The sequence below is a fragment of the Psychrobacillus sp. genome, assembly GCF_032154225.1.
GTDB lineage: Bacteria > Bacillota > Bacilli > Bacillales_A > Planococcaceae > Psychrobacillus.
Window position 1 is genome coordinate 288,357 of the sequence record NZ_JALDYF010000003.1, and the last position, 44,465, is coordinate 332,821.

The 44,465-nt window shown below is 37.2% G+C and carries 48 protein-coding genes and 1 other annotated feature (1 of these 49 only partly in view); of the genes, 16 read left to right on the top strand and 32 right to left on the bottom strand.

Annotation, left to right across the window (positions count from 1 at the left end):
• A protein-coding gene (locus tag RUH95_RS07155) for an efflux RND transporter permease subunit (RefSeq protein WP_313892153.1) crosses the window boundary here: on the bottom strand, nucleotides 1–952 show its start. It extends 2,135 nt beyond the left edge of the window; the window shows 952 of its 3,087 coding nt (coding positions 1–952); the start codon lies at nucleotides 950–952; its stop codon lies beyond the left edge, outside the window.
• A 94-nt stretch (nucleotides 953–1,046) separates the two neighbouring features.
• Between RUH95_RS07155 and RUH95_RS07160 the strand changes: the two genes are divergently transcribed.
• The gene (locus tag RUH95_RS07160) at nucleotides 1,047–1,877 is read left to right on the top strand and encodes a TetR/AcrR family transcriptional regulator (protein WP_313892154.1); all 831 of its coding nucleotides are present in this window, start codon (nucleotides 1,047–1,049) and stop codon (nucleotides 1,875–1,877) included.
• A gap of 59 nt (nucleotides 1,878–1,936) precedes the next feature.
• Here RUH95_RS07160 and RUH95_RS07165 read toward each other — a convergent pair whose 3' ends face one another.
• Nucleotides 1,937–2,407, bottom strand: a complete 471-nt coding sequence (locus tag RUH95_RS07165) for a DinB family protein (protein WP_313892155.1) — start codon at nucleotides 2,405–2,407, stop codon at nucleotides 1,937–1,939.
• A 154-nt stretch (nucleotides 2,408–2,561) separates the two neighbouring features.
• Between RUH95_RS07165 and RUH95_RS07170 the strand changes: the two genes are divergently transcribed.
• Nucleotides 2,562–3,806, top strand: coding sequence for an aminopeptidase (locus tag RUH95_RS07170; protein WP_313892211.1), 1,245 nt, complete (start codon nucleotides 2,562–2,564; stop codon nucleotides 3,804–3,806).
• Nucleotides 3,807–4,067: 261 nt separating this feature from the next.
• On the opposite strand, the gene RUH95_RS07175 is transcribed toward RUH95_RS07170, so the two are convergent.
• From RUH95_RS07175 to RUH95_RS07205, 7 genes are all read right to left on the bottom strand, one after another.
• On the bottom strand, nucleotides 4,068–5,009 hold the full coding sequence (locus tag RUH95_RS07175) for an ABC transporter permease (protein WP_313892156.1): 942 nt from the start codon (nucleotides 5,007–5,009) through the stop codon (nucleotides 4,068–4,070).
• Complete coding sequence (locus RUH95_RS07180) at nucleotides 4,987–5,904, bottom strand: ABC transporter ATP-binding protein (protein ID WP_313892212.1); 918 nt, start codon at nucleotides 5,902–5,904, stop codon at nucleotides 4,987–4,989. Before RUH95_RS07180 ends, RUH95_RS07175 begins: the two co-directional genes overlap by 23 nt.
• 68 nt (nucleotides 5,905–5,972) lie before the next feature.
• On the bottom strand, nucleotides 5,973–6,584 hold the full coding sequence (locus RUH95_RS07185) for a CPBP family intramembrane glutamic endopeptidase (RefSeq protein ID WP_313892157.1): 612 nt from the start codon (nucleotides 6,582–6,584) through the stop codon (nucleotides 5,973–5,975).
• A 32-nt stretch (nucleotides 6,585–6,616) separates the two neighbouring features.
• A complete protein-coding gene (locus RUH95_RS07190) occupies nucleotides 6,617–7,315 on the bottom strand; it encodes an ABC transporter ATP-binding protein (protein ID WP_313892158.1) in 699 nt (232 codons plus the stop codon).
• Nucleotides 7,308–7,676 (bottom strand): GntR family transcriptional regulator, encoded by a 369-nt coding sequence (locus RUH95_RS07195; protein ID WP_313892159.1) that lies wholly within the window; start codon nucleotides 7,674–7,676, stop codon nucleotides 7,308–7,310. Before RUH95_RS07195 ends, RUH95_RS07190 begins: the two co-directional genes overlap by 8 nt.
• Nucleotides 7,677–7,678: 2 nt before the next feature.
• Nucleotides 7,679–8,452, bottom strand: a complete 774-nt coding sequence (locus RUH95_RS07200) for a hypothetical protein (RefSeq protein ID WP_313892160.1) — start codon at nucleotides 8,450–8,452, stop codon at nucleotides 7,679–7,681.
• Nucleotides 8,453–8,457: 5 nt separating this feature from the next.
• Nucleotides 8,458–9,240 (bottom strand): hypothetical protein, encoded by a 783-nt coding sequence (locus RUH95_RS07205; protein ID WP_313892161.1) that lies wholly within the window; start codon nucleotides 9,238–9,240, stop codon nucleotides 8,458–8,460.
• A gap of 324 nt (nucleotides 9,241–9,564) precedes the next feature.
• Here RUH95_RS07205 and RUH95_RS07210 point away from each other — a divergent pair, with 324 nt between their 5' ends.
• Both RUH95_RS07210 and RUH95_RS07215 read left to right on the top strand, forming a co-directional pair.
• Nucleotides 9,565–10,128 (top strand): sigma-70 family RNA polymerase sigma factor, encoded by a 564-nt coding sequence (locus RUH95_RS07210; protein WP_313892162.1) that lies wholly within the window; start codon nucleotides 9,565–9,567, stop codon nucleotides 10,126–10,128.
• On the top strand, nucleotides 10,125–11,150 hold the full coding sequence (locus RUH95_RS07215; RefSeq protein ID WP_313892163.1) for a DUF4179 domain-containing protein: 1,026 nt from the start codon (nucleotides 10,125–10,127) through the stop codon (nucleotides 11,148–11,150). The genes RUH95_RS07210 and RUH95_RS07215 overlap by 4 nt, the downstream gene beginning before the upstream one ends.
• A 76-nt stretch (nucleotides 11,151–11,226) precedes the next feature.
• Here RUH95_RS07215 and RUH95_RS07220 read toward each other — a convergent pair whose 3' ends face one another.
• From RUH95_RS07220 to RUH95_RS07230, 3 genes are all read right to left on the bottom strand, one after another.
• A complete protein-coding gene (locus tag RUH95_RS07220) occupies nucleotides 11,227–11,871 on the bottom strand; it encodes a DUF3221 domain-containing protein (RefSeq protein WP_313892164.1) in 645 nt (214 codons plus the stop codon).
• Nucleotides 11,872–12,391: 520 nt separating this feature from the next.
• The gene (locus tag RUH95_RS07225) at nucleotides 12,392–12,991 is read right to left on the bottom strand and encodes a hypothetical protein (protein WP_313892165.1); all 600 of its coding nucleotides are present in this window, start codon (nucleotides 12,989–12,991) and stop codon (nucleotides 12,392–12,394) included.
• Between the two features lie 251 nt (nucleotides 12,992–13,242).
• A complete protein-coding gene (locus RUH95_RS07230; protein WP_313892166.1) occupies nucleotides 13,243–13,566 on the bottom strand; it encodes a hypothetical protein in 324 nt (107 codons plus the stop codon).
• Nucleotides 13,567–14,384: 818 nt separating this feature from the next.
• Between RUH95_RS07230 and RUH95_RS07235 the strand changes: the two genes are divergently transcribed.
• The 8 genes from RUH95_RS07235 to RUH95_RS07270 all read left to right on the top strand — a co-directional run bounded on the left by RUH95_RS07235 (nucleotide 14,385) and on the right by RUH95_RS07270 (nucleotide 19,948).
• The gene (locus tag RUH95_RS07235) at nucleotides 14,385–14,687 is read left to right on the top strand and encodes an urease subunit gamma (RefSeq protein WP_313892167.1); all 303 of its coding nucleotides are present in this window, start codon (nucleotides 14,385–14,387) and stop codon (nucleotides 14,685–14,687) included.
• 15 nt (nucleotides 14,688–14,702) lie between these two features.
• Nucleotides 14,703–15,026: an urease subunit beta gene (locus RUH95_RS07240; RefSeq protein WP_313892168.1), complete on the top strand. Its 324-nt coding sequence runs from the start codon at nucleotides 14,703–14,705 to the stop codon at nucleotides 15,024–15,026.
• Nucleotides 15,023–16,735, top strand: coding sequence for an urease subunit alpha (ureC, locus tag RUH95_RS07245; RefSeq protein WP_313892169.1), 1,713 nt, complete (start codon nucleotides 15,023–15,025; stop codon nucleotides 16,733–16,735). The genes RUH95_RS07240 and ureC overlap by 4 nt, the downstream gene beginning before the upstream one ends.
• A gap of 10 nt (nucleotides 16,736–16,745) precedes the next feature.
• Nucleotides 16,746–17,201 carry an urease accessory protein UreE gene (gene ureE / locus RUH95_RS07250; RefSeq protein WP_313892170.1) on the top strand — a complete coding sequence of 152 codons (456 nt, stop codon included), beginning with the start codon at nucleotides 16,746–16,748 and terminating at the stop codon, nucleotides 17,199–17,201.
• Nucleotides 17,194–17,880 carry an urease accessory protein UreF gene (locus RUH95_RS07255; RefSeq protein ID WP_313892171.1) on the top strand — a complete coding sequence of 229 codons (687 nt, stop codon included), beginning with the start codon at nucleotides 17,194–17,196 and terminating at the stop codon, nucleotides 17,878–17,880. The genes ureE and RUH95_RS07255 overlap by 8 nt, the downstream gene beginning before the upstream one ends.
• 33 nt (nucleotides 17,881–17,913) lie before the next feature.
• The gene (ureG, locus tag RUH95_RS07260; protein WP_313892172.1) at nucleotides 17,914–18,525 is read left to right on the top strand and encodes an urease accessory protein UreG; all 612 of its coding nucleotides are present in this window, start codon (nucleotides 17,914–17,916) and stop codon (nucleotides 18,523–18,525) included.
• A 1-nt stretch (nucleotide 18,526) separates the two neighbouring features.
• On the top strand, nucleotides 18,527–19,351 hold the full coding sequence (locus RUH95_RS07265) for an urease accessory protein UreD (protein WP_313892173.1): 825 nt from the start codon (nucleotides 18,527–18,529) through the stop codon (nucleotides 19,349–19,351).
• Between the two features lie 99 nt (nucleotides 19,352–19,450).
• Nucleotides 19,451–19,948 (top strand): hypothetical protein, encoded by a 498-nt coding sequence (locus RUH95_RS07270; protein ID WP_313892174.1) that lies wholly within the window; start codon nucleotides 19,451–19,453, stop codon nucleotides 19,946–19,948.
• Between the two features lie 154 nt (nucleotides 19,949–20,102).
• Here RUH95_RS07270 and RUH95_RS07275 read toward each other — a convergent pair whose 3' ends face one another.
• From RUH95_RS07275 to RUH95_RS07320, 10 genes are all read right to left on the bottom strand, one after another.
• Nucleotides 20,103–20,702 (bottom strand): ABC transporter ATP-binding protein, encoded by a 600-nt coding sequence (locus RUH95_RS07275; protein WP_313892175.1) that lies wholly within the window; start codon nucleotides 20,700–20,702, stop codon nucleotides 20,103–20,105.
• Complete coding sequence (locus RUH95_RS07280) at nucleotides 20,692–21,615, bottom strand: ABC transporter ATP-binding protein (RefSeq protein ID WP_313892176.1); 924 nt, start codon at nucleotides 21,613–21,615, stop codon at nucleotides 20,692–20,694. The genes RUH95_RS07275 and RUH95_RS07280 overlap by 11 nt, the downstream gene beginning before the upstream one ends.
• 39 nt (nucleotides 21,616–21,654) lie before the next feature.
• Nucleotides 21,655–22,509, bottom strand: a complete 855-nt coding sequence (locus tag RUH95_RS07285; protein WP_313892177.1) for an ABC transporter permease — start codon at nucleotides 22,507–22,509, stop codon at nucleotides 21,655–21,657.
• Nucleotides 22,506–23,450 carry an ABC transporter permease gene (locus RUH95_RS07290; RefSeq protein ID WP_313892178.1) on the bottom strand — a complete coding sequence of 315 codons (945 nt, stop codon included), beginning with the start codon at nucleotides 23,448–23,450 and terminating at the stop codon, nucleotides 22,506–22,508. Before RUH95_RS07290 ends, RUH95_RS07285 begins: the two co-directional genes overlap by 4 nt.
• Before the next feature lie 59 nt (nucleotides 23,451–23,509).
• Nucleotides 23,510–25,126 (bottom strand): ABC transporter substrate-binding protein, encoded by a 1,617-nt coding sequence (locus tag RUH95_RS07295; protein WP_313892179.1) that lies wholly within the window; start codon nucleotides 25,124–25,126, stop codon nucleotides 23,510–23,512.
• Between the two features lie 490 nt (nucleotides 25,127–25,616).
• A complete protein-coding gene (locus RUH95_RS07300) occupies nucleotides 25,617–28,037 on the bottom strand; it encodes a heavy metal translocating P-type ATPase (protein WP_313892180.1) in 2,421 nt (806 codons plus the stop codon).
• Nucleotides 28,038–28,119: 82 nt separating this feature from the next.
• A complete protein-coding gene (gene copZ / locus RUH95_RS07305; protein WP_313892181.1) occupies nucleotides 28,120–28,326 on the bottom strand; it encodes a copper chaperone CopZ in 207 nt (68 codons plus the stop codon).
• Nucleotides 28,327–28,355: 29 nt separating this feature from the next.
• Nucleotides 28,356–28,688 carry a metal-sensitive transcriptional regulator gene (locus tag RUH95_RS07310; protein ID WP_313892182.1) on the bottom strand — a complete coding sequence of 111 codons (333 nt, stop codon included), beginning with the start codon at nucleotides 28,686–28,688 and terminating at the stop codon, nucleotides 28,356–28,358.
• A gap of 75 nt (nucleotides 28,689–28,763) precedes the next feature.
• Nucleotides 28,764–29,705, bottom strand: a complete 942-nt coding sequence (locus tag RUH95_RS07315) for a cation diffusion facilitator family transporter (protein ID WP_313892183.1) — start codon at nucleotides 29,703–29,705, stop codon at nucleotides 28,764–28,766.
• 28 nt (nucleotides 29,706–29,733) lie between these two features.
• Nucleotides 29,734–30,069, bottom strand: coding sequence for an ArsR/SmtB family transcription factor (locus tag RUH95_RS07320; protein WP_313892184.1), 336 nt, complete (start codon nucleotides 30,067–30,069; stop codon nucleotides 29,734–29,736).
• 299 nt (nucleotides 30,070–30,368) lie between these two features.
• Between RUH95_RS07320 and RUH95_RS07325 the strand changes: the two genes are divergently transcribed.
• Nucleotides 30,369–30,578: a heavy-metal-associated domain-containing protein gene (locus RUH95_RS07325; protein WP_313892185.1), complete on the top strand. Its 210-nt coding sequence runs from the start codon at nucleotides 30,369–30,371 to the stop codon at nucleotides 30,576–30,578.
• A gap of 79 nt (nucleotides 30,579–30,657) precedes the next feature.
• Here RUH95_RS07325 and fabZ read toward each other — a convergent pair whose 3' ends face one another.
• Complete coding sequence (fabZ, locus tag RUH95_RS07330; protein WP_313892186.1) at nucleotides 30,658–31,083, bottom strand: 3-hydroxyacyl-ACP dehydratase FabZ; 426 nt, start codon at nucleotides 31,081–31,083, stop codon at nucleotides 30,658–30,660.
• A 252-nt stretch (nucleotides 31,084–31,335) separates the two neighbouring features.
• Between fabZ and RUH95_RS07335 the strand changes: the two genes are divergently transcribed.
• Nucleotides 31,336–31,773: a lipoprotein gene (locus RUH95_RS07335; RefSeq protein WP_313892187.1), complete on the top strand. Its 438-nt coding sequence runs from the start codon at nucleotides 31,336–31,338 to the stop codon at nucleotides 31,771–31,773.
• A gap of 662 nt (nucleotides 31,774–32,435) precedes the next feature.
• Here RUH95_RS07335 and RUH95_RS07340 read toward each other — a convergent pair.
• Nucleotides 32,436–33,053 (bottom strand): FMN-binding negative transcriptional regulator, encoded by a 618-nt coding sequence (locus RUH95_RS07340; RefSeq protein WP_313892188.1) that lies wholly within the window; start codon nucleotides 33,051–33,053, stop codon nucleotides 32,436–32,438.
• 83 nt (nucleotides 33,054–33,136) lie between these two features.
• On the opposite strand from RUH95_RS07340, the gene RUH95_RS07345 reads away from it, so the two are divergent.
• On the top strand, nucleotides 33,137–33,409 hold the full coding sequence (locus tag RUH95_RS07345; RefSeq protein ID WP_313892189.1) for a DUF2277 domain-containing protein: 273 nt from the start codon (nucleotides 33,137–33,139) through the stop codon (nucleotides 33,407–33,409).
• A 75-nt stretch (nucleotides 33,410–33,484) separates the two neighbouring features.
• On the opposite strand, the gene RUH95_RS07350 is transcribed toward RUH95_RS07345, so the two are convergent.
• Both RUH95_RS07350 and RUH95_RS07355 read right to left on the bottom strand, forming a co-directional pair.
• Nucleotides 33,485–34,171 carry a copper homeostasis protein CutC gene (locus tag RUH95_RS07350; protein ID WP_313892190.1) on the bottom strand — a complete coding sequence of 229 codons (687 nt, stop codon included), beginning with the start codon at nucleotides 34,169–34,171 and terminating at the stop codon, nucleotides 33,485–33,487.
• A gap of 19 nt (nucleotides 34,172–34,190) precedes the next feature.
• Nucleotides 34,191–35,192 carry an asparaginase gene (locus tag RUH95_RS07355; protein ID WP_313892191.1) on the bottom strand — a complete coding sequence of 334 codons (1,002 nt, stop codon included), beginning with the start codon at nucleotides 35,190–35,192 and terminating at the stop codon, nucleotides 34,191–34,193.
• Nucleotides 35,193–35,621: 429 nt separating this feature from the next.
• Between RUH95_RS07355 and RUH95_RS07360 the strand changes: the two genes are divergently transcribed.
• Entirely contained in the window at nucleotides 35,622–37,616 is a 1,995-nt protein-coding gene (locus tag RUH95_RS07360) for a methyl-accepting chemotaxis protein (RefSeq protein WP_313892192.1), read from the top strand.
• Between the two features lie 52 nt (nucleotides 37,617–37,668).
• On the opposite strand, the gene RUH95_RS07365 is transcribed toward RUH95_RS07360, so the two are convergent.
• From RUH95_RS07365 to RUH95_RS07390, 6 genes are all read right to left on the bottom strand, one after another.
• Nucleotides 37,669–38,403 (bottom strand): hypothetical protein, encoded by a 735-nt coding sequence (locus tag RUH95_RS07365; RefSeq protein ID WP_313892193.1) that lies wholly within the window; start codon nucleotides 38,401–38,403, stop codon nucleotides 37,669–37,671.
• Nucleotides 38,393–38,902 (bottom strand): sigma-70 family RNA polymerase sigma factor, encoded by a 510-nt coding sequence (locus tag RUH95_RS07370; protein ID WP_313892194.1) that lies wholly within the window; start codon nucleotides 38,900–38,902, stop codon nucleotides 38,393–38,395. The genes RUH95_RS07365 and RUH95_RS07370 overlap by 11 nt, the downstream gene beginning before the upstream one ends.
• A 198-nt stretch (nucleotides 38,903–39,100) precedes the next feature.
• Nucleotides 39,101–40,465 carry a sodium-dependent transporter gene (locus tag RUH95_RS07375; RefSeq protein ID WP_313892195.1) on the bottom strand — a complete coding sequence of 455 codons (1,365 nt, stop codon included), beginning with the start codon at nucleotides 40,463–40,465 and terminating at the stop codon, nucleotides 39,101–39,103.
• Between the two features lie 81 nt (nucleotides 40,466–40,546).
• Nucleotides 40,547–40,773: a binding site (T-box leader), on the bottom strand.
• Between the two features lie 98 nt (nucleotides 40,774–40,871).
• Nucleotides 40,872–42,371 (bottom strand): multicopper oxidase family protein, encoded by a 1,500-nt coding sequence (locus RUH95_RS07380; protein ID WP_313892196.1) that lies wholly within the window; start codon nucleotides 42,369–42,371, stop codon nucleotides 40,872–40,874.
• Nucleotides 42,372–42,500: 129 nt separating this feature from the next.
• Entirely contained in the window at nucleotides 42,501–43,622 is a 1,122-nt protein-coding gene (locus tag RUH95_RS07385) for a stage II sporulation protein P (RefSeq protein WP_313892197.1), read from the bottom strand.
• 40 nt (nucleotides 43,623–43,662) lie between these two features.
• Nucleotides 43,663–44,142: a C40 family peptidase gene (locus tag RUH95_RS07390; RefSeq protein WP_313892198.1), complete on the bottom strand. Its 480-nt coding sequence runs from the start codon at nucleotides 44,140–44,142 to the stop codon at nucleotides 43,663–43,665.
• Nucleotides 44,143–44,465 lie beyond the last annotated feature (323 nt).

The following is a 44,465-nucleotide window of genomic DNA, read 5'->3' on the forward strand; positions in this document are numbered from 1 at the left end:
TAACAAGACCATCGATTGTCGCTTCTTCCTCTTCGATCAATTTCTTTACAGCATTTACTACATCTACCGTGTTTGCTTGCTGCCCTTTAATAATTTGAATAGCAATTGCATTTTCCCCGTTTGTACGAGAAACCGATTGTACTTTACCAACTACTTCAATTGTTGCAATATCGCTAAGTTTCACAAACGGCGATGGATTCGTTGCTGAAGGTGTTGCAGGAATAAGCATTTCCTTTAATTCATCAGCTGTCATGAACTTACCGTCAATTGCAACAGCTTGTTCTCCTTCTTCAAACTCATAAAGGCCTAATGATACAGCTAGATCACTCGCTTGAATCATTTGTTTCACTGCATCTTCTGTTATACCAAGTTCAGCCATTTTAGCTTCATCATATGTAAGCTGCACTTCTTCAATATGCTGACCTGTAATAGTTGCAGATGCTACACCGTCTATTTTCTCAATTTTCGGAAGTAATATTTCTTCTACTGTTGATGTTAATTCAACAATATCCTCTGTTTCACTACTTACACTTAGAGCAATCACAGGCATCATGTTCATGCTAATCGCTGTAATTGTCGGTGCTTGAGCTCCCTCTGGCAAGCTCAATGCTTCAAACGAAGACGCTAATGCTCTCTTCGCCTCATCCATATCAATACCATACTCGTACTCTACTTGAATACTTGCCATATTCGAATACGAATTAGAATAAACAGACTTCACGTTTTCTAAATTTTCTACCGCTTTCTCTAATGGAATCGACACTTCTTCCATCACTTGTTCAGGAGTTGCCCCTGGATAAACGCCCATTACCATTAAGAATGGAATCGAAATATCCGGCATTGTTTCTGTTTTCATTTGTGTACCAGAATAAATACCAGATACCGTAATAATTATTGTTAGCAGCCAAACTGCTAATTTATTTTTCAAGACAAAATTGACTAAACCTTTCACTATTACACCTACCCTTGATTGACTTATATAACTCAATTATTTATACTAATGACTAATTGGTCAGTTGTCAACAAATACGTAGGAGCGATTAAATATGATTAAAAAACAATTAATTATGGAAAAAGCACTAGAACTTTTTGCAAAACAAGGATTTGAAGCTACCTCTATTCAACAAATAACAGAGCATTGCAGCATTTCTAAGGGAGCTTTTTACTTATCATTCAAATCAAAAGAAGAACTAATTTTAGCATTAATCGAATACTTTATGACAAAGTTCATTTCAGATATTGACCACCAAGTCACAGAGGCGGAAAACGAGGAGCTTTTGTTCACATTTTATTATGCAATATTTAATTCCTTCTATGAGCATTCGGATTTCGCTAAAGTTCTTCTAAAAGAGCAAACACAAACTTTCAATGAATCATTTATTGTAAAAATGCATGAGTACGACCGTTTATTAGATAAAATTATTTTGACTATGATAGAACGTTTATATGGAGAAGAAGTTACTTATACAAAATATGATCTAGTTTATTGTATTAAAGGATTTATAGGAAATTACTCGAAGTTGCTTTTATTCTATAGCACGCCAGTGGACTTGAATTTATTAGCTAAATCGCTTGTCGAAAAAACAAACTTACTCGCGAAATATACTACGATTACATTCATTTCACAAGAACTTATCGAGTCGATGAACTTGCCGATACACGGAGAAGTAACGAAAGAGAAAATCCTTGAAATCATCGAACAAAAAATTGTTGAAATGGAAGAGTCTATTGAAAAAGAGTCGTTAGTTTTGCTAAAACAACAACTACTCGAACCAACTCTAAATCCAGCTATCGTAAAAGGATTACTAGGAAATATTCAAAATCACCCACATTGTAAATGGGTTTCTTACTTACTACGTAATTATTTTGAGTACTAAAAAATTTCCTTTAACACAAAAACGCCACCTAATGATTCAATCATCAGGTGGCGTTCTTATTATTGCATTTCTTTTGTTGGCCCCATAACACCAGGTACAGTTAGTCCCGCCTGGCGTAACAACACTGTCATTTGACCGCGGTGATGCGCTTGGTGATCAATTAAAGCACGTAAAAATTTACCGCGCGCTGTTGGTCCTGTAAATCCATTAATTTCTTCCATTAACATTTCGTCTGTCAGTTTAGTTGCTTCAGTTTTATATGCATCAACAGCTTTTTCGTACGCTGCTACAAATTCAGATACTTCCGTTGGCGCAGCTTCATCTTTACCTGGCCCAGGAATTTGTAAACCTGCAAAATGACCAAATGCTCCAGCAGAACCTACTAAATGCCAAGCTAACCAACCAAGTGTGTTATGTCCTTCTACAATTGCTTGATCTAATTTATCGTTTGTCATCGCTTTGAATACATTTAATGTACCCGCTGCCGAATTTGACCAATCTTCTATAAAATCCTCTACTTTACGATACATTCATATCACTCCTGTTTTCATTAAGTTTAAGTTTTTATCATAGCGAACGAATATACTTATCGCAACAATAATAGCCTATATCGAGCATTTATATAGCAAAGTTTCAGTTCACATGTGCTAAAATTATGAATGACAACAAAGTATGGGGGAGAAAATAATGTTAGCTAATTTTGAAAGTAATTTACAGAAATATGCAAAACTTTTAGTCGCAAAAGGAATCAATGTTCAACCTGGCGATTGGGTAAAAATGACGATCACTGTTGACCAAGCACCATTAGCACGTTTAATCACAAAAGAGGCATATGATTTAGGTGCTGAGAAAGTGATTATTAAATGGGCTGATGATGAAATTAGCAAACTAAATTATCTATACCAACCTCTTGAAGTATTAACAGACATTCCAGATTATGAAATTCAAGAATCGGAAGATCATGTATTAAATCATCATGTAAGCCGTCTTTCTATTATCTCAAGTGATCCAGGCTTACTAAATGAAGTAGACCCTACAAAGATTGCCGCTTATCAAAATGTGGCAGGAAAAGCATTCAAAGCACAACGCATAGCAACTCAAAACGACGACTTGAAATGGACTGTTGCTGCAGCAGCTGGTGCTGGTTGGGCTGCACAAGTATTCCCTGACCTAGCTACTTCTGAAGAACAAGTTGATGCGTTATGGGATCAAATCTTCAAAACATGCCGTGTCTATTCAGAAGACCCAGTAGCTGCTTGGGATGAGCATAAAAAAACGTTAAATGAAAAAGCTGCAAAATTAAATGAACTTCAGTTTGATGCTTTACACTACACTGCACCAGGTACGGATTTAACTTTAGGCTTACCAAAAAATCATATTTGGGCTTGTGCAGAAAGTTATAGTCCAAAAGGTGATGAATTTATCGCTAACATGCCAACAGAAGAGGTTTTCACTGCTCCTGATACACATCGTATGGATGGTGTCGTAAGAAGTACAAAACCACTTAGCTACGCAGGTACACTAATTGAAGGCATTGAAGTGCACTTTAAAGACGGTAAAATCGTAGACATTTCTGCTGAAAAAGGCGATGAAACAATTAAAAAATTAGTTCATGACAACGAAGGTGCAACTGGCTTAGGCGAAGTAGCACTAGTTCCAGATCCATCTCCAATTTCTCAATCAGGCGTTACTTTCTTTAACACTTTATTTGATGAAAATGCATCAAATCATTTAGCAATTGGATCGGCTTACCCAACTACGATTCAAGGCGGTACAAAAATGAGCCAAGAAGAATTATTGAAAAACGGCATGAACACTTCTATCGTTCACGTAGACTTCATGATTGGTTCTAATAAGATGGATATTGATGGTATCAAACAAGATGGCACGATTGTTCCAATCTTCCGTAATGGCGACTGGGCTTTTTAAGTTCTTTTTAGCGACATCTTTTTATTAAGAAAGTCCAAGGGATTAAGCTTTTTTTGAAGCTGTTTCCTTGGACTTTTTTATTTTAAGTTTTTATACTTTATCCTCTCTTGATTGAAGCAAACCAAACAATTCAACTTCTTTAATTACTTCGAAAGATAGTCTTCAACTACCAATAATGGGATTTCCAGAAGATCTGAGACTTCCAATGGCGACATTCCTTACACACAAAAAGTCCTCCTATACTGGAGGACTCTTTACATTTTATGCCGTTATATCACGCTTCGTAAACGTTACATAACTAATCACAAGGAACACAAGAAGATAAACGGAAAGAACAGCAATTGAGAAGCCCATCGTGATACCTTCCACAATTCTGAAATTGGATTCATATATCGTCAAATCCATATGGGTAAAGACAATATACTTCACCACTTCATATTTCGAAAGTAACATGACAACGGTACTACCCGTGAAGTAGCTGAATAAAGAAAGACCAATCGCCAGTGAGCTAGAACGGAAAACACTCCCAATCATAAAAGCGAATGTTCCTGTCACAAAGACATTTGCAAACGACAAGAGCAGCATATAAAGCCCTCTTCCCCAAACGGATACCTCTACTACCTCTTTACCATTCCACGCAAGTTCTTGACCACCTCCAGATGGAAAGATGACAAAGGCAGAAATAACGGAAACACCAAAACCAACAAGCATAAGAACGATGCCAAACAAAATAACCGTCATATATTTCGACGTAAGGATCTTCCATCTTTTCACCGGACGGGACAGCAACATTTTAATCGTCCCTTGAGAAAACTCAGACGCCACAATCCCTGCTGCAACAATGACTACCAGCAACACAACAATAGAGCCAACACCTGAAGAATCCATAATCATTTTTTCACGGCTGTTGTTATCCAATGGCTCTATTGAATTCGCAAGTCGATATTCGAGTACTTTTACCGTACCTTCGAGCCGTTCGCGTGCAGTGTCAGCAAGTGTTGGTGCTTTAAGCTCCTCCTTTGTATCCGTCAGTTCTGCTTGCACAGATGTTTTCCAATCTGGTTTTTCAAAATTATTCGTCGTTTCTATCCACTTATTTAACCCGAACATTCCGACAATCATAACTACAAGTAGGCCTACCATAACCCACGTACCTTTTTTACTCCATAACTTCATCCATTCATTTTGCATGAGCTTCAGCAATTTGGCCACCTCCTGTCATTTCTAAAAATTGATCTTCAAGTGTTTTGCGATGCGGCTGGATAGCGAACAATTGCATTTCTTGTGCCGTCATCTGCTGAACAAGTCCTGGAATTTGCGTTTTTTCCGCTTTGATAATAAAACCTTCTTCGTATGCTTCAAACGTGAATCCTTCTGCTTTCAATATACTTTCCATTCTATCCATCGGAGCAGCTTCGATATAATAAAAAGAATCCTGCGTTTCTGACATTTCTCGAATATCAATTAATTTTCCGTTCTGAATAACTGCAATCCGATCGCACATTAATTCAATTTCCGACAACATATGGCTCGATACGAATACCGAAACGCCTTCTTTCTCTGCAATGCTTCTAAGATAAGTTCGAAACTCACGAATTCCCGCTGGATCAAGGCCATTCGTAGGTTCATCGAGGATCAAAAACTTCGGTCGATGTAAAAGCGCTTGCGCAAGTCCTAAACGTTGTCGCATACCAAGTGAATACGTCGATACTTTCTCATGAATCCGATTTTGCATGCCTACTTGATCGATAACCTCATCAATACGAGCTTTCGTTACGCCATCATGCATGCGAGCAAAGTGCACGAGATTTTTATAACCAGACATAAACTTATACATTTCTGGATTTTCAACAATAACGCCAACTTTCGAAAGTCCTCCTTCAAAATCGTCTGCCAGTGAAACTCCATCAATGACAACATCTCCACCAGATGGCTTCATCAGACCCGCCATCATCCGAATCGTCGTCGTTTTCCCCGCCCCGTTTGGTCCAAGAAATCCTGTAATTTGCCCCGGATACAACGCCAAATTCAAGTTATGAATAATCTTTTTCTTACCAATCGTTTTCGATAAACTTTTCAATTCTACTACTGGTTTCATTTCCACGTCAACATTCCTCCCTAAACAATGACACCATCCACGTGGTGGCATCTTTCCCATACAAAGACTTAAAAAATAGTAAACATCGAAAAAATAGATGCTAAGGCATTAGCACAACCATGAAGCAACCAACTTGAAAGGATGGAACCACCTGATTGTTTTTCGTTAATCCACCCCATTAACCACCCTGCAATGCCAGTCATTAAAATAATGACTAGTGTTCCAAGTAAACCAGCTAACGATACAAACATTACGCCATGTACCAATCCAAATAATAAACCTTGAATAGCATTACCCATGTTGAATCCAAATTTCCCTACAAGCCTCTTTGTTAGAAATCCCCTAAAGAATAGTTCCTCTGAAAATCCTGTTTGTACAAAAGCGTAAATTAACACAGGAATGATAACAGCAATACCTGCTCCTTCAAATTGTGAGGTTGCCAGATCAGAACTATCCACAAATAAGGGAACGACCAAAAATGAGACAACAAATAACAGGACTAAAGACAACATGAAAGTAATTATAAATTTTTTCTTATCTTGAACAACCGGAATTTTAATTCCTATCCAATTTAAAAAACTTGATTTCTTTCTACCGCTAAAAAACCACCAAATAAAAGGGATAATTGAAAACAATAGAATCTGCAAAATGGCACTTATTATTAAATTAATACTTTGCATCTTACATTCCCCCGCTATGAGTCGGTTCCACGTCAACATTCCTCCCTAAACAATGACACCATCCACGTGGTGGCATCTTTCCCATGTAAATCTCGGATTTCATCCACCGCCTCATGTGCGATTATCCGGCTCCCTTTAAGTACTACGATTTCGTCGAGCAATGGTTCCACTTCTTTTATTTCATGCGTTGACAGTATAACGGTTTGCCGCTCTGGATCCGTAAAACGGATAAGCCCTTTTGTAATATCAGACCGCACCATCGGATCGAGCCCTGAGAACGGTTCATCTAACAAGTAATAAGCTGCTTCGCGGCCAAGCGTCACGGCAATTTTTACTCGTCCCCGGTTACCTTTCGATAAATGCTTTATTTTCGAATCAAGTGACACATTCAAAAACTGTGCAATTTCCTTTGCTTTTGCTGGATTAAAATCAGCGAACTGTGACTCATAAAACTCAAATAACTGACCTACAGTAAAATAAGGATAGAACAGATCAGCATCCGGCATATAAGCAATATTCGTAGCCATTTTTCGCGTTATTGGATTCCCACTAAACGTTGCACTCCCTGAGTTTGGCGTCAACAATCCCGCTATCATTTTCAACAGCGTCGTCTTCCCACTGCCATTCTCCCCTACAAGGCCAATTATTTTCCCATGCGGCAACGACAGCGTGATATCCTCCAGCGCGCTCTTCCCACCATATTTCTTCGACACATTGTTCAACTCAATCACATTTCCCACCCCGCTCCTGTAAGTGTTGCACGATTTCAGAAGTCGTAAAACCAAGTGCCTCCACACTTTGAATGAACGACGATACCAACTGTTCTTTCATTTCATCTCGAAGCACAGCAATCTTTCCTTTATCTTCCGTTACAAAAGATCCTTGCCCCCTCTTTGTTTCAGTAATCTCCATCTGCTCCAGCTCCTTATAGACACGCTGCATCGTATTGGCATTGACACCGGCTTCAATCGCATAATCACGAACGGACGGTAATTTCTCCCCTGGCTTCAACGTTCCTCGAATAATTTCACCCGTAATCCGGTCGATGAGCTGCTGGTAAATTGGTTTGTCTGGAAGAAAATCTATGCCCATCGTTAGAACCTCACTTTCTTTTCAAATAATATTGATCCAGCAATAAAGTATATTGCAGTCATGACACCGTAAAGACATATACTGCCAATTGTTAAAATCGTTCCCCCAGGGACAATATAATTGCTATGCATTAAAAGATCCATCATCGCATGCGACCCATAAAAAGGTCCCATCTCCTTTACCTTTTGAAATCCCTCGCTAAACCAGACAAACCACCATGCATACAGCCAAACATTGACTAAGACAATCACAATAACTACAGCAGCTAGCCAACCAATGCGTGAACGAAACACTTGATAAATTGACCAGAAAAAATAACCGAGTGCCATTATATAAATAGAGTTCAACAAAATGGCTAAACCTACACGAAGGAACTGAACAATAATATCTACAACAGAAATTGTTCCACCTCCAACATAATAGAAGCCACCTATAACTATTCCACATAATAAAAGCGAGCAACTAATGACAAAGACAACAAATACACCTTTCACTCCAGCAAGCTGCCACATCGGTGCTGGGGAATGAAGCCAAATGTCCGACCGCTTCATGTCTTTACCAAGACTATCAAAAAACATTACCAGTGCATAAATCCAGTGGATCGTAAACAACATGCCGATAGTAAGCTGGATAGAAGTAGCAAACTCTTCAGGTACTCTGTAAATTAGGTGGCTCACATCTAGCACTACAATTGCAACAATGATAAAAACAAGGATGACAATTCCCCACTTCATCAGTGCCCACTCTTTTCGAAATAACCCTTCCCATCTTTTCATACGATTTACAACCTCACTTTCTTCTCAAAAAGAACAGTTGCCACAACGAACATTATCGTTATGAAAAATATACCAAATACAACTTCCCCCATATAAAAAGTCGTCTCGGTCAGCGTAAAATAGCCGTTCCCGTCATCAAATATATCTTTTTTTAGTGGCAGTAAATCAATTCGACCGACATTGACCATCTTGCTGTATATCTCCGTCCTTCCAATTCTTTCGACCACCAACAATGAAAAGCAAAACAAAAGTATAGTGATAGGAATTGAGAACCCTATAAGATAAGGCTTCAACAATCGATATATGACCCAGAAAAAGTATCCGATAGCCATGATTGAAATCGAACCTCCAAATGATACGACGACGAAAATACTGCCGTAAAATAACAATGCATCGATCGTCATAATAGATGGCGCTAGCAATGCGTATTGAACTGCAAGAACCATTGTGGGGATTAGTAATCCAACAGCACCAATTAGCGTTGCAAGAAACACTTTCAATCCAACCAGTTTAAAAATGGAAGCATCGGAATGTAACCATACATCTGGACGCTTCATATCCTTCTCCAGCATTGTAAATAAAGCAACCCCTGGCACAACTACAGTTGCGCTCGCCCATATAAAACAGATAACAATTGTAAATTCAAAAATACGTTCTTCGGATCCAAAAGATTTGGATAGTAGTAGAGGAAGAAATGACATTGCAATAATTCCAAGCAATGCACTAGCAAGTAGCAAGCCCCTCATCGACAACCACTCTTTTTTCAATAACCCATTCCACTGTTTCATTATTGTATCTCCTTTTGTATCAGTGTATTAGTTAGATGGTACACTGTTGATTAGAAGTTTGTAAAGGGATTTGTTGGAATAATTTTTTAGTATAATTTGCGTTTATGTATTGGTATACAAAAAAGATCATAGCATTACGAAAAAAGGTGTGCCATCAGTGATCTTTCACTTGGTACACCTTCTTGCTATATATGGAAATCGGTAGTGGGAATTTCACTTCATTCAGTAATTATGTAGCCCTAGAAAAAAAGTGAGAGTTTTAAGTCGCGAGCTTCGATATAGTTAGTGAAAAAGCTTTTTCGAATAAATAAAGGAGTGGAAATAATGCGAAGTACTTCTAAAAATTTCGTTATACGTTTGCAAAAACAAAAAGATGATGCACTTGAATATGTGATTGATCACTACTCTGCTTTCGTAAATGCTATTGCTTATAAAGTTCTCTCTGCAATTAATCCCGATTCTATTGATGACTGCGTGAATGATGTTTTTTTAGCTGTATGGCAAAATGCAAGTCAATTTAAAGGGGAACCAGAAGACTTTAAAAAATGGATAGGTATGATGACGAAATATAAAGCCATTGATATCTTTCGGAAACTCGAAAAGCAACAAGCACGTGAACTGAGTGATGATTTACTGGAACAAAAGTCAACATTCGAAGACTTACAAGAGCAACTTGTGAAAAACGAGGAAAAGAAAGACTTATTATTCGCTATTAGCAAGTTGGAAAGCATCGACCGCGATATTTTTATGATGAAATACTATTTGCAGCTATCCGCTATTGAAATTGCAGAAGCACTTAATTTATCAAAAGCAGCCGTTGAAAATCGACTATACCGCGGGAAGAAAAAGTTGGCCACTACGATTCAACTAAAGGAGCGATTCATATGACGAAGAGCTATAAAGACTGGTTAAATTTAGATGTAGAAAATTTGGAACCTATACAACTGCCCAAGTCTAAGAAGATTGACATTAAAAAAAATATACTTGTAAGTCATAAAAAGAAACCTTTTATGCGATTGCGTCATCTATCTGCCGCAGCTATTTTCTGCATTAGTGCAGTTACAGTAATTGGTTTTACTTTCCCAACTGTTGCTTCACAAATTCCGTTTATGCAAAATGTCTTTTCCTATTTCCAAGATGATATGGACGTTGATTTTGAGAAGTATGCGACAGCCATTGGTCAAGTTCAAACAGATAATGGCATTTCCGTCATGATTGACAACGCCATTTATGATGGTACAGCAATTACCGTGTCTTATGCAGTTGAAACAGACCAAGAGTTAGGAGATCGCCCCCGTGAAGAGAACTTTTTTGATATTGAGAAGTCAACAGGATGGTCAGCAACAGGTAAACCTTTTAGAAAAGTAAGCAACACGACATATGTTGGACTTGCCAAGATAACACCAAAATTCGCAAATACTCCCCCAAATGAAGTAATCCTTTCTTGGGAGCCATACTCATTTACCAACACGGAAACGAATACAGAGTTTAAAGGAGATTGGCAATTTGAGTTCAAACTAACAAAACTAGAAAGCAATTTCCAACTCATCAATGAGTCAATTGAACAACATGGCGTAACAGTAGTCATCAAAACATTCGAAACAAACGACATGTCTACCGTCATTCACTATGAGCAATTTATAGATGCAGACACTTTGAAGAGCTGGGATTCCGTCACAGCTCAGTTCGATACCATTCAAGATAATCTCGGAAACACGTATCTATACAGTGGAAATACCAGCACTACCAGTGATAATGGGCGATCCTGGATATCGAGCGGCTCCATTCGAACTATAGATCCAAATGCGACATCACTTACATTTGTGCCTACCATCTACTCTTCACTTGGTTTAGGCAAAGGGGTAGAAACGAAAGATATGGAACCTATTGTTATCGATTTACAGAAATAAAAAGAAAAGTCCTTTGTGCAGATATATACACAAAGGACCTTTTATTAAATTTTTTTCAACTTCCTTTATCTAAACATCAATTGTCCTCTATTTGAAAATATAATTCCTCACTATCACTTACAACAGTTATATCCCAATAGTCTCCATCAGAATGATAGGTTATTTCTTTTATGACCGGTATTAATAAATCTTCATGATTATTTAACAATACTTGTATAACATCTTTTTCGGATAAGTCCGCTTTCCGAGGTTTAGTAGACTTTGAACTTGTAATCCGCTCACCCTTTGCTTGACCGGGATAAGACTCTTCAATATTTTCGTAATATGCCTCTACTTTTTGTCCCAGTTCATATTTTTTATCATTGGTAGATATCCAAACAGCAGGATAATGGTCAATCAAGTTATTTGAATCACCATAAGTAGTTGCTTCTGGACTTACCACGAGTATCCGACCTTCTTCTTTATCAACAATATACCCTTCAATATTCGAACAACCTGTTAATAGCAGTGTAAGTAAGATAAGACTCTTTTTGTTCATAAGATGATCAAGAGAAAGATTAAATGTTTGAGCGATTTGGACCACCATTTGCAAATCAGGTAAATTTCGATTGTTTTCCCAACTAGAAACAGTTTGTCTTGATACATTTATTTTTTGAGTAAACTGTTCTTGAGTTAACTTATCGTTAGTTCTTATCTTTTTAATTTGTGTTCCAAAATCCATAGAATCAATTCTCCTTGTCAACTAATTTATAAATGGAAAATGCTTATTTTTAAAGATTGAGTATCAAGCAATAGCTATAAATCCGTGCTTGCGTAACTGTCATTTCCATATTTACATAACACTCATTATAGCAATTCGATGTTTAATTTGGGTCAAATGCACTTACTTAGCGGTTGAGATAAGAAGCAAATTTAGATTGACAACCTCGCTGCACCCGAACGACCCTCTTGCATGTTTCTCACGACGAGGCGTGAGAAACATGCAAGAGGGTCGTGGATCTCCAAAGAAACAGAGAATAGCAAAATGTTATCTTCAAAAAGATGCACAAATAAAAAAGAGTAGCTAAGCGCTACTCTTCTTTAATCATTTAATTCATTGTTTCATTCTTTTAATATCTCGTCGTGCCTTCACAATCTTTCTAATAAAAATTACAACCATCACCGCAAACACTATGAACAAAATCGTGAATACTACATCCGGCCAATTAACACTAAACAAAATACAATCAGTCCCTACTTTTTTAGAATGACACCGTGTAAGTTACAGGATTAGAATACCCTACTTCTTGTCCGACAACGTTTACGCCATAAAATTTAGTGCCTTTGATAGTTGCAGTACCACCTGTCTTACTAGAATTCAATGTATAAAATGTAGTAGTTTCAAGATATTTGATCGGAACATTTATACCTGATTGGTCACTCCAAACATTTACATTTGTAACAATCCCCTTACTATTTCTTGTAACTTGTGCATAAGAAGTGATGACAGAAACACCAGTATACTCTTTATATGTATACGTCTTTGTAGTATTCGCTAAACTCATAACCTTTTGGGAAAGTTGGGCTACTTCATTCAATTCCTCACTAATATTATTCTTCTCTTGCTCTGTTTTTAAAAATACTTCAAATTCCTCGATAGAATCAAAATTCAATGTAGCTTCTGTTGAAATATTTTCATCAGAAACAGCCTTAAATCCATATTTTTCAGCCAAATCATTAGCCTTTTTTACAATCTCATCCCCACTTGATTTTTCACTTGCTTGAGCTTGAACGTTACTTCCTAAACCACTAATAACAAATAACAGCAATGCAAAAGTAATGATAGTAGTTACTTTTTTCAATTAATATTCCACCTTTAGTTTATTTTAGTTCTTCTTAATAGTAACATCCTTTTTGGGAATATCAAAGAAAAATTGGTTATAATGACCAATATATATATTCATTTATTCCTTTCAATCCTTCCAACAACAAGACTTTTCAATATGCAGTATACTCGGACTTTCTTACTTTTGTTGGAATGTTTGATGTGGTCCTTACCTCTCACTTATTCTGCTTTCACAGGAGATAAAAAAAAGAGTAGCAAAAGCTACCCTCATTCCACTTCGTCATCTTCCTCGATGTACAAAGCTCGCTTATTAAATTCTTCAAACTCCAATAGGGTTAATTCTTGTAATCTATTTTCATACTTGGAACCTTTCCACAAAGCTTTTAGCAAATGCGTATAGACGGCTTCATCTTGTTTTTTGAATCGATCCAATTCGCCATTCTCATACTTTTTGGCATAATCTTTCATCATTCCAGAAAAAACAAGTAACTGTCGTTTTTTCAATGCGATATAAAATGTATCAAACACCGCTTTGCTATGATATAGGTACATGAGGATTGTATGTATTGTACTGGGGGTTCGTATCTCCAACTTTATAACCCCTCATATCAAAATATCCTTTTTTACGCTTGTACAATTCTTCGGTGATATATGGCTCTTGATTTCTCCTCTTCTATGCAAAACGGATCCTTAAACTAATCATATACAACAGTGTTCAAGCATACAAATTCACACCAAATATCCAACTTTTAAATCGATGTACCAAAAAATAATTTGCTATTTAATACTAGAATGAACTTATATTTTATGAATTACGAGAATTTGTTAATAACTTATGGAGAACAATTTTATAATTTGAATAAAGTTAGTTATTATTTTCTTTTTTTCGCTATTATGAAAAATTGTGAATAAGATGTGGGCTATTTTAAAAAATGGTGCCAATTAAGCAGATCCTGTTGATAAAAATATTCTTATTTTATCTTTAGGACGAGAAGTTATTCTTTTTGGGGATAATGTTGGGGATAACAAAATAAAAGAAGAATCCAAAAAACTCTTCGATGTAATTTTGTTATTATATGAGAAATTATTGTGGATATTAAAGGATTGCTCTGACAGGTTAATGTGCATCTACACAACCCAAAAATACCATATTTCTACCAACACAATCTAGGTATTATCTCATAATTTTAGTTTTAAAAATCTTATTCCTTCTCATTCAAGCTATTACTTTTTTTAAGTTCAAAATGCAATGCGTTAAACTTCATCTTGAATTTTTTTTATGTTAAAATGCTTTAGAAAGGTTTAAATATCGGGCTTTGTGATAAATTATATATTTTTCAAAAAATACCCTCCTTTCTCTCAGGATTGAGTTGTTTTATTGTTCGTAATTTTTATAGGAGGATTTAACTATGCATTTATTGCCGCGAGAAATTGACAAACTTATGATAGTGGTCGCAGCAGATCTTGCAAGGCGCCGAAAAGACAGAGGATTAAAACTAAATCACCCTGAATCTGTCGCCCTCATTACTTATGAAGTAATAGAAGGAGCAAGGGACGGAAAAACTGTTGCCGAACTGATGGAGTACGGAGCTTCGATTTTGTCACGAGAAGATGTCATGGATGGTATTCCTGAAATGATTAATGATATTCAAGTTGAAGCTACGTTTCCAGATGGAACCAAATTGGTGACTGTTCACAGCCCGATACGATAACTAGGAGGGATTGCAATGTTACCAGGTGAATATGTTTTAAAAGAAGAAGAGATTATTTGTAATGAAGGTAGTGAAGTATTTATTGTTTCTGTTACAAATACAGGTGACCGTCCTATTCAAGTAGGATCACATTTTCATTTTTATGAAGTAAATGAAGCACTCCACTTCAATCGAAAGGAAGCTTACGGAAAGCGATTAAATGTTCCTGCTGGAGCAGCCGTTCGTTTTGAACCCGGAGATGAAAAAGAAATACAGCTTATTAATTTCGCAGGAGAACGCCGGATTTATGGGTTCAATAATAAAGTAGACGGAAAACTAGAAAGCGAGGGTTCATTATGAGCTTTAAAATGTCCCGAAAGCAATATGCTGAAATGTACGGCCCAACTACAGGTGATTCTATTCGGCTTGCTGATACAGATTTGTTTATTCAAATTGAAAAAGACCACACGACCTATGGAGAAGAAGTTGTCTTTGGCGGAGGAAAAGTCATCCGAGACGGCATGGGTCAACACCCTCTTGCAACACGTAAAGACGGCGTAGCAGATACTGTTATTACGAACGTCATTATTTTGGATTACACAGGAATTTGCAAAGCTGATCTAGCTATTAGAGACGGTAAGATTTTTGGAATTGGTAAAAGTGGTAACCCACTCATTATGGATAATGTCGATATTATTATTGGTACTTCCACTGAAATCATTGCTGGAGAAGGGTTAATTGTTACAGCTGGAGCCATCGATACACATGTTCATTTTATTAATCCTGAACAAGTACAAGTGGCACTAACTTCTGGTACAACAACATTAATCGGTGGTGGTACTGGCCCTGCAGCAGGATCTAAAGCTACTACAGTTACACCAGGCGAATGGAATATACACCGAATGCTTGAAGCAGCTGAAGGTCTCCCTATTAATATTGGTTTTACAGGTAAAGGGCATGCTGCCTCCATTGAACCATTGGTCGAGCAAGTGAAAGCTGGAGTTATCGGATTAAAAGTTCATGAAGACTGGGGAGCTACCGGTTCATGTCTTGACTATGCTCTACAAGTAGCGGATGAATACGACATTCAAGTTGCCTTGCATGCAGATACATTAAATGAAAGCGGCTTTATGGAAAATACAATGGCTGCAGTAAAAGATCGAGTACTTCACATGTACCATACTGAAGGCGCAGGCGGTGGCCACGCACCTGATCTAATCAAATCGGCAGGTTACCTTAACATTCTGCCATCATCAACGAACCCTACCCTCCCCTATACAATAAATACTATCGACGAACATCTTGATATGGTCATGGTTTGCCATCATTTAAATCCTTCTGTTCCAGAAGACATCGCTTTCGCGGATTCTAGAATTCGAAAAGAAACAATTGCTGCAGAAGATATTCTTCACGACATGGGTGTATTTAGCATGGTAAGCTCGGATTCCCAAGCAATGGGTCGTGTAGGAGAAGTTGTTCTACGCACTTGGCAAGTAGCAGACAAAATGAAGAAACAACGAGGCACCCTTTCCGGAGATAGCGAACATGCCGATAATAATCGAGTGAAGCGCTATATCGCAAAATATACAATTAATCCAGCAATTACACATGGAATTTCAAAGCATGTAGGCTCTATTGAAGTTGGCAAAATGGCGGATTTAGTTCTATGGAATCCAAAGTTTTTTGGTGTGAAGCCAGAATTAGTGCTTAAAAATGGACTTGCAGTAACTGGTTTAATGGGAGATGCGAATGCTTCTATCCCAACTCCACAACCTTATATTTATCGTCCAATGTACGCACAGTTCGGAAAAGCTTTAGCTAAAAGTTCAGCTACCTTCATTTCTCAAGCAGCCTATGATGATGGGGTCCATGAAAAACTTGGCCTTCAAAAAATAATTTTACCGGTCGGTGGAATTCGCAATTTAACAAAGAAAGATATGAAGCTGAATGGAGAAACACCTAATATTACTGTAGACCCACAAACATATGAAGTAAAAATAAATGGAGAATTGTTGACATGTGATCCGGTTGATACGGTACCAATGGGCCAACGATATTTCCTATTCTGAGGTGAAAGAATTGATCATTGAAAAAATCGTAACAAACTTAGACAAAATGGACAAAAGTGAAATTGAAAAACGGCATATGGAAAAAGTATACCTGGAAAGCGCTCATTTAATGAAGCGTATCCAACGGGTTAAAACCGATCACGGAAACGAGCTTGGTATTCGCTTGAAAGACCCCAAGGATCTTATTGCTGGTGACGTATTATACATGGACGATAAAAATATGATCGTCATAGATGTGTTAACCGATGATTTACTTGTCATTCAACCTAGAGACATACAAGAAATGGGAACAATCGCTCACCAACTTGGTAACCGCCATCTTCCTGCTCAATTTGAAGAAAACAATATGTTGGTACAATATGATTACTTAGTAGAAGAATTACTTCAACAACTGGAAATTCCATATAAACGTGAAGATCGAAAAGTAAAACAAGCATTCCGTCATATAGGACACAGTCATGAATAGCAATATTCTTTCTTTGTTTCGGCTCTGCGACTCTAATTTTCCTACTGGATCTTTCAGCCACTCTTTCGGCTTAGAAAGTTATATACAGGAAAATAAAGTACATGACCAAGAGACATTCTTTCAGTGGCTAAAAGTGTATTTACATGAGCAGCTCATCTATACAGATGGGCTTGCCTCACGTCTTGTTTATGAGGCTCTCATGGAAAATGATATTGAGCAAATATGGCAACTGGATCGCCTATTAACTGTCCAAAACTTGCCAAGGGAAACACGGGAAGGAACCCAAATGATTGGGGATCGAATGCTAAAACTCACTGATTCACTGTATAGTATGCCAATCCTTGCACAATACAAAAAAGAAATTAAAAGTAAAAACGCATTCGGCCACTCCGCTATTGTTTTTTCGATGGTAGCCCATGGGCTTGGGGTAAATAAACAAGAAACTATCCTCTACTATTTGTATTCAGCTATTTCCAGTCAAATTCAAAATGCGGTACGAGCCATCCCTCTTGGACAAACGGCAGGACAAATTATTTCTCATAAGTTTATATTAGAATTAACGCAAGCTGTGGACAGAACAATGGAACTGACGAAAGATGATTTCGGTATTGTTTCACCAGGTATTGAACTGTCTCAAATGAAACATGAACGTGTGAATATACGAATATTTATGTCTTAATTTCATAAAAGAATTAGAAAAGGAAGTGTTTTAATGGAACCAATCAGAATCGGTGTTGGTGGACCTGTTGGTGCAGGTAAAACAATGCTTGTAGAAAAATTGACTCGCCATCTTGCAAATGAAATAAAAATGGCGGTTGTTACAAACGATATTTACACAAAAGAAGATGCAAAATTTTTAATTCAAAATGGTGTTCTTCCAGAAGATCGAATCATTGGTGTAGAAACTGGCGGCTGTCCTCATACTGCCATTCGCGAAGATGCTTCCATGAACTTCGCAGCTATCGATCAATTAATCGAGCGTCACCCAGACCTTGAACTTATTTTCATTGAAAGTGGCGGCGACAACCTTGCTGCAACCTTCAGTCCTGAATTAGTGGATTTCTCTATTTATATCATTGATGTTGCGCAAGGAGAAAAAATTCCACGAAAAGGTGGACAAGGTATGATTAAATCTGACTTGTTTATCATCAATAAAACTGACCTTGCTCCTTACGTTGGTGCTCGCCTCGAAGTAATGGCGGAGGACACTAAAATATTTCGTGGTGACAAACCATTCTTCTTTACGAACTTAAAAAATGATGATGGCCTTCCTGATGTAATTGAATGGATTAAGCAGCATGCTTTATTAAAAGGTTTAGAGTAAGATGACAGATTGGACTGGCGCTTTATCTTTGGACCTGGAAGACCGCAAAGGAAAAACTGTTGCAAAGAGAGTGTACTTTCAAGGGGCACTCAAAGTTATGCGACCAATTTACTTTGATGATTCAGGACAGGTTTGCTATTACCTTCTAAATCCTGGTGGTGGGTATTTAGACGGCGATCGATACAAAATGGAGATTTCCGCAACTGAAGGGGCTAAAGTTACTTTAACTACGCAATCTGCAACTAAAGTATATAAAACTCCGAAAAGCTTTGCTTATCAAGAAACAACCATTAATTTAAAAAAAGGAAGTTACTTAGAATACCTTCCGGATCCACTTATTGCTTATGAAAATGCTCATTATAAGCAGAAAAATGTCATTCATATAGAAAGTGGAGCAACGTTTATTTCCACAGACATTCTAACTCCTGGCTGGTCGCCGAGTGGAGAAAAATTTAGTTACAATACTATTCAATTACTTACCGAGGTTTATCTGGACGGTAAACTTGGTATGTTCGACCACATTAAATTAATGCCGCAACAACAGTCCATGTCTGGTCTAGGATTTATGGAAGGCTATACTCACCTAGGCTCTATGATCGCAATCAGTGAACAAACGAATAATGCACTACTCGATGAATTGTACGAAATAATTCAAAAAGAAGAAACGAATTTTACATTCGGTATCTCAAATTTAGCTATACCAGGATTTAGTATACGAATCCTAGCAAACTCTACACAAGTCATTGAACGAATCCTAAACAAGTGTCATAAAATTATTGGCGAAAATTGGAATAATCGTACACCAAGCTCTTTACGAAAATATTAATACACTTGTGTAAAACTAATTTTAGTAGGTAATTAATAGATCACTCCGATAATCCAGGAAAAATGTTTTAAGTTGAACTTTCATGAGAGGGGATACATTATGCCTGAAAATAAGAATTCAAAACCCAAACTTGAAGATTTTGAGGTTGAAACGGTGTTTGAGAATCGTGTGCACGAACGTCTTGCATTCACTTTTAAAATTCAAGGAGATGAATTTAAGGGACATTTCCACAACGATGAGATTCTTTGGCTTCACCCTCACCCAAAACAAATGATTAGTGAATATAAAGTGAAGAAAATTGAAACTACCATATACTCATTAATGAGACATTATGGAATTTCAAAAGAAATTCAAGACCTAATTATAAAACCAGTATTTGAAGATACTGCACATGAACGTCAGCAATTCTCTTTGCAAGTGCAGGGAGAGCAATATAAAGGGTTTATTCACGAAGGAGATATTCAATGGTTCCATCCTCAACCCCAACAAATGCTGGAAGATGACCTTGTACAGGTACTAGAATCCGAAATCCATGAAAAAGTAGCGCAACAAGAACGCGACAATAAAGAGAATGATTCGAGTGAAGAATCTAACTAATAAACTCTAAAATACAGCATCTGGAGACAAACGAATTGTTTTCTCCAGATGCTTTTTAATGTCTGTTTAGATAAATTTGCATTTTTGCACAAAATAAATAAAGGACCATTGCAAAAGTCGTAAAAGTGACTTTTGCAATGGTCCTTCTCTAATATTATTTATTAAAATCAATTACGCGATCGCAAAGCCTTTGCATTAACTTCGATTCATGGGTGACAACTATTATCCCCATCTCTCTCTTTTTAGCAATTTCAGTGACAGCATGCCAAATTTGAGCTTGCGTGATTGCATCAAGCATTGTTGTCATTTCATCTGCAATTAGAAATCGAGTATTCGGCCCCAATGCTCTGGCAACACAAAATCGTTGCAATTCTCCTCCGGATAATTCATGAGGCCAACGGGTCAACCATTCCTGCTCAATTCCAAGTAATTCTAACAGCTCATTATCGGGTTGATATCCTTCACGAAGAATTTTATGCATCTTCCATCTCGCATTAATCGCTTTTTCTGGATGCTGAAGGACCATTTGGACAGGATGATACCCCTTCTTTGGCAACGGGGAATCATTAAAAGATACTGCTCCCCCAATTGGTTGCTCTAATCCGGCTAATATACGACCAAAAGTTGTTTTTCCTCGTCCACTTGGACCTGTAATTCCAACAACTTCTCCTGGCTCTACCGTCAAATCGACCCCTTGAAACAACCATGGACCATTCTCATATCGAAATCCGACATTCTTTGCTTCAAGTTGCATGTATACACCTCACCATTCCATCCCTAAGTTCCCGCATTTCTGGCTGGACCTTCCGACATTCAGGTGTAGCCATTTCACAACGTGGTGCAAACAAACAACCAGGCGGCAATGAACTCGGGTGAGGTTGAGAACCTGAGATAGGGGTAAAGTCATTTTGAGGTAAAGCTCTCCACAAAGCCTTACTATAAGGATGCCTTATTGCCTCCCCTTTACCTGTGAAATCCTCTACCCTTGCTATCTCAACAGTCGTTCCCGCATAAAATACCGCAATTTTATCAGCAATTTGAATTGCTGATTCTATATCATGCGTTATCAACATTACTGCACAACCTTGATCCGCAAATTCTCTTAAATTATTTAATGCTTCTTTTATAACAACTGGATCAAGACCTGGAGTAGGCTCATCCGCAATAATTACCTTCGCTCCACTTACCATAGCAGTCGATAGCAGGGTCCTCCTCGCCATACCTCCAGAAAGTTGAAACGGATACATACTCTCCACCTCTCGTCCTAGGTGGAAGCGTTCAAAAACCGCTCTTTGTGCTTCAACAGCATCGCCTTTTTTAACGGATTCGCGGACTTGGCTTCCAACGCGCATAAGTGGGTCTAGAAAGTTTACTGATTGAGGGATAAGCGCAATTTCCTTTCCTCTTATTGCCCTTTGCCGAACAGGAGTAAGTTCTTCACCCTCATATTTAATCACGCCACTCATACTAGCATTGCTGGGGAGTATTCCTAAAATAGCATGTGCGAGTAAACTTTTTCCTGATCCACTAGCTCCAACAACAGCTAGAATTTCACCTGCTTTAAGCGTTACATTTAAACTTGAAATAACCTTATGATTTGTTTGTTTAAGTCCAGCTGTATACTGTTTAAAAGATACTGATAAATTTTCTACTTCAAGAATAGACATTTGTTAACTCCTCTTCCTATTGAAACGTAATATATGTCATTAATCGTGATTTCCGGTAGAATCCATGAGCAATCGAAGATATTCTCCAATCTGATCAAACGTTCTTACGACAATCAGCAAACAAAGACCTGGGAAGAAGGCAAGCCACCACATACCTGAAGATAAATATTTCATTGATTCTGATAAAATGATTCCAATCGCAGGTTCATGAGGAGACAGTCCTAAACCTAGAAAGGTTACTGCTGCCTCATGTAAAATAACTTGTGGAAACATTAACAAAAAGCCAATTATAAATTGCGGAGCAACATACGGAAGAATATGTCTCAAAGCAATCCACCAACTTGGTTTCCCCATCTTCTTAGAAACCTGTACAAAATCTGCTGATCGAATTTGCATAACTTCTGCTCGAATGACCCGTGCAAGACTTGGCCAATGGGTTAAGGCTAATCCAATTACGATACCTTTAAACCCTCCTCCTAATGTAAAAGCTATAAGAATAAGAGTTACTAGATGAGGTACGCTCAGAAAAAGATCGATCAGCCATGAAATAACTCGATCAGCCATTTTTCCCATCGTTGCCGCTGCCATTCCTAGAAAAAGTGCGATTGATGCACTTCCAATTGCTCCAATCACTCCAACTCCTATGCTCAAAGAAAGCCCCATTACCGTTCGCGTAAACATATCACGGCCTAACCAATCAGTTCCAAAAAGGTGATTGAGAGAAGGTGATTTGTTTCTATCAGTAAGGTTCGTTATAATTCTTTCCTCATCTAGTAATAAACCACCCAATACAACAAAGATTATTAAAGCCAAGGATAGTAGCACTTTAATAAGTGCCCATTGCTTCTTATTCAGAAGAACGCTTTTATTTGAAACTTTAAGGCTTGGAATCATACTTTCCTCCCCTCTCTCGTTCTAGGATCTAATAAGTGATAACTTATATCCGCCAGTAAATTCCCTATAAAAACAAAGATTGTACTAAATATAACAATCCCTAATAAAAGAGGAACATCTCCTCTCAATCCAGCCTCTACCGTAGCTTGTCCTAAACCAGGGTAAGAAAAAACTTGTTCTGCCAACACTGCTCCACTAAACAATCCGCTAAATGCAGCAAACTGTAAGGTAATAGCAGGTAGAGCGACATTTCGTAATCCATGTCTCCAAAACAGCAGAAAACCTTTTTCCCCTCTTGCTCTAGCAAATAATATATAGTCACTAGCGAGGACATCAATAAGCTTTTGTCGCGTATGTAACGCTACATTTGCAACGCCAACAACGCTTAGCGTCAATACAGGTAGAACGAGATGTTGGATCCGATCCATTATCGTTACATTTTCCGCAAGCACTCCAGCTGGAACTCCCATTCCAATAGGGAACCAACCTAACCATACAGCAAACACAATTAAAATGAGGAGCCCCATCCAGAAAGTAGGAGTAGAAGCCATTGTAAAACAGTACCACTTGATTATTCGATCAATCCAGGTTCCTTTTTTCATTGCCGCTATTACTCCCATAGCAAAGCCAATCACACCTGTTAATATCCAAGCTACCACCATAAGCACCAGAGAATTTAAGAACCTTTCACCAATAACTTCAATTACTGGTCGACGATAAATCATGGAAGTTCCTAAATCACCCGTTAGCACAGCAGAACCCCAATTGAAAAACTGTGTCATAACTGGTTGATCTAATCCCCAATATTCTGCTATTTTCTCTCTTTGTTCAGGTCCTACCTTCAACATATCTGCACCAATATAAGCTTGAATTGGATCGATAGGAGAATTTTTCACTAATAGAAAGGAAATAAAACAAATGGCGACTAGTAAAGTAACCATCCTTAGTCCTTTCCAGAATATGAATAGGCCAAGCTTTTTATTTATATATTTACCCACTGTTATTTAGTCCATTTCCATTCAACTATGTTATCTGTTGAAGGCCAGCCATTTCCATGAACATGGATTCTTTGATCTCCAATATCAAGTCCATCTTTCACTAAATACAAATGATTAATATTCACTAACCAAGCCCAAGCAGCATCACCTTTTGCGCTTAATCCGGTTGTTCCATCCCACTGCGCTTTTTTCCAAAACTCAATTGCTTCTGCTTCACTCGAAGCTTGGAGAGCCTTGTTAAAATAATTATCTACCGTCTTATTCGAATAATAACCAGTATTATAGTAATCTACACCAGCTGCTTCACTACTATAAATATTGTACATTTCATGCGGATCATGACTTCCCCATCCCATAAGGACCGGGTTTGAATACATTTCCGTAGAAATGATATCCCAACTTCCACCTTCTAATTTAATATTAATTCCTAATGGCTTCATCATATCTGCAACAGAAATTGCCAGCGATTGTCTTATACCATCAGTTGCTAAGTAATAAAGAGTAAACTCTGCTTTCAAAGAGTCTTTCTCAACAATTCCATCTCCATCTGTATCCTTCCAACCAGCTTCCTTCAACAGCTTCTTTGCTCCATCCAAATCCCCATCTTTTATAACTGTATCGGGATTCCACCAAGGAAGGCCGTCTACAGAAGTATAAGCTGGTGTGCCACGCCCTTCTAAAACTCCATCAACAAGCGCTTTTCGGTCTACCGCAATATTAACGGCATGACGAATGGCCGGATCTGCGGTTACATCATTACCAATTGGATAGCCATCTTTCGTAACGCTACCTGATTTAATAAACGGAAAAACAATCCCCCTATTATCTACTGTTTGTATTGATTCTAACCTCATGCCGGGCACTTTTTGATTACTAAAAGCAGCTGGTATATAGGCAAAGTCAACAGTCCCAGCTTGTGCAGCTGCAAATGATGCATCCTCGTTTAAGAATAAAAAGGTTATCTTTTTAAAATAAGATTGCTTATCATAATATTCCGGATTAGCTTCTACAATCAGCTGTTGCCCTTTATTCCATTGCACGAGCTTATAAGGTCCCGAACCTATAGGATTCTCAGCATATTCTGTACCATATGCATGCTGTGGGACAATTCCAGTTCCTATTAATGTATTAATAAAAGTTGACTGAGGTTGTTTTAATGTGAATCTTACCGTGTAGTCATCTACCGCCTCAACTTTTTCCATACTATTAAGGTCCACAACTGATCCATTGCTACTTGCCGTTTCAAATGTAAAAACGACATCAGCTGCAGTCAATAATTGCCCATCAGAAAATTTCACATCATTACGTATCTTCACTGTCCAAACCTTCCGATTACTACTTACTTCATAACTTGTTGCAAGGTCATTAACAATATTAAGCTCATTGTCTCTTTTTAAAAGCGTACTTTGGAATAATGGTGAGCCATAACGCCCCCATCCTGTCGTTGGATCAAAACCTGTTTCAGGCTCAGATCCAAAAGCAACCACAAGCTCGTCCTTTTTCCTTTCACCGCTCTCGCCATTATCACCAGATTGATTCGTTTTAAATAAATTACAACCCGCTAACATCAAAGAGGATATTAAAACGACTAGTATAAAAGACCCTACTTTTTTTTTCATAATCCTCACCTCATATTAAAATTCCTCTCGAAAAAAACCCTTAACCATTAGTGGAGTAAGGAGTAATTTGACAGGTAAACCCATTAATCAATAGAAAAATAAATTGACAAATAAGTAAACATAAAAATTTTATTCATTTAACCAAGCTACACAAAACAAAGATGTCCATAAATTCTTTCGGATAGATGTGTTATAGGAGGTATTACAAATTGTGCCTACATCGAAGGTAAACACGGAATGAAAAGTGCGGAAGATAATACATAAAGTAGTATAAGACATAAAGAAGAAACTGTTGATTGGATATCCATTTACGCCTATACCTATCTTAATAGCTTACCTAGTAGTAGGCAACTTTTATATCTTTGAATACTTCTTTTTATTTGAAAGAGTAACCTAAAAAAGGCGGAGAAACATGAATCGTTTCTCCGCCTTTTCATTTTAAAGAACTATTAACAGTCCTACTATTTCTATTACTGAACTATGGGCTCCATTATTTCTTATCTAGTTTCACTCGTTGTAAACGTAATGCATTCAACACAACTGATACCGAACTAAATGCCATTGCGGCACCTGCAATCCAAGGTGCAAGTAGCCCTATCGCTGCAATCGGAATCCCAATCGTATTATAGGCAAATGCCCAGAACAAGTTTTGTTTTATGTTGCGCATTGTTTTACGACTCATAATAATTGCATCCGCAATACTATTTAAGTCACCACGAATCAGTGTAATATCGGCCGCTTCCATTGCAACGTCAGTTCCTGTACCTATCGCCATCCCAATATTAGCGGTCGCTAATGCTGGTGCATCATTAATACCGTCCCCAACCATTGCCACTTTTTTACCTGCTGCTTGTAATTTTTTAATTTCATCGGCTTTACCTTCAGGAAGTACTTCCGCAATGACGTGGTTGACACCAACTTCTGTGCCAATCGATTTCGCTGTACGTGTGTTATCTCCAGTCATCATAATAACTTCAATACCCATATCTTGCAGGCGACGAATAGCTTCTTTCGATGTGTCTTTAATCGTATCTGCTACAGCTACTAATCCTGCGTACTTACCGTTAATTCCTGCAAGCATTGCAGTCTTTCCATTTTCCTCTAATTGTTCCATTGTTGGCAAAATCGACGTAATGTCGATACCATATTGTTGCATTAATTTACGCGTCCCAATAACAACAGCTTGACCCGAGATTGTTGCTTGAACGCCGTAACCTGGAACTGCTTCGAAATATTGTACATTTCCTAGTTCAATTCCTTTGTCTTGAATACCTTGCACAATCGCTTCTGCTAACGGGTGCTCCGATTGTTTTTCTGCTGCACCAATTAATGATAAAAAGCGTTCTTCGTCTTGCCCATCTGCCACTAAAACGTCTGTTAACACTGGTTTACCATGTGTTACTGTGCCCGTTTTATCGACAACTACTGTATCAATGCTTTGGGTTTGCTCTAAGTGCTCCCCACCTTTGAATAAAATACCAAATTCAGTTGCACGACCAGATCCAGCCATAATAGATGTAGGTGTTGCTAATCCAAGTGCACACGGGCATGCAATAACAAGTATCGTAATCAATACTTCAAGTGCTGGTGTAAATTCACCCGGTTGTACCCATAAAAACCATACAAAAAACGTAATAATTGCAATACCAACAACGATTGGTACAAAAATCCCAGAAATTTGGTCTGCCATACGTTGGATAGGTGCTTTTGAACCTTGAGCATCTTCCACTACTTTAATAATTTGCGCCAATGCTGTATCACGGCCAACTTTCGTTGCTTTCATTTGAATGAAACCATTTTTATTAATCGTCGAACCATACAAAACGTCACCTTGTTTTTTATCAACCGGAAGACTTTCCCCTGTTAACATCGACTCATCAACAGCTGAATTTCCTTCTAGCACTTCTCCGTCAACTGGAATTTTTTCACCTGGCTTTACAAAAATAGTGTCGCCTATTACAACTTCTTCTAACGGAATTTCTATTTCTACACCATCGCGTAAAACAATAGCTGTTTTCGCTTGTAAGCCCATCAATTTTTTAATCGCTTCTGATGAACGTCCTTTTGCTTTTACTTCAAATAATTTCCCTAATAAAATTAACGTGATTAATACTGCACTTGTTTCAAAATATAAATGTGCGGCATGGTGATTACCTACTGTAATAATCGCTTGATAGACACTGTAGAAATACGCTGCAGATGTACCTAAAACAACTAACACGTCCATGTTCGCACTTCCATTACGAAGCGCTTTATAGGCACCAACATAAAACTGTTTACCAATATAAAATTGTACCGGAGTTGCTAATAGCATTTGTATCCATGGATTCATTAGGAATTCTGGAACATATAGAAATGATGTAAATGAAAAGTGCCCAACCATCGTCCATAATAAAGGTAACGATAAAATAGTTGATATGATAAATTTACGCTGTTGCTCTTTAATCGCTTTTTCACGATGATCCATTGTTTCTTTCTCATCTACTTTTCGGTGTGCTCCGTAACCTAGCTTTTCAACTTTCGCGATAATATCTGCTACAGCTAAATCAGATGGATTAAATTCAATCGTTGCTTTTTCAAGGGCTAAGTTAACGTTTGCCAAAGATACGCCTTCCATTTTGTTTAACCCTTTTTCAATGCGAGTTGAACAAGCTGCACATGTCATACCTGTAATATCTAATTCTACTTTTTGCTTCACAACACCATATCCAAGTGCTTCGATTTTCTTTTCAAAATCTGCTTCAGTTAATTTTGTCGGATCATATTTGATAGAAGATTTCTCCAACGCTAAATTTACATTTGCCTGATCTACTCCATCCATTTTACTTAATCCTTTTTCTATACGTATTGCACACGCTGCGCAAGTCATACCTGTAATTTGATGACTGATCTCTTTCATTTCCGTACTCATTTTTTTCTTCCACCTCTCACCATACCTTATAGGGGTATATATTTTTGAAAATAAGAGAGTGCATAGGAGCACTCTACTTCGATTATTTTACTTCGTAACCTTGTTCTTCAATTGTTTCTTTAATTTGATCTAGTGATACTTTCGCTTCATCAAATGCGATTTCTACTAAACCTTCAGCTAAGTTTACTTTTACTTCATTAACACCAGCTAATTCACCAACGCCACCTTCTACTGCTTTCACACAATGACCACATGACATACCTTGTACATTTAATGTTACATTTTGCATATTTATTTCTCTCCTTTAAATTAAATTTTTTATTTTTTCATTAGTTTTTGAATCGTAACAACAAGCTCATCTAACACGGCATCGTCGCCTTCTGAAAGTCGATCTACTACACAACCTTTTAAATGACCTTCCAATAAAATCTTTGCTACACTATTTAAAGCGGATTGCGTTGCTGAAAGTTGTGTAATAATATCATCGCAGTAAACATCTTTTTCAATCATCCCTTTAATGCCTCGGATTTGACCTTCTACACGATTTAATCGCGTCGTCAAATTCTTTTTAACATGTTCAGGGTGATGACTTTTTCGACAAGATGTTTCGCCATCTGAATGATGAGTAACTTCTTCTAACATATCCTCCATAAGCTCATCTCCTATCTTATTTTCACTTTACCATACCTCGTAGGGGTATGTAAAGGATAAAGTTTCACATTGATTTTAATGGTGGTGGTGATGACTAGAAGGCTCATTTTTTATATTACAAAGGATTGACTCATCGTGTTTATGCGCAGTAGTTTCTAATTGAATCGTTACATGCTGAATACCCTTATGCTCTAGATTATGTTCAATTTCGCGCAATATATGCTCACTTTCCTCAATCGTTAACTTCTCATCGACAACCGCATGACAAGAAAGTGCATTTAATCCACTTGTTATGGACCAAACATGGAGATCATGAATACTTTTAATCCCTGATGTTTCTTCGATTGTTTGAATAACGTCTTGCACTTCTATATTTGAAGGTGTTCCTTCCATTAGCACATGAAGCGATGCTTTTGTAACAAAATAACCACTTCTTAACACTAATATCGCAACAATCACACTCGCAAGAGGATCCGCCCATCCCCAATCAAAAAATATCATCAATAAAGCAGCTGCAATTGCACCGACAGAACCAAGCATGTCACTTAATACATGAAGATATGCTCCCCGCATATTTAAGTTACCTTCTGTATCACCACCACGCATCATAATCCACGCAACAAGAATATTAACTGCCAATCCGATGCTACTAATAATAAGCATTCCCGTTGTAGCTACTTCCGGTGGGTTAGCAAATCGTTGGATTGCTTCATAAAAAATAAATAAGGCAATCAGTATTAAGGTAACTCCATTTAGTACAGCTGCTAAAATTTCAAATCGCTTATAACCAAATGTTTTACTCTTACTTGCAACCTTTTCTCCTAATTTAAATGCTATTAATGCAATTGCTAACGAAATAGAATCACTTAGCATATGACCTGCATCTGATAAAAGGGCCAAACTATTTGTTAAAAACCCTCCAATCACTTCTATTATCATATAACTTGTAATTATGATGAATGAAATGAGTAATACTTTTTTATTTGTACTGTGGCTATGATCATGGTCGTGTCCCATTATAATCCTCCTCTTTTTTTATTTAGACTTAGTTATGTTTAGCATGTTCAATTGCTTGTTTTAATAAATTCATAATATGGTCATCATCTTTTGAATAATACAACGTCGTTCCTTCACGTCTAAACTTCACTAAACGTAAGTTTTTTAAAAAACGTAATTGATGCGATACAGTTGACTGACTTAAGTTAAGACTTTCTGCCATATCGTTAACGGAATGTTCATCCGAGCATAGTAAATTTAAAATACGAAGTCTTGTTGGATCACTCAGTGCTTTAAACGTTTGAGAAACAACAAATAACGTTTCTTCGTCCAAATGGCCTTCCATCTCACTTAATAATTCCTCTTTGTTCAATTCCTCACTCATTGTACCCACTCCAAACCCATTAATGTATATATGAGCATATGTTCATATATACATTAATATACTCACTGAATTTGAAATTGTCAATGACATAGCATGCATATTTTGCCAGCTCATTTCAATAAGAAGAAAGCCTTCTCTTCTAAAAAAATAAAGTTTCCCGCTTTACATACCCTACAGGGGTATAGTATTATAGTGTCGTTAGGAAGTTTATTGGACATAGCGCATTTAAGTATGCCCTTATTTTTTATTGTCCATATACCCCCCTACCGTAAAAAACATTTAAAAGGAGCAAATATATTATGGAAAGTGTAACGTTCAACGTACAAGGTATGTCATGTGGTAGCTGCGGAAACAAAGTTAATGGAAGTATCCGTAAATTAGAAGGTATCGAAGATGTTCAAGTAAATGTAGTGGCTGGTGAAGTAGCTGTTTCATTCGACGAAGCACGAGTAGCAGTTGATCAAGTTGTAGCGGCAATCGAAAGCCATGGTTACGCAGTAGTTGAATAATATAAGAGCAGCTAAACATGACTGGATCATGTTTAGCTGCTCTTTTTTTCATAAAAAACAGGAGTAGCACAAATGTATATTAATCGCCAAATGCAAAAATTAGTTCTAACTCACAAACTATTTCTCCATCTACAGTTGCTGTACCCTTTCCTTTTCCGATAGGACCTTTTAAACGAGTAATTTCAACCTCTAAACGCAGTTGCTCACCTGGTCGTACTTGTTTTTTAAAGCGGCATTTATCTATGCCAGCTAAAAGCCCTAGCCTTCCTTTATTTTCATCTTTAGTTAGCATAATAACCGCGCTTACTTGAGCTAATGCTTCTACAATTAATACACCTGGCATAACTGGATAACCCGGAAAATGGCCATTAAAAAATTCCTCATTTATCGTAACGTTCTTTATTCCTACCGCTCTGTTTCCTTCTTCTAGTTCCAAAATTCTATCCACAAGAAGGAGTGGATAACGATGTTTAATAACATTCATAATTTCTTGGGTATTTAACATACTATAAGCCTCCATTGCCAACCGGCTATTTTTTATTACTTCATCCTAGTATCAGATAATAACATATTTTTATTTTATCAAACATGTTATTTCTTATAAACCCCATTAAGTTAGTAAAGCCTGTTTCTAACACTTTTTCAAAAACAAAAAGGAATTTAGCTGTTTGATTTAGAATTTAATTGACATGGATAAATGGAAGGGCGTGTCTTTTATTTATATTGAATCTAGAAAACAAAGAGAAGAGGAAAACAGTTGAAAAAATATACGTCTATCTTTTTACTATTTTTAATCCTAGCTGGTTGCAATCCACTGAATGGTCCTAATGAAACCCAAATTCCTCAATCCGGTAAAGTCCTTGTTGAAAACATTGAATATGAAATGACAGGGGGAGAGTATAAATGGATTGGGAAAAACGCAGAAGCTAGACGACTCGATGTCGCTCCTCCGAGTCATCTTGCTGATGAAATAGAATCCATCCTAACAGAGAAAAACAGCCAAATAGAAATAGTAATAGAACTAACCCCTGAGCTTACAGTTTACCTATGGAACGAAGACGAAAGATTAAAAGAGATTACTCTAAAAGATAATCAATTTACTGCTCCATCTGCTGGCGGTCGTTACATATATGAAGTAAGAAGTAAGTGGATCAATGGAGAAGCATCATTTGTATTTGTAATAGAAGTAAATTAAACACGTCTGTTGATTATCCTATTTTATGCTTATAGGAAAGAACATCCCCTCATTCGTACTTTATATAAAATGCGTCTTAATGGTAGCTTCCGCTGGGATTTTCGCTACAGGGGTGGACGCTTTCCGCGGGTGTTGCCTCAGCCGCTTCCTTCGCATGCGCTCAGTCCAGGGTCTTCGACTAACGGAGTTTCCGCCAGAGTCGCCACCCCTTTCGCTTCAATCCAATGGAGCTTACTACGTAGTTAGAATGGAAGCACTATTTCTTAGAAAAGAGAACAAAATGCGCAAAAATTCCAACTAAATAGAGGGCAGTAAATGAAAGTGTAGAAGCATGGAGAAGAGCAAAATTCATTGTCACTTTTTATAGATAAGTCCAAGTCGCCATGAGTAATAGCCTATGTAAATAGTCAAATACTTATTGCCGTAGCGCGTCGGGCCGCATGAGCCGAAGTATGAGACCCACTTGGGCGCAGCACAAGTTGGCTCATGCAAGGTGCGGCAAGCGCGAAGGCATAGTGTCTATTCACTAAAGCGCATTTTATATAGAAAACGATAGAAAATTGAATAAAATGGGTAGTCAACAAGTATGTAAATGAAAATTACTTTTTGTTTTACTTAACAAAAAAAGTATTCAAGTGACAAAATATCACTTGAATACGCATTTAACTTTCTGATCTCTTTTCCATCACATTTGCAACTTCATGAGAATTCGGATCTGCTTCCTCATTTAGCTTTTCAATAATATGACGATAGTCTTCGTCATTTCGATTCTGACTTAATTTATAAGCTGCTTGGATTTCTGTTACTTTAATCTTAAATCCAACAACACCTTTTAGCTCTTTTTCTAAAAGTTCCGGAGAAAGCGTATTCCATAACACTGGATTCTCACGATGTTTTTCATATTTTTCTAGCATTTTTGTAAGATCTTCTTTTAACTCTTCTTCACTTAAAATGCTCGCTACTCCATATACATGTACAGCTTGATAATTCCACGTCGGAACGTTTTCATGTGCATACCAAGAAGAGGAAATATAAGCATGTGGCCCTTGATACATAACGAGCACTTCTTCATTCGTTTCAAATGTTCGCCATTGGGGATTTCCATACGCCATATGCCCTTTTATGTAGTAATCATCCCCTACTTTACTAAGATCAAACGGTAAATGAGTCGCAATTGGTCTACCTTTTTTCGTTGTAACAATCGTTCCAAATGAGTTTTGTTGCATAAAGTCTCTTACTTCATTTACATCTGTTACTTTAAAATATTTAGGAATAAACATGATTCTCCCCCTCATCAATCTGACTATCTGTTTTAATAAAAGAATATGCTACAATCGAGAAAACAGCAAAAGGAGTGGGCTCCATGTGCCGCAACATAAAAACATTATTTAACTTCGAACCCCCAGCTACTAATGATGAAATTCATGCTGCTTCACTTCAGTATGTGCGCAAAGTCTCTGGTTTCAATAAGCCTTCGCAAGTAAATGAGGAGGCTTTTAATCGGGCGGTTCAGGAAGTTGCTATTGCCACACAACAACTATTTGATACATTCGTAACGAATGCTGGAGCTCGTGATCGTGAAGTAGAAGCAGAGAAAGCTCGAGCGCGTTCTGCAAAAAGATTTGGCACGGAATAATTTTTCACTTTATTATTAACGAAAAGATCCTTAGCCTTGAAACTAAGGATCTAACGATTAAATTACCAACTTCCGCTATTGATGAAGCGTATTTTTTATAGCGCTGATAACTTCCTCATCAATCGGGTACATAAAGCTTCTATTTATTCGAACAGCTGAACCGAAATGCACCTCTTCCAGCCCTGTTGCTGTAATTAGTGGTGATAATGTTTCTGGGCTCATACCATTCCCCGCCAAAATTTGAATAGATGTGTCCTTCGATTTATCCACTAATTTTTTCAACTGTTCGGCCGACTCCGGCGCTGGTGCCTGTCCTCCAGAAGTTAAAATTCGTTGAATCTGTGGAAACGTAGCTATAACCTCTAATGCCTCCAGCTGATCGGCTATTTCATCAAAAGCACGATGGAAAGTAATATTCATCTCTCCACTCTCCGCCAATAAACGAGAAAGGACTTCGGTATTTACTTTATTGTTTTCATCTAATGCTCCTATTACGATACCCGCTGCTCCAGCTTTTTTAATATGACGAATATCTGCTAGCATGACCGCTATATCCTCCTCATCGTATTGGAAAGTTCGACTATGTGGTCGGACAATGACATGAACTGGAATATCTACACCTTGAACGACCGCTTCGATCAACCCTAAACTTGGCGTTAATCCCCCTTCAGATAGCGCTGCACAAAGCTCTAATCGATCCGCTCCAGCACGTTCTGCTGCAATTGCATCCACTAAACTTGTAGCTATAATTTCTAACATCATCTAAAAATACCTCCCCCTATTAAACTAGTTGAAATACAGTCTTTCTTTCCCCTACCTCTTCCCCATTATCATTGATAATTACTTTAGACGATAATGCATACAAGCGATCAATCGTTTCGCGATTTTCATAACCAATCTGTTCTAAAATAGTCGCAACAATATTCGGCCAAACTAGCTCGGACCCATCCATTACTTTTAACGCAAAACTCAATCGTTCCTTCTTCAAAGCAAAACCATATACACCCTTTGCTCCACCTTTTGCCACAATATTAGGATCTTCCAGCAATACCGTACAGATAAAATCATGACTAGCAATCATCTCAGGATGCGCATTCATATAATTTGCAACCTTCACAACTGCCTCTCTCATTTCTTCTTGTTCAATCAAATCTGGACAAGCTAGCTTCAAATATGCTTTAGCAATATGTTGAAGTGGCATCACATAAACAGGGAATCCACAGCCATCAATACCGATTCCAATGTCTTCCTTTGGATAATTCGCCATATTAGCCATTGCCGCTAAACTTAGCTGCTGTACGGGGTGTTCCATCTTCCAATAACCATCTACCTCATGCCCCAATACTTTCGCTAAAGTCATAAAACCACTATGCTTTCCAGAACAATTATGATAAATTTTGCGTTTCTCTCCGTGCTGTCGATGGTATTCCGCTTTTGGTTCGTCATTCAATGGATAGCTTGGACAACAATAAAATGCTTCTTCATCAATACCAGTTTTACGTAAAATCGACTCCAACGCTTCCAAGTGATAGCTTTCTCCACGCTGTGAAGCTGCAAATAATGCCGCCTCCTCTGATGTCAGTCCAAACTTGTCATCCACTCCATTTTGAATAACCGGAATTGCTTGGAAAGGCTTTGCCGCAGAACGCAAAACAGTCATATGATTTTCATCACCAACCTTATAAATAGCCTCACCTTTTTCATTGATACCACAAATAACACCCATATGTATGTTTTCTAACATGCCACCACGATATTCTTCTACTAATACTGGATAGTTCATTACTTTCATCCTCTTCTTTCTATACTTTTTCTAGACTAATATTAGAATACACTAATTATTCTAACCTATTTTGATTTTCTTTATCACACATGTTGATTAACTACTTTAGTCAATTTTTTATTTTCGTTATGTTCCTTATGTGAACTAAAAAATAGCACCAATTTCAAATTTATACCATTAAAAATATCAAACCCATCCATACTTGAAACATTTTTATTACTCAAATCTAATGTTAAATACCACCTTTGTTTTTTTGTCATGTACATGATAGATTTCGAGACTTATTTGCGAAATTGGTCAAATCTAGTTATTTTTTATCTATTCTCAATTATTATAATAATCATTTAGACCTAAACTTATCCTATAATTAGTCGATAGTCATTTAGTCTAACTATTTTAAAAGACTGAAAGGGAAGGTGCCATATATATATGTTCAAATCAGTAAAAACAAAAATCATCTTAACTGTTATGATTCTGTTTTCTATCGGAATAATCGCTATGACAGTAACAAGTAATACACAGGTAAAAAGTACAACTCAAAAAAGTGCAACTGAATCCAGTGCAGCACTTATGAATGAAATTAGCCTTGCCATTCAAAATTTTCTTGGTCAATACGGTAATGCTATTGAACAAATGTCTACTAATGCAACCGTAAAAGAATTTGCTACTCCTGGTACAGACCCTTTAACAAAAAACTCTTCTGTCCTTGAAGAAGAATTCAAAAACTTCCTAAACAACTACAAAGAAACAACTTCTATTTATATAACTCTTCCTTCAAAAGAAGTAGTAATCATGCCACAAGCTGACCTTGGTGCGAATTTCGATCCAACAATACGTGAATGGTATCAAAATGCACTTGCAAATCCAGATACGGTTCAATGGTCTAAACCTTATACAGATTCTGCAACTGGTGAACTAGTTATCGCTGTTTCTAAAGCAGTTGTATCAAATGGTAGAGTTGTAGCTGTTCTTGCGCTTGATATGGAACTTACAGCTTTAGCAGAAGAAATTGAAGCAAGTGATGTAGGTTATGAAGGTTTCCCAATGGTACTTGATACAGATGGTACCGTAATTGCTCATCCATTCAGCAATGGCGAAAACTTTATGGAAATGCCTTTCATCAAAGCAATGTATAATGAAGGAAACGAAAAAGACATTTCCTTTTATAGCTACGAAGGCGTTGACTACGTCAATGTACACACGACACTACCTGATCTAGGTTGGAAAATTTCTGCTATTTATGAAGAGAAAAATATTAATGCTGTTGCAAATGATTTGCGTGTTTCAATGATAGTTGTTGCGCTTATTACATTGCTTATTATTTTTACTTCATTGTACTTCATCATAAGCAAAACAATTAAGCCCATCGGTACGTTAAAATCACTAATGGATTCTGTATCACAAGGTGATTTAACTGTTCGCTCCGACATTAAGACAAGCGATGAAATTGGTGAACTTGGTAACAATTTCAATACGATGATTGATAATATGAACGCGATCATTACTGTCGTTAACGAATCAGCATCAAATGTTCGTGCGAGCTCTGAAAGCTTGAGTGCAGTTGCAGAAGAAACAAGTGCATCGAGTGAACAAGTTTCATATGCCGTTACTGAAATTGCACAAGGTGCATCGAAATCTGCAGAGGATGCAGAAACTGTTACAGAACGCGCTAACCTTCTTGGTCATCAAATTAATGAAATTACAGCTAAAGCAGGTATCATGTCCGATATCGCAACTAAAGCCGGTGAAATGAATACAAATGGACAAGGTCAAATGCAACAATTAAAGCAATCATTCGGTGATTGGGAAACAAACTTACACTCTATGTCGGATGTAATTAGCACGCTCGAAAGCAAGGTAAAAGCAATCGGCGGAGTGATGGAAACGATCACTCAAATTTCATCACAAACCAATCTTCTTGCATTAAATGCTAGTATCGAAGCTGCACGTGCAGGCGAGCACGGAAAAGGATTCGCAGTCGTTGCAGACGAGGTTCGCAAATTAGCAGAACAATCCGCGCGCTCGACAGAAGAAGTAAAAGTGACTGTTCAAGAACTACAAGAAGAATCTAGACTAGTTACACAACAAATGAATGACACACGTGAAAACTTCCAACGTCAAGGAGTAGTTGTCAACAACACGGAAACTACATTTGGAGAAATTTCAACATTAATGGGCAATATGCAAGATTCAATCGACGCAGTTTATGTAGAAATTCAAAAAGTCGCATTGCATAAAGACGATGTATCAGAAACGATTCAAACGATGGCTGCTACTTCTGAAGAAACAGCAGCTGCTTGTGAAGAAGTTAGTGCTTCAACAGACGAACAGCTTCGTGCTATCCAATCTGTAACAAGTGCAGCTGAAACATTAACAGAACTGAGCGAGGAATTAAGCTTAGCAGTTAATCGATTCAAAGTTTAGAGTACTAAATAGATTAAGCCGCATCTAAGTTCAATTAGATGCGGCTTTTCTATTACCACTGAATGCTTTCTGCAATTTGTATCATTTCTTTTTCTATAAGGTCGAATGACTGTTCTTCATGATTTTGTAGAACGAAAGAGCTGATGACTATTTGCCATTGGTCATTTTCGAAATAAATGGAACAACTATTCATTTCCTTAATTCCTAATAATGTTGCGGCCTTGCCGTTAATGAAGACCTCTTTTTCAATAGCAGTTCCATCTTCTGTTGTTGCCTCGAATGCAGGTAGCGTACTCTCAATATTAGTAGCCATAACATCGTACATTTTATCTACCGTCATAAGGGTATACTGATAAGATAGGAATTTACCATCTTCATCAATTCTTGCACCATAATTTATTGCTTTAGAACCTTCCTCTTTCAACAGTAAATCGCTTGGAAAAGGAATATGAAATGGATAGGAATTTTCCAAATCCTCTAAAGAATCATATGGTACAACATCTGATCCTGCTACCGCTTCCCAAAAATAACCGTAGGAGGTCCCTTCATTAGGCGTATCCTTTTCAAGTTTTTTCACTTCAAATATCCCATTAATCGCTGCCTGTCCCACAGGTGTGAGCAGAATGCCGAATCCTATTATTGTAACCACAGCTACGGCTAAGAGAGGATTTTTGGATTTTCTTTTCGGTAGTTCCGCTTTTGCTTTTTTCACACCTAGTATGGATCGCTCGTGCAGATTTTTTGGAACGTCTATTTTGTTGATCTCTTTCTTAATTTTATTGTCCATAAATCCCAGCCTCCTTAGTTTGTTCACGTAATTTTTCCAAGGCACGATATAAAATAGACTTTGCCGTTCCTAACGGGATTTCTAGCAGTTGTGCGATTTCTTTGAAAGTATTGTCGTTGTAGAATTTTAGTAGCACAATACTTTTTTCATCGTCATCCAATGTATTGAGTAAATCTTGGATTGTTAATGAAAGTGAAATATCTTCATCATATGAGCCGATAAATTCCTCAAACTCGGGTCGTAATGGAACCACTTTTTTCGATTTTTGTAGATAATCAATTGCGGATGTAATGGTAATTTTGATCAACCAAGTTTTGAAGTACTCCGGATTCTTTAATGTTTTGATATTTTTAAAGGAACGGTACGCTACTTCTTGTACAATGTCTGATGCATCATTTTCGTTTTTGACATACATAAAAGCTATTCGATATATATCTGCTTCGTATTGCTGAAGCAGTTTTAAAAAAGCTTTGTCGTTGCCTTGTTGTGCTTTTTTCACCAATTTAATTATTTGGAGTCACCCTCTCTATCTTTTAGTGCCTATGTATATTAGACAGTTTAATCTTTTATTTGGCTTAAAATTATGTTTTTTTATTTTTGTATGATGAAAATCAGAAATACTAGGTTATTAGATAAGAGCCTAAGAAAGCTCCTTTTATCGGGTAATAATCCGATGAAAGGAGCTTTCTCTTTTTTTCTATTTAAAAAGTGCTACTACTTTATCTAAAATTCCCGTTATATCTATAAACACGATAAAAATTACAAAAGGAATCACGTACTTCATTATAAAGAACCATATATTAAATGCAGTAGCACCTAAACGAGAATGTCGTAATATTTCTTCTCGAAGCGTACTTTTCTTTATCTTATGTGAAACGAAAATAGAAATTAAAAATACGCCCAACGGCATTAAAATATTACTTACTAAGTAATCAGCAGAATCGAAAATATTTTTCGAGAAAATTAAAACATCATCTAAAACACTATAAGATAATGCGGAAGGAACACCTACTGCGAAAATTAGTGCCCCGATTATAAATGCATACTTTGTTCTTTTCTCTTCGTTCCCTTTCACAATAGCCGCTACAATTATTTCTAGCATTGAAAAAGCTGAAGTTAATGTCGCAAATAAAAACAAAGCTAAGAACCCTAATAAGAATGCTTCACCAAAAATAATTTGATCAAACACGGCTGGTAATACAACGAATAACAAACCAGGTCCTTCCGCCGGCTCTAACCCAAGTGAAAACACAGCTGGGAAAATTGCTAATCCTGCTAATAAAGCAATTAATAAATTCAACGAAACAATAGAAATAGCCGGTTGTATTAAACTTTCTTTCTTAGAAAGATAAGAACTATACGTAACCATTACCGATACTCCGACACTTAAAGAGAAAAAGGCTTGTCCCATCGCAAATAAAACACTCTGAGAGGTAATATTCGAGAAATCAGGTGCTAAAAAGAATTTCACACCTTCCATCGCATTATCAAGAGTAAGTGAACGAATAATTAAAACTAGAAATAGGATAAATAATGCAGGCATCAAAATTTTACTTACTTTTTCAATTCCATTTTGAATCCCTTTCGCTACAACTAAAACCGTAATAACTAAAAACCCTAGTTGCGCTCCAATAACTAAGAGAGGATTTCCAATCGTTGCGTTAAAGACAGATCCATAATCTGCTCCTTCGCTAATAATCCCGCCAAACATACCTTTAGCAAAATAAATAACAATCCAACCACCAATGACACTATAAAAAGACAATAAAAGAAAACAAGTAAATACCCCTAGCTTTCCAATCCAATGCCAATTAGTATTAGGAGCTAAACTACGATAAGCACTAATCGCTTCTTTTTGCGTACTTCTACCAATAACGAACTCAGCTAATAACAACGGAAAACCTATAAACAAGGAAAATGCAATAAACAGTAGGAAGAATGCGCCTCCTCCACTAATACCAGTAACATAAGGAAGCTTCCATATTGCTCCTACCCCTATAGCGGAGCCTGCTGCTGATAAAATAAAACCAATCTTCGATGACCATTGCTCTGTTTTTTGCACACGATTCAATCCAATCTATTTTTATTATGTCCTCTACGAAATAAAATAAAGAACAAAAAAAGCCATGTCTCTATCGATAACGATAGGGACGTGACTTTACACGCGGTACCACCCTAATTGGAAACAATATTTGTTTCCCACTTGTTCAAATAACGGTTTCATCCGTTTTATACTACTCGCTTCATAATGCAGTATAAAAAAAGCTCCAAGAATGAAATTCACCTATGTCTTTGTATCAGTTTGCACCAACCACTGATTCTCTATTAACAGGGAGACCGGCTTAATATTGTTCTTTTCAACGCCCATTTACTATTTATATAATATACGGAATTATAGTATGAGACCGACTAAAGGTCAAGTCTTTGTTTTTTCGTCCCCTGAGTTGCATGCGTCACAGGGACGTTACCTACTCCACCTTCACTTGCCCCATCATTCCGTTATCTTCATGCTCTAAAACATGACAGTGGAACATATAAATACCTTTGTTATTAAACGTTACAGCTAATTTTATCGTTGTCCCTGGTTGTATAGAAACTGTATCTTTCCATCCTCGCTCATTTTCGGGAGGTTCTGCTCCATCAATCGAAATAATTTTAAACTGTGTCCCATGAATATGAAATGGATGAATCATCCCGCCCATCATATCAGTCTTATTATGAACTTCCCACACTTCCGTTACACCTAACTTCTGCGTTAAATCGATTCGATCCATATCGAATTTTTTACCGTTGATTGTTACAGCTTTACCCATACCAGCAAGCTCTAGTTTTTTAGATACCGGCAAGTTCTTTTCTTCCTCAGTTACAGCAAAATCATTCATATCGACTGGCATATTTTTCAAATCACCGTTTTCATCATTGATCCTAAATGGCAATAAAGTCACGCCGTCCTCGTTTACGATTGCTACATCATCAGAAGCATTATACTGGGAAAAATCAACGATGATTTCTGCACGTTCAGAAGGGGTTAACGTCACTTCATTCATAGTAACAGGATTATTTAAAAACCCTCCATCCGTCGCTATTTGTGTAAAAGTGTCGCCAGTATTCAATTTGAGTGTGTAATTACGTGCATTCGATCCATTCAAAATACGTAATCGTACCTTTTCCTTATTCACAGAAAGGTTCGGATTTACTGTTCCATTAATCAATAAAGTATCCCCAATTGTCCCATCTTCGTTTTTAACTTTCTCATAATTTAATTGCTTCTGATCATCGAACTTTCTATCTTGAAAAATCAACGGCATATCATTCACTCCGTAATCACTTGGTAAACCTAGTTTTTTAGAGTTTTCATCCTCGATAAAAAGGAGCCCAGCTAAACCTTTGTATACTTGTTCGGAAGTTTTCCCTTCCGGATGAGGGTGGAACCATAGAGTAGAGGCTTCTTGATTCACTTTAAACTCTATTGTTTTTGAGTCACCAGGTTTTAAAATTTGGTGCGGCCCTCCATCGCCTTCTCCGGATATTTCTAATCCATGCCAATGAAATGTCGTGCCATCCGCCAACTCATTATTTGTTCTAATTTTTACTGTTTCTCCGCGGTTTACGCGAATAACTGGACCTAAAAACGAACCGTTGTATCCATACGTGTTTGTTTCATAGCCATCAAAAATTTCTGTTTTTCCTTCTTGTGCATTTAACTCATATACAATACCCTCCTCATCCGTCTGTTCAAGAATTGGAGGAATAGCAAGCTCATTTTCACCTGTCGAATTATTTAAAGCTAAAGGTTCATTGTGGCTCATATGGCCATTTTCCATCTCATTTTTAGTTCCTTCTTCCATCTCCGTGCCTTCATGATTCATTTTAGAATGATCCATCTCTTTACCTGAATTATTTGCACCGCATCCTCCGATAATAACTGCACTTATGATTAAAATAAAAACCCATATTTTTGATTTCATCGTAATTAGCTCCTTTGTATAATTATTAAATACATTTGCAGTGTAGCAAATAAATATGAAAAATTTATGGACTTTTCATCTCAATACAAAAAAATACAGCTTGAATAGGTTCATTCAAGATGCAAAATATTATTCTTCTTTATGCCAATAATAATCACTAAAAACATCTGCAAGGGCTTCCGTAGATCGGTGAAACTCTTCTGCGGTATTATCTACTCCACCTATTTCTACAATAATAGCGTTAGGGGAAATATCTTGATTGTAAATTCCATTCCCTTGGCTACTGTCCTTTTGGATGATTCCTTTTGACAGTGCTGGATATCGCGCATCCAGCGCTGTTTGTAGATTTTCTGCAAATGCGAGATTCTTTTCAAAGTCTTTATGTCCGGTACCAACAACAAATAACAAGTTAGCATAATTGGATCCATTCATTTCAACAGTTGTAGTATCTTTTCGCAATGAATCACGATGAATATCTAAGAAAAACTCTAATTCATTATTCTCACTACGTGCAGATTGTACTTGCTCACCCGAAACCTGATAAGAACTAGTAAAGTCTAGACCTTTAGAATCTAATACTTGAACGATGTCAGTAGAATCTACCATCGTTCCTACTCCCCTTTGCTCCAATGCCCTACCAAGCATTTTACCTACTAAAGTGATATTTACTTTTGAGTGATAAGCTTCCTCTGGTGCATCTACATCTTTTAAATAGGGTAAGAAGGCTTCTCTGCTATGAGTACTGTAAATATACACAACCTCTTTACCAAAAGTAGAATGAGAGGTTTGAATTTCTTTTGGTGACTTCATATTTTCAAAAACAGCGTCTATATTTTTTATCGTAAGCTCTCTTTCTTGAAAGAGGTTTTCCATAGTTGGCAGGAGTTCATCCCCAGCAGATAAGCCGTGACTAGTTTTATCATCCTTCTTTTCACTGACCTCATCTTTAATTTCTCCTAAGTTAGAAGGGCTTTTCTTTAATTCCGAAGAATTTATTTTATCCGTTCGTGCATTTTCTTTATCCTTTTCAGGCGAATAAAAAAATGGCAACGTTAAAACCATAAGCAACCAAATGGTAAATAGAGAGATCATGATGTACAGCAAAATTACTAATAAACTTCTTTTCTTTTTTCTATTTCTCTTTGGTTTCCCAGACATTTGGTCACTCCTATATTTTTTTACAGATAACACCTTGAATAGTGTAGCAAATAAATATGAAAAATTTATGGAGAAACCAAAAAACACAATCATCTATTCTACTAGACAATTGTGTTTAAATAATAGGACATTTTTATTTTTCTGAATTTGCTACAGTAACGTCAGATACACGTTTAGCTCCTGTATATTTAGGTGCCCAGTATGGATCTGTATGTAAGTTTGCTTTTAAAACTCCACGACTTTTTGCTGAAATAAATTCACCGTTTCCTAGATAAACCCCTGTGTGAGAAATGCCTTTTTTATATGTATTAGAAAAGAACACTAAATCTCCTGGTTGTAATTTATCTTTTGCTACTGCCTGTCCTACTTCATATTGATCTGCTGATGTTCTTGGCAAATTAATATCAAACTTATCGAACACATATCGGATATATCCTGAACAATCGAATCCTGCTGGAGAAGTACCTCCAAATTTATAAGGAGTACCATAGAATTCTAATGCATACGCCCCGATTTCATCTGAGCTCGCTGCACTAGCTTTGTCTGCTAACATAAAAGGTAATGGAAAGATAAGAAATACAATTGTTAATGTTTGAATAATCAGTCTTTTCATCTTACACCTCTGTTACTTATTTTTACCGTTTCGTAACTCTTGATGTAAATAACATTACCATGAGTATTCGAATTTTTGTTTTACGTTTTGATTACAAATATATTACAACACGTCTGTTGATTACCCTGTTTCTTGAAATTTTGTACTAATAGTTAAAAACAAACACCCTTTTTTACTAAAATACTGAGTTTAATTTGCTTTACCTCCTCATTCGTATTTTACATAAAATGCGTCTTAGTGAGTTTCAGCAAAGATTTACGCTACAGAAGCGGACGCTTACCGCGGGCACGGCTTCAGCCGCTTCCTTCACTTCGTTCAGTCCA

Bases quoted from the DNA above. Each gene is read 5' to 3' on its own strand.
- RUH95_RS07160 (WP_313892154.1), top strand. From the start codon at position 1,047: ATGATTAAAAAACAATTAATTATGGAAAAAGCACTAGAACTTTTTGCA.
- RUH95_RS07165 (WP_313892155.1), bottom strand. From the start codon at position 2,407: ATGTATCGTAAAGTAGAGGATTTTATAGAAGATTGGTCAAATTCGGCA.
- RUH95_RS07180 (WP_313892212.1), bottom strand. From the start codon at position 5,904: ATGAAACCAGTAGTAGAATTGAAAAGTTTATCGAAAACGATTGGTAAG.
- RUH95_RS07185 (WP_313892157.1), bottom strand. From the start codon at position 6,584: ATGCAAAGTATTAATTTAATAATAAGTGCCATTTTGCAGATTCTATTG.
- RUH95_RS07195 (WP_313892159.1), bottom strand. From the start codon at position 7,676: ATGGGCATAGATTTTCTTCCAGACAAACCAATTTACCAGCAGCTCATC.
- RUH95_RS07200 (WP_313892160.1), bottom strand. From the start codon at position 8,452: ATGAAAAGATGGGAAGGGTTATTTCGAAAAGAGTGGGCACTGATGAAG.
- RUH95_RS07205 (WP_313892161.1), bottom strand. From the start codon at position 9,240: ATGAAACAGTGGAATGGGTTATTGAAAAAAGAGTGGTTGTCGATGAGG.
- RUH95_RS07210 (WP_313892162.1), top strand. From the start codon at position 9,565: ATGCGAAGTACTTCTAAAAATTTCGTTATACGTTTGCAAAAACAAAAA.
- RUH95_RS07215 (WP_313892163.1), top strand. From the start codon at position 10,125: ATGACGAAGAGCTATAAAGACTGGTTAAATTTAGATGTAGAAAATTTG.
- RUH95_RS07220 (WP_313892164.1), bottom strand. From the start codon at position 11,871: ATGGATTTTGGAACACAAATTAAAAAGATAAGAACTAACGATAAGTTA.
- RUH95_RS07235 (WP_313892167.1), top strand. From the start codon at position 14,385: ATGCATTTATTGCCGCGAGAAATTGACAAACTTATGATAGTGGTCGCA.
- RUH95_RS07240 (WP_313892168.1), top strand. From the start codon at position 14,703: ATGTTACCAGGTGAATATGTTTTAAAAGAAGAAGAGATTATTTGTAAT.
- ureC (WP_313892169.1), top strand. From the start codon at position 15,023: ATGAGCTTTAAAATGTCCCGAAAGCAATATGCTGAAATGTACGGCCCA.
- RUH95_RS07255 (WP_313892171.1), top strand. From the start codon at position 17,194: ATGAATAGCAATATTCTTTCTTTGTTTCGGCTCTGCGACTCTAATTTT.
- ureG (WP_313892172.1), top strand. From the start codon at position 17,914: ATGGAACCAATCAGAATCGGTGTTGGTGGACCTGTTGGTGCAGGTAAA.
- RUH95_RS07265 (WP_313892173.1), top strand. From the start codon at position 18,527: ATGACAGATTGGACTGGCGCTTTATCTTTGGACCTGGAAGACCGCAAA.
- RUH95_RS07270 (WP_313892174.1), top strand. From the start codon at position 19,451: ATGCCTGAAAATAAGAATTCAAAACCCAAACTTGAAGATTTTGAGGTT.
- RUH95_RS07275 (WP_313892175.1), bottom strand. From the start codon at position 20,702: ATGCAACTTGAAGCAAAGAATGTCGGATTTCGATATGAGAATGGTCCA.
- RUH95_RS07280 (WP_313892176.1), bottom strand. From the start codon at position 21,615: ATGTCTATTCTTGAAGTAGAAAATTTATCAGTATCTTTTAAACAGTAT.
- RUH95_RS07285 (WP_313892177.1), bottom strand. From the start codon at position 22,509: ATGATTCCAAGCCTTAAAGTTTCAAATAAAAGCGTTCTTCTGAATAAG.
- RUH95_RS07290 (WP_313892178.1), bottom strand. From the start codon at position 23,450: ATGGTTACTTTACTAGTCGCCATTTGTTTTATTTCCTTTCTATTAGTG.
- RUH95_RS07295 (WP_313892179.1), bottom strand. From the start codon at position 25,126: ATGAAAAAAAAAGTAGGGTCTTTTATACTAGTCGTTTTAATATCCTCT.
- RUH95_RS07300 (WP_313892180.1), bottom strand. From the start codon at position 28,037: ATGAGTACGGAAATGAAAGAGATCAGTCATCAAATTACAGGTATGACT.
- copZ (WP_313892181.1), bottom strand. From the start codon at position 28,326: ATGCAAAATGTAACATTAAATGTACAAGGTATGTCATGTGGTCATTGT.
- RUH95_RS07310 (WP_313892182.1), bottom strand. From the start codon at position 28,688: ATGGAGGATATGTTAGAAGAAGTTACTCATCATTCAGATGGCGAAACA.
- RUH95_RS07315 (WP_313892183.1), bottom strand. From the start codon at position 29,705: ATGGGACACGACCATGATCATAGCCACAGTACAAATAAAAAAGTATTA.
- RUH95_RS07320 (WP_313892184.1), bottom strand. From the start codon at position 30,069: ATGAGTGAGGAATTGAACAAAGAGGAATTATTAAGTGAGATGGAAGGC.
- RUH95_RS07325 (WP_313892185.1), top strand. From the start codon at position 30,369: ATGGAAAGTGTAACGTTCAACGTACAAGGTATGTCATGTGGTAGCTGC.
- fabZ (WP_313892186.1), bottom strand. From the start codon at position 31,083: ATGTTAAATACCCAAGAAATTATGAATGTTATTAAACATCGTTATCCA.
- RUH95_RS07340 (WP_313892188.1), bottom strand. From the start codon at position 33,053: ATGTTTATTCCTAAATATTTTAAAGTAACAGATGTAAATGAAGTAAGA.
- RUH95_RS07345 (WP_313892189.1), top strand. From the start codon at position 33,137: ATGTGCCGCAACATAAAAACATTATTTAACTTCGAACCCCCAGCTACT.
- RUH95_RS07350 (WP_313892190.1), bottom strand. From the start codon at position 34,171: ATGATGTTAGAAATTATAGCTACAAGTTTAGTGGATGCAATTGCAGCA.
- RUH95_RS07355 (WP_313892191.1), bottom strand. From the start codon at position 35,192: ATGAACTATCCAGTATTAGTAGAAGAATATCGTGGTGGCATGTTAGAA.
- RUH95_RS07360 (WP_313892192.1), top strand. From the start codon at position 35,622: ATGTTCAAATCAGTAAAAACAAAAATCATCTTAACTGTTATGATTCTG.
- RUH95_RS07365 (WP_313892193.1), bottom strand. From the start codon at position 38,403: ATGGACAATAAAATTAAGAAAGAGATCAACAAAATAGACGTTCCAAAA.
- RUH95_RS07380 (WP_313892196.1), bottom strand. From the start codon at position 42,371: ATGAAATCAAAAATATGGGTTTTTATTTTAATCATAAGTGCAGTTATT.
- RUH95_RS07385 (WP_313892197.1), bottom strand. From the start codon at position 43,622: ATGATTGTGTTTTTTGGTTTCTCCATAAATTTTTCATATTTATTTGCT.
- RUH95_RS07390 (WP_313892198.1), bottom strand. From the start codon at position 44,142: ATGAAAAGACTGATTATTCAAACATTAACAATTGTATTTCTTATCTTT.